Origin of the sequence: Gordonia sp. 852002-51296_SCH5728562-b (assembly GCF_001665475.1) — a bacterium.
Lineage (GTDB): Bacteria > Actinomycetota > Actinomycetes > Mycobacteriales > Mycobacteriaceae > Gordonia > Gordonia sputi.
Map to the genome: position 1 here is coordinate 1 of NZ_LZMI01000126.1, position 57372 is coordinate 57372.

The 57372-nt window shown below is 66.1% G+C and carries 51 protein-coding genes, 2 pseudogenes and 1 riboswitch (1 of these 54 only partly in view); of the genes and pseudogenes, 29 read left to right on the plus strand and 24 right to left on the minus strand.

Annotation, left to right across the window (positions count from 1 at the left end; genetic code table 11):
* Positions 1-117 precede the first annotated feature (117 nt).
* Together A5766_RS20635 and A5766_RS20640 are read right to left on the minus strand one after the other, a co-directional pair.
* Positions 118-1341 (minus strand): acetyl-CoA C-acetyltransferase, encoded by a 1224-nt coding sequence (locus A5766_RS20635; protein WP_064863223.1) that lies wholly within the window; start codon positions 1339-1341, stop codon positions 118-120.
* A 47-nt stretch (positions 1342-1388) separates the two neighbouring features.
* Positions 1389-2018 (minus strand): TetR/AcrR family transcriptional regulator, encoded by a 630-nt coding sequence (locus A5766_RS20640; protein WP_064906201.1) that lies wholly within the window; start codon positions 2016-2018, stop codon positions 1389-1391.
* Between the two features lie 68 nt (positions 2019-2086).
* Here A5766_RS20640 and A5766_RS20645 point away from each other — a divergent pair, with 68 nt between their 5' ends.
* Positions 2087-3478 (plus strand): DHA2 family efflux MFS transporter permease subunit, encoded by a 1392-nt coding sequence (locus A5766_RS20645; protein WP_064906204.1) that lies wholly within the window; start codon positions 2087-2089, stop codon positions 3476-3478.
* Here the strand turns inward: A5766_RS20645 and A5766_RS20650 are convergent.
* Together A5766_RS20650 and A5766_RS20655 are read right to left on the minus strand one after the other, a co-directional pair.
* Positions 3471-4229: a LamB/YcsF family protein gene (locus A5766_RS20650; RefSeq protein WP_064906206.1), complete on the minus strand. Its 759-nt coding sequence runs from the start codon at positions 4227-4229 to the stop codon at positions 3471-3473. The genes A5766_RS20645 and A5766_RS20650 overlap by 8 nt on opposite strands.
* Positions 4226-5146, minus strand: coding sequence for an SGNH/GDSL hydrolase family protein (locus A5766_RS20655; protein WP_064906208.1), 921 nt, complete (start codon positions 5144-5146; stop codon positions 4226-4228). The genes A5766_RS20650 and A5766_RS20655 overlap by 4 nt, the downstream gene beginning before the upstream one ends.
* Before the next feature lie 62 nt (positions 5147-5208).
* Here A5766_RS20655 and A5766_RS20660 point away from each other — a divergent pair, with 62 nt between their 5' ends.
* The 3 genes from A5766_RS20660 (at position 5209) to ilvA (ending at position 9071) form a co-directional block, all read left to right on the plus strand.
* Positions 5209-6609: a cystathionine beta-synthase gene (locus tag A5766_RS20660; RefSeq protein ID WP_005202088.1), complete on the plus strand. Its 1401-nt coding sequence runs from the start codon at positions 5209-5211 to the stop codon at positions 6607-6609.
* A gap of 33 nt (positions 6610-6642) precedes the next feature.
* Positions 6643-7797, plus strand: coding sequence for a cystathionine gamma-synthase (locus A5766_RS20665; protein WP_064906210.1), 1155 nt, complete (start codon positions 6643-6645; stop codon positions 7795-7797).
* Between the two features lie 77 nt (positions 7798-7874).
* Positions 7875-9071, plus strand: a complete 1197-nt coding sequence (gene ilvA, locus A5766_RS20670; protein ID WP_064906211.1) for a threonine ammonia-lyase — start codon at positions 7875-7877, stop codon at positions 9069-9071.
* Between the two features lie 26 nt (positions 9072-9097).
* Here the strand turns inward: ilvA and A5766_RS20675 are convergent, their stop codons facing one another.
* On the minus strand, positions 9098-9613 hold the full coding sequence (locus tag A5766_RS20675; RefSeq protein ID WP_064906213.1) for an SRPBCC family protein: 516 nt from the start codon (positions 9611-9613) through the stop codon (positions 9098-9100).
* Between the two features lie 91 nt (positions 9614-9704).
* Between A5766_RS20675 and A5766_RS20680 the strand changes: the two genes are divergently transcribed.
* Positions 9705-13001, plus strand: coding sequence for an AfsR/SARP family transcriptional regulator (locus A5766_RS20680; RefSeq protein WP_064906215.1), 3297 nt, complete (start codon positions 9705-9707; stop codon positions 12999-13001).
* Between the two features lie 86 nt (positions 13002-13087).
* On the opposite strand, the gene A5766_RS20685 is transcribed toward A5766_RS20680, so the two are convergent.
* The 3 genes from A5766_RS20685 to A5766_RS20695 form a co-directional block, all read right to left on the minus strand.
* Positions 13088-13924, minus strand: coding sequence for an ABC transporter permease (locus A5766_RS20685; protein WP_005202077.1), 837 nt, complete (start codon positions 13922-13924; stop codon positions 13088-13090).
* Positions 13921-14985, minus strand: coding sequence for an ATP-binding cassette domain-containing protein (locus tag A5766_RS20690; protein ID WP_064906217.1), 1065 nt, complete (start codon positions 14983-14985; stop codon positions 13921-13923). Before A5766_RS20690 ends, A5766_RS20685 begins: the two co-directional genes overlap by 4 nt.
* Before the next feature lie 128 nt (positions 14986-15113).
* Complete coding sequence (locus tag A5766_RS20695; protein ID WP_005202075.1) at positions 15114-15443, minus strand: hypothetical protein; 330 nt, start codon at positions 15441-15443, stop codon at positions 15114-15116.
* Positions 15444-15609: 166 nt separating this feature from the next.
* Between A5766_RS20695 and A5766_RS20700 the strand changes: the two genes are divergently transcribed.
* Positions 15610-16512: a hypothetical protein gene (locus A5766_RS20700; protein ID WP_231894755.1), complete on the plus strand. Its 903-nt coding sequence runs from the start codon at positions 15610-15612 to the stop codon at positions 16510-16512.
* 106 nt (positions 16513-16618) lie between these two features.
* Here A5766_RS20700 and A5766_RS20705 read toward each other — a convergent pair whose 3' ends face one another.
* Positions 16619-17500: an SGNH/GDSL hydrolase family protein gene (locus A5766_RS20705; protein ID WP_005202072.1), complete on the minus strand. Its 882-nt coding sequence runs from the start codon at positions 17498-17500 to the stop codon at positions 16619-16621.
* 202 nt (positions 17501-17702) lie between these two features.
* Between A5766_RS20705 and A5766_RS20710 the strand changes: the two genes are divergently transcribed.
* Positions 17703-18536 (plus strand): DUF4352 domain-containing protein, encoded by an 834-nt coding sequence (locus tag A5766_RS20710; protein ID WP_064865427.1) that lies wholly within the window; start codon positions 17703-17705, stop codon positions 18534-18536.
* Positions 18537-18629: 93 nt separating this feature from the next.
* Here the strand turns inward: A5766_RS20710 and greA are convergent, their stop codons facing one another.
* The 3 genes from greA to A5766_RS20725 form a co-directional block, all read right to left on the minus strand.
* On the minus strand, positions 18630-19121 hold the full coding sequence (gene greA / locus A5766_RS20715) for a transcription elongation factor GreA (RefSeq protein ID WP_005202069.1): 492 nt from the start codon (positions 19119-19121) through the stop codon (positions 18630-18632).
* 233 nt (positions 19122-19354) lie between these two features.
* Positions 19355-20062, minus strand: a complete 708-nt coding sequence (locus A5766_RS20720; protein WP_064906244.1) for a queuosine precursor transporter — start codon at positions 20060-20062, stop codon at positions 19355-19357.
* Between the two features lie 113 nt (positions 20063-20175).
* The gene (locus tag A5766_RS20725; RefSeq protein WP_064906219.1) at positions 20176-20649 is read right to left on the minus strand and encodes a DUF4307 domain-containing protein; all 474 of its coding nucleotides are present in this window, start codon (positions 20647-20649) and stop codon (positions 20176-20178) included.
* A gap of 15 nt (positions 20650-20664) precedes the next feature.
* Here A5766_RS20725 and mca point away from each other — a divergent pair, with 15 nt between their 5' ends.
* The 3 genes from mca to A5766_RS20740 are packed head-to-tail and all read left to right on the plus strand — an operon-like array spanning position 20665 to position 24070.
* Positions 20665-21621, plus strand: coding sequence for a mycothiol conjugate amidase Mca (gene mca / locus A5766_RS20730; protein ID WP_051993716.1), 957 nt, complete (start codon positions 20665-20667; stop codon positions 21619-21621).
* The gene (locus A5766_RS20735; protein WP_005202063.1) at positions 21618-21998 is read left to right on the plus strand and encodes a hypothetical protein; all 381 of its coding nucleotides are present in this window, start codon (positions 21618-21620) and stop codon (positions 21996-21998) included. The genes mca and A5766_RS20735 overlap by 4 nt, the downstream gene beginning before the upstream one ends.
* 59 nt (positions 21999-22057) lie before the next feature.
* Positions 22058-24070, plus strand: coding sequence for a thioredoxin domain-containing protein (locus A5766_RS20740; RefSeq protein ID WP_064865431.1), 2013 nt, complete (start codon positions 22058-22060; stop codon positions 24068-24070).
* Positions 24071-24122: 52 nt separating this feature from the next.
* Here the strand turns inward: A5766_RS20740 and A5766_RS20745 are convergent, their stop codons facing one another.
* Positions 24123-24938 carry a patatin-like phospholipase family protein gene (locus A5766_RS20745; protein WP_005202059.1) on the minus strand — a complete coding sequence of 272 codons (816 nt, stop codon included), beginning with the start codon at positions 24936-24938 and terminating at the stop codon, positions 24123-24125.
* Positions 24935-25564: a histidine phosphatase family protein gene (locus A5766_RS20750; protein WP_005202058.1), complete on the minus strand. Its 630-nt coding sequence runs from the start codon at positions 25562-25564 to the stop codon at positions 24935-24937. Before A5766_RS20750 ends, A5766_RS20745 begins: the two co-directional genes overlap by 4 nt.
* Before the next feature lie 184 nt (positions 25565-25748).
* On the opposite strand from A5766_RS20750, the gene A5766_RS20755 reads away from it, so the two are divergent.
* Positions 25749-26132, plus strand: a complete 384-nt coding sequence (locus tag A5766_RS20755; RefSeq protein ID WP_005202056.1) for a YciI family protein — start codon at positions 25749-25751, stop codon at positions 26130-26132.
* 5 nt (positions 26133-26137) lie between these two features.
* Positions 26138-27409: an RNA polymerase sigma factor gene (locus A5766_RS20760; RefSeq protein WP_005202053.1), complete on the plus strand. Its 1272-nt coding sequence runs from the start codon at positions 26138-26140 to the stop codon at positions 27407-27409.
* 9 nt (positions 27410-27418) lie between these two features.
* On the opposite strand, the gene rocD is transcribed toward A5766_RS20760, so the two are convergent.
* Positions 27419-29467, minus strand: a complete 2049-nt coding sequence (rocD, locus tag A5766_RS25380) for an ornithine--oxo-acid transaminase (RefSeq protein WP_082946541.1) — start codon at positions 29465-29467, stop codon at positions 27419-27421.
* Positions 29468-29564: 97 nt separating this feature from the next.
* Between rocD and A5766_RS20770 the strand changes: the two genes are divergently transcribed.
* The 3 genes from A5766_RS20770 (at position 29565) to A5766_RS20780 (ending at position 31893) form a co-directional block, all read left to right on the plus strand.
* Positions 29565-30011 carry an Lrp/AsnC family transcriptional regulator gene (locus A5766_RS20770; protein WP_039854276.1) on the plus strand — a complete coding sequence of 149 codons (447 nt, stop codon included), beginning with the start codon at positions 29565-29567 and terminating at the stop codon, positions 30009-30011.
* Positions 30012-30292: 281 nt separating this feature from the next.
* The gene (locus tag A5766_RS20775; RefSeq protein WP_005202048.1) at positions 30293-31387 is read left to right on the plus strand and encodes a 3-deoxy-7-phosphoheptulonate synthase; all 1095 of its coding nucleotides are present in this window, start codon (positions 30293-30295) and stop codon (positions 31385-31387) included.
* A gap of 89 nt (positions 31388-31476) precedes the next feature.
* Positions 31477-31893, plus strand: coding sequence for a helix-turn-helix domain-containing protein (locus A5766_RS20780; RefSeq protein ID WP_005202046.1), 417 nt, complete (start codon positions 31477-31479; stop codon positions 31891-31893).
* Between the two features lie 71 nt (positions 31894-31964).
* Here the strand turns inward: A5766_RS20780 and A5766_RS20785 are convergent, their stop codons facing one another.
* From A5766_RS20785 to A5766_RS20795, 3 genes are all read right to left on the minus strand, one after another.
* Positions 31965-32567, minus strand: a complete 603-nt coding sequence (locus A5766_RS20785; protein ID WP_005202045.1) for a ClpP family protease — start codon at positions 32565-32567, stop codon at positions 31965-31967.
* Entirely contained in the window at positions 32564-33181 is a 618-nt protein-coding gene (locus tag A5766_RS20790; protein WP_005202044.1) for a ClpP family protease, read from the minus strand. Before A5766_RS20790 ends, A5766_RS20785 begins: the two co-directional genes overlap by 4 nt.
* Positions 33182-33276: 95 nt before the next feature.
* Positions 33277-34929 carry an alkaline phosphatase D family protein gene (locus tag A5766_RS20795; RefSeq protein WP_064906221.1) on the minus strand — a complete coding sequence of 551 codons (1653 nt, stop codon included), beginning with the start codon at positions 34927-34929 and terminating at the stop codon, positions 33277-33279.
* A gap of 115 nt (positions 34930-35044) precedes the next feature.
* Positions 35045-35254, plus strand: a riboswitch (cobalamin riboswitch).
* 114 nt (positions 35255-35368) lie between these two features.
* Here A5766_RS20795 and A5766_RS20800 point away from each other — a divergent pair.
* The 3 genes and pseudogenes from A5766_RS20800 to A5766_RS20810 all read left to right on the plus strand — a co-directional run bounded on the left by A5766_RS20800 (position 35369) and on the right by A5766_RS20810 (position 38262).
* Positions 35369-36431: pseudogene (locus A5766_RS20800) on the plus strand (FecCD family ABC transporter permease).
* On the plus strand, positions 36428-37228 hold the full coding sequence (locus A5766_RS20805) for an ABC transporter ATP-binding protein (protein ID WP_005202040.1): 801 nt from the start codon (positions 36428-36430) through the stop codon (positions 37226-37228). Before A5766_RS20800 ends, A5766_RS20805 begins: the two are co-directional and overlap by 4 nt.
* A gap of 8 nt (positions 37229-37236) precedes the next feature.
* Positions 37237-38262: an ABC transporter substrate-binding protein gene (locus A5766_RS20810; RefSeq protein ID WP_051993715.1), complete on the plus strand. Its 1026-nt coding sequence runs from the start codon at positions 37237-37239 to the stop codon at positions 38260-38262.
* A gap of 39 nt (positions 38263-38301) precedes the next feature.
* Here A5766_RS20810 and trhA read toward each other — a convergent pair whose 3' ends face one another.
* Genes trhA through A5766_RS20825 form a run of 3 tightly spaced genes read right to left on the minus strand, consistent with a single transcriptional unit; the run spans position 38302 to position 40455 of the window.
* Complete coding sequence (gene trhA, locus A5766_RS20815; protein ID WP_005202038.1) at positions 38302-38970, minus strand: PAQR family membrane homeostasis protein TrhA; 669 nt, start codon at positions 38968-38970, stop codon at positions 38302-38304.
* A 37-nt stretch (positions 38971-39007) separates the two neighbouring features.
* On the minus strand, positions 39008-40018 hold the full coding sequence (locus A5766_RS20820; RefSeq protein ID WP_064865443.1) for a TIGR03617 family F420-dependent LLM class oxidoreductase: 1011 nt from the start codon (positions 40016-40018) through the stop codon (positions 39008-39010).
* Positions 40015-40455, minus strand: coding sequence for a MarR family winged helix-turn-helix transcriptional regulator (locus tag A5766_RS20825; RefSeq protein WP_005202036.1), 441 nt, complete (start codon positions 40453-40455; stop codon positions 40015-40017). Before A5766_RS20825 ends, A5766_RS20820 begins: the two co-directional genes overlap by 4 nt.
* Positions 40456-40541: 86 nt before the next feature.
* On the opposite strand from A5766_RS20825, the gene A5766_RS20830 reads away from it, so the two are divergent.
* Positions 40542-41633 carry a hypothetical protein gene (locus A5766_RS20830; protein ID WP_064865445.1) on the plus strand — a complete coding sequence of 364 codons (1092 nt, stop codon included), beginning with the start codon at positions 40542-40544 and terminating at the stop codon, positions 41631-41633.
* Positions 41634-41673: 40 nt separating this feature from the next.
* Positions 41674-42456: an isoprenyl transferase gene (locus tag A5766_RS20835; protein ID WP_064865447.1), complete on the plus strand. Its 783-nt coding sequence runs from the start codon at positions 41674-41676 to the stop codon at positions 42454-42456.
* Here the strand turns inward: A5766_RS20835 and pdxR are convergent.
* Positions 42423-43910: a MocR-like pyridoxine biosynthesis transcription factor PdxR gene (gene pdxR, locus A5766_RS20840; RefSeq protein ID WP_064906222.1), complete on the minus strand. Its 1488-nt coding sequence runs from the start codon at positions 43908-43910 to the stop codon at positions 42423-42425. The two genes, A5766_RS20835 and pdxR, sit on opposite strands and share 34 nt — an antisense overlap.
* Before the next feature lie 124 nt (positions 43911-44034).
* Here pdxR and A5766_RS25575 point away from each other — a divergent pair.
* Together A5766_RS25575 and A5766_RS20850 are read left to right on the plus strand one after the other, a co-directional pair.
* Positions 44035-44807: pseudogene (locus A5766_RS25575) on the plus strand (NAD(P)H-binding protein).
* On the plus strand, positions 44804-45283 hold the full coding sequence (locus tag A5766_RS20850; RefSeq protein WP_064906226.1) for a carboxymuconolactone decarboxylase family protein: 480 nt from the start codon (positions 44804-44806) through the stop codon (positions 45281-45283). Before A5766_RS25575 ends, A5766_RS20850 begins: the two are co-directional and overlap by 4 nt.
* A 136-nt stretch (positions 45284-45419) precedes the next feature.
* Here the strand turns inward: A5766_RS20850 and coaA are convergent, their stop codons facing one another.
* Positions 45420-46361 (minus strand): type I pantothenate kinase, encoded by a 942-nt coding sequence (coaA, locus tag A5766_RS20855; RefSeq protein WP_064865640.1) that lies wholly within the window; start codon positions 46359-46361, stop codon positions 45420-45422.
* A 98-nt stretch (positions 46362-46459) separates the two neighbouring features.
* Between coaA and A5766_RS20860 the strand changes: the two genes are divergently transcribed.
* The 4 genes from A5766_RS20860 to A5766_RS20875 all read left to right on the plus strand — a co-directional run bounded on the left by A5766_RS20860 (position 46460) and on the right by A5766_RS20875 (position 51613).
* The gene (locus A5766_RS20860) at positions 46460-47698 is read left to right on the plus strand and encodes a hypothetical protein (RefSeq protein ID WP_064865457.1); all 1239 of its coding nucleotides are present in this window, start codon (positions 46460-46462) and stop codon (positions 47696-47698) included.
* 55 nt (positions 47699-47753) lie between these two features.
* On the plus strand, positions 47754-49031 hold the full coding sequence (glyA, locus tag A5766_RS20865; protein WP_064865641.1) for a serine hydroxymethyltransferase: 1278 nt from the start codon (positions 47754-47756) through the stop codon (positions 49029-49031).
* A gap of 74 nt (positions 49032-49105) precedes the next feature.
* The gene (locus A5766_RS20870) at positions 49106-49978 is read left to right on the plus strand and encodes an acyl-ACP desaturase (RefSeq protein WP_064865459.1); all 873 of its coding nucleotides are present in this window, start codon (positions 49106-49108) and stop codon (positions 49976-49978) included.
* 327 nt (positions 49979-50305) lie between these two features.
* Positions 50306-51613, plus strand: a complete 1308-nt coding sequence (locus A5766_RS20875) for a PhoH family protein (protein ID WP_064865462.1) — start codon at positions 50306-50308, stop codon at positions 51611-51613.
* Positions 51614-52054: 441 nt separating this feature from the next.
* Here A5766_RS20875 and A5766_RS20880 read toward each other — a convergent pair whose 3' ends face one another.
* Positions 52055-53446: an NAD(P)/FAD-dependent oxidoreductase gene (locus tag A5766_RS20880; RefSeq protein ID WP_005202020.1), complete on the minus strand. Its 1392-nt coding sequence runs from the start codon at positions 53444-53446 to the stop codon at positions 52055-52057.
* 200 nt (positions 53447-53646) lie between these two features.
* Between A5766_RS20880 and A5766_RS20885 the strand changes: the two genes are divergently transcribed.
* The 3 genes in view from A5766_RS20885 to A5766_RS20895 are tightly spaced (each overlapping or abutting the next) and all read left to right on the plus strand, a layout consistent with a single transcriptional unit that may run on beyond the window.
* Positions 53647-55299: an amidohydrolase gene (locus tag A5766_RS20885; protein WP_039854268.1), complete on the plus strand. Its 1653-nt coding sequence runs from the start codon at positions 53647-53649 to the stop codon at positions 55297-55299.
* Complete coding sequence (locus A5766_RS20890) at positions 55296-56411, plus strand: ABC transporter ATP-binding protein (protein WP_064906228.1); 1116 nt, start codon at positions 55296-55298, stop codon at positions 56409-56411. The genes A5766_RS20885 and A5766_RS20890 overlap by 4 nt, the downstream gene beginning before the upstream one ends.
* Positions 56408-57372: the 5' portion of a polyamine ABC transporter substrate-binding protein gene (locus A5766_RS20895; RefSeq protein ID WP_005202016.1), read on the plus strand. It continues 220 nt past the right edge of the window; only the first 965 of its 1185 coding nucleotides appear in the window; the start codon lies at positions 56408-56410; the stop codon falls past the right edge of the window. Before A5766_RS20890 ends, A5766_RS20895 begins: the two co-directional genes overlap by 4 nt.

The window sequence follows — 57372 nt, forward strand, 5'->3', positions numbered from 1 at the left end:
GATACCCCAGCCGAGCGTTTGCGTGATCTAATCACCACCAACTAACAGCAGTGTTGCGCCGACCCCTTGAAACCGCCTTCGTGGAGTGCGGGGCCGCGGTGCTGTGATGGGGTCTGGTCAGCTCAGGCGCTCGAGCACCATCGCCATGCCCTGGCCACCGCCGACGCACATCGTCTCGATGCCGAACGTCTTGTCGTAGGTCTGCAGGTTGTTGAGCAGCGTGGTGGTGATACGCGCACCGGTCATGCCGAAGGGGTGGCCGAGCGCGATGGCGCCGCCGGACACGTTCAGCTTGTCGTGGTCGATGCCGAGCTCGTTTGCCGAACCGATGACCTGCACGGCGAATGCCTCGTTGATCTCGAACAGGTCGATGTCGGAGATCGACTTACCCGCGACGCGAAGCACCTTGCGGACGGCCTCGATGGGCCCGAGGCCCATGATCTCGGGTGAGAGTCCGGTCGCGGCGGTGGCGACGACGCGCGCGAGCGGGGTCAGGCCGAGTTCCTTGGCCTTGGTGTCGCTCATGATGACCAGCGCGGCCGCGCCGTCGTTCAGCGGGCAGGCGTTGCCGGCGGTGATGGTGCCGTCGGGGCGGAAGACGGGCTTGAGCTGCGAGATCTTCTCGTAGGTCGTGCCCGGTCGGGGGCCGTCGTCGGTGCTGACGACGGTGCCGTCGGCCAGCGTGATCGGGTCGATCTCGCGCTCGAAGAATCCGGCCTTGATGGCCTCCTCTGCGCGGTTCTGGCTGCGCACGCCCCAGTGGTCCTGGTCTTCACGCGAGATGCCGGTGAAGCTCGCGACGTTCTCGGCGGTCTGACCCATCGCGATGTACACGTCGGGGATCAGGCCGTCTTCTCGGGGATCGTGCCACGCGGGAGCGCCGCCCTCGGCGGAGCGTTCGGTGCGGGCCAGCGCCTCGTCGAACAGCGGGTTCTTGGAATCGGGAGCACCGTCGGCGCCGCCGGAGATGGCGAAGCTCGACACGCTCTCGACGCCACCGGAGATGAACACATCACCCTCGCCGGCCTTGATGGCGTGCAGGGCCATGCGGGTGGTCTGCAACGACGACGAGCAGTAGCGGTTCACGGTGACACCGGGGATGTGATCGAAGCCGAGTTCGACGCCGAGCACGCGGGCGATGTTGTAGCCGCCCTGGCCGCCGGGCTGGCCGATTCCCCAGTGGATGTCTTCGATTTCCTTGGGGTCGAGCTCGGGGACCTTGGCGAGAAGTGCGGTGACGATCTGTCGAGAGAGTTCGTCGGGACGAACGTCTTTGAGGGATCCCTTTCCGGCGCGGCCGATCGGGGAGCGGGCATGGGCAACGATGACAGCTTCAGGCATGTGAAACACGTTACTGGACAGCTCGGGTGTCAGAAGAGCCGGATTTGTCACTCGTCGGAGCGCGGAGCCTTCGATGCGGTATCCGGTTGGACGAGAGGCAAGAAGACGTCGTCGACGATGGTGCGCAGAACGTCGTCGGACACGGGTTTCAGGGACATGAGTACCTCGTAGCGATAGAGGTCGGCAGGCAGCGCGATGGCCCGCTCGGTCACATGTGCCGGGTCCACCTCGCCCCGAGCGATCGCACGCTCGACGATGGTGGCCATGGTCGACGCCCGATCGCCGATGAACAGCGCGCGAACCTCACGGGGGGTGGTGGCGCCTTCGGCGAAGTACTCGCCGAGACTCGACGCCATCATGACCACGAAATCGGCGCGAGTGTCATTCATGTCGCGCAGCGCTTCGAGGACGTCGTCACGCAGATTTCCGGTGTCGGGTACGACGACCTCGACCTGCCGCCCACGATGCGAGATCGCGGCGCGCAGCAGGTCGCCGCGTGTTGCCCACCGGCGATAGAGCACGGGCCTGCTGGTTCCGGCTCGTTCGGCGACGGCCTCGAAGGTCAGCCCCGAGTAGCCGCGGTCGAGCAGTTGCTCCCACGCGGCGTCGAGGATGGCGGCCTCGAGTTCGGCGCCCCGGCGTCGTGTGGGGTTGGCGTCCTGGTGTTCAAGATCCACTTGCGTATCTTATCGCGCCAGCCTATCGTCGAAAATAAGATACACAAATGATTCTTAAAGGGGTTCCCATGACGGCAACAACGTCCCCGGCCCAGACCATCGATCCCGCGACGCGTCGTGTCGCGTGGGCTGTGATCATCGGTCTGATCGCACCGATCCTCGACACCACGATCACCACCATCGCGCTCGAGACGCTCGGCCGAGACCTCGACGTTCCGGTGTCGACGATCCAGTGGGTCAGTACCGGATACCTGCTGGCGCTCGCCGTCGCGGTGCCGTTGGCGGATTGGGCGGCAACGCGATTCGGGTCACGCGTCGCTTGGATCGCGGGGCTGCTGATCTTCCTGCTCGGCTCGGTCTTGTGCGCAGTGGCATGGGATGCGCCGTCGCTCATCGCATTTCGTGTTCTACAGGGCCTCGGCGCCGGACTGATCATGCCGCTGATGATGTCGATCCTGGTGTCGGCCAGTCGTGGAGTGGCGCTCGGACAGGTCATCGCTCTGGTGTCGATGCCGACCGCGCTGGGGCCGATCCTGGGTCCCGTGCTCGGTGGCGTGATCCTGAACTGGCTCAACTGGCGGTGGCTCTTTCTCATCAACGTCCCGATCGTGGCGGTCGCGCTCTACCTCGCGCGGCGTATCCCCGACGATGACCGCACCCGCGGCGCCGACGATCACCACGCTCACCTAGATGTCGTCGGATTACTGCTTCTCGCACCGGGTTTGGCGCTGATCCTGCTCGGGCTCTCCAATGCCCACGCGGGCTTCGTCAGTCGGAGTGTGATGATTCCGCTGGTCGTCGGCGTGATCGCGCTGGGAGTGTTCGTGGTGCGCAGCCTGGTGTCTGTGCGCCAGGGGATCGTCGACATCCGTATTCTTGCTCATCGCGCAGTTGCCGCGTCGTCGGCCGGACTGTTCGCATTCGGCATCGCATCGTTCGGGGCAATGTTCCTGCTGCCCTTGTTCTTTCAGCAGGTGTTCGGCGACTCGGTGCTCCGGGCGGCGCTCTATCTGATCCCGCAAGGCGTCGGAGCGTTCGTGACCCGCGGGCTGGCGGGAAAGTTGACCGACCGGTTCGGCGGGCGCTGGGTGGCGGCGTGCGGGTTCGTGATCGTGGCGGCCGCGACCGTGCCGTTCGCGTTCGCCGATGCGGGAACCTCGGTGGTCTGGTTGATGATCGCCTTGCTGCTCCGTGGCCTCGGGCTCGGGTTGCTGTTGTCGCCGATCATGGCCGCGGGCTTCATCGGCGTCCCCGACTCCGCGCGTCAGGACACCAGCATGCTCACCCGGATCACCCAGCAACTCGGCGGCTCCTTCGGCACCGCGATCCTCGCCGTCGTGGTCATGTCGGCTGCCTCTGCGGCAGCCGGTTTCTCCGCGGCGTTCTGGTGGTCGGTGGTGTTCGCGCTGGTAGGCGCCGTGCTCGCGCTGACGCTGCCGTCGCGGCCCGCGCTCACGTGAACGGCGTGATCTCGATGCCCCCGGCGGTCAGCAGTTCACGGGTGGCCACCGCCATCGCGACAGCGGCTGGGCTGTCGCCGTGCAGGCAGACGGAGTCGACGTCGATCCGTATCGTGTCGCCTTCGATGGAGTCGACGACGCCGTCGGAGACCATGCGCATCACCCGCTTGGCGACCGCCGCAGGATCGTCGAGGACTGCGCCCGGTTCGCGGCGGGAGACCAAGGTGCCGTCGGAGTGGTACGCCCGATCCGCGAAAGCTTCTCGGACCGTAGGTATTCCGCGATCCGAAGCGATCTCGAGTAGCAGTGACCCCGGCAAGCCGAGTACGGGGAGGTGTGGATCGACCGAGGCTATCGCGTCGACCACGGCACGCGCGTGCACGTCGTGGTGAACGGCTGTGTTGTACAGCGCCCCATGTGGTTTGACGTAGCTGACCGTGCCGCCGGCGGCGCGAGCAATGGCCTGCAGTCCGCCGATCTGGTAGACGACGTCGTCGGTCAACTCCGTGTGTGTGGCGTCGACGAACCGCCGCCCGAAGCCCGCGAGGTCCCGATAGCTGACCTGTGCACCGATGCGGACACCGTTCGCGAGTGCACTGCGACATGTTCGTGCCAACGTGCTCGGATCGCCCGCGTGAAAACCGCAGGCAACGTTGGCGCTGGTGACCACCTCGAGCACGGCGTCGTCGTCGCCGAGCTCCCAGCGGCCGAACGACTCGCCGACGTCGCTGTTGAGATCGATGTGCGTCATTCGACGGTCCGTGCGCGCCGCAGCAGGCGGGACATGAATTTGCTGGCGGGGACGGTCTCCGACATCTCGGGCGGCTCGGGCAGCGGTGCCGGTCCCCATTCACCGATCTCCTCGAGGACCGGGGGAGTGAGGATCGCCGCGGCGAGCTCGTATCCGGCCGCGGACGGGTGGAAGTGGTCGGGCGAGAACATGTGATCGGGCTTCGCCTTGAATTCCTCGGAGAGCAGATCGGCCAGCGGAACGGCGACGCCTCCCGCGCTGCGCACCGCTGACTGCTGGCGGGCAGCGAGCCGCAGGCCCCAGATGCGCAGCACCGACCGCAGCGGCTGCGGGATCGCGGTGATCACGCCGAAGTCGGGGCAGGTGCCGACGACGACCACCGCGCCCGTCTCGCGCAGTCGGCGGACGGCGGCTCCCAGGCGATTCGCCGACGCCCGGATGCCGTTGGTGGCGGTCACGTCGTTGGCGCCGACCAGGATGACCGCGACGTCGGGTCGATGTCCCGCGATCAACATCGCGTCGATCTGCGCGCCGAGGCCTTTCGACGTCGCGCCGACGATGGCCTTGTTGCTGTAGCGGATGACCCGACCGGTGTCGGCCGCGACGCGACGGGCGACGCGCACGCCGGGGGTGTCGTCTGCCGACTCGACGCCGAGTCCCGCGGCCGTCGAATCGCCGAACACGGTCAGGTGCAGATCGGCAGGGGTATCGCGGGTGACGCGTAGCGGCTCGCCGCCGTCGGGGAGGTAGATGCCGTCGCCGTTGGGGGCGTTGTCGGTGCGGTGCGGGATGGTGGTTCTGGCTTGTTGTGCCTGCCAGACCAGCACGTTGTATGCCGCCCACGTGGCGCCGGCCCCTGCGGCCGTCGCGGTCGCTGCGGCACTGACATCGCGGAGGACGTGACGCGAATCGGACACGCGTCCCAGCTTAGCGGCAAGTCGAATGTGGACGGCTTGCGACGCTCTGGGACCATAGAAGTATGCGCATCGCCAATCACGTCGTCGACCTGGTGGGCAACACACCACTGGTCAAGCTCAACTCGGTGACCTCCCCCGGATCGGGGCTGGTCGCGGCCAAGGTCGAATACCTCAATCCCGGCGGCAGCAGCAAAGACCGGATCGCCGTGCGGATGGTCGACGCTGCGGAGAAGTCGGGGGAGCTGAAGCCCGGCGGCACGATCGTCGAGCCGACGTCGGGCAACACCGGTGTCGGGCTGGCGCTCGTCGCGCAGCAGCGCGGATACAAGTGCATCTTCGTGTGCCCCGACAAGGTCGGCGAGGACAAGCGCAACGTGCTGCGTGCCTACGGCGCCGAGGTTGTCGTGTGCCCGACGGCCGTCCCGCCGGAACACCCCGACAGCTACTACAGCGTCTCCGATCGTCTGGTCCGTGAGGTCGACGGCGCGTGGAAGCCCAATCAGTACTCCAACCCCGCCGGTCCGCAGAGCCACTACGAGACCACCGGCCCGGAGATCTGGCGCGACACCGACGGCACCATCACGCACTTCGTCGCGGGTGTCGGCACCGGCGGCACCATCACCGGCACCGGCCGCTATCTCAAGGAGATCTCCGACGGCAAGGTCAAGGTCGTCGGCGTCGACCCAGAGGGTTCGGTCTACTCCGGCGGCACCGGGCGCCCGTACCTCGTCGAGGGTGTCGGTGAGGATTTCTGGCCCGACGCCTACGACCCGAGCATCCCCGACGAGATCATCGCGGTCTCCGACGCCGACTCATTCGACATGACCCGACGCCTCGCCCGCGAAGAGGGGCTGCTCGTCGGCGGCTCCTGCGGTATGGCGGTCGTCGCGGCACTGCAGGTGGCGCAGCGAGAGGGCCCCGACTCCGTCGTGGTGGTCCTGCTGCCCGACGGTGGGCGCGGCTACATGGCCAAGATCTTCAACGACGAGTGGATGAGCAGCTACGGCTTCCTGCGCACCCCGCTCGACGGCGACAAGCCGGAGCTGCTCGTCGGAGATGTGTTGCGCGGCAAGACCGGTACGCTTCCCGACCTCGTGCACACGCACCCCCAGGAGACGCTGCGCGACGCGATCGAGATCCTCCGCGAGTACGGGGTGTCGCAGATGCCGGTCGTCGGCGCCGAGCCGCCGGTGATGGCGGGCGAGGTTGCAGGCGCGGTCACCGAACGTGACCTGCTCTCGGCGGTATTCGAGGGTCGTGCGAACCTCGCCGATCCCGTGTCGGCGCACATGGGAGATCCGTTCCCGCTCATCGGTTCCGGTGAGCCGGTGTCCGCGGCGACCAAGGCGCTCGGCGAGTCCGACGCACTCATGGTCGTCGAGGACGGAAAACCGATCGGCGTCATCACCCGACATGATCTGCTGGCATTCGTCAGCACCCATCCGACGATCACCGCCGGTTAGCGTCCAAATCATCACTCAGCGAGGAGTTCTCACGTGAAGAAGTACCAGCGTCCACGCGGCTTTTCCACCGAAGCCATCCACGCAGGCTACGACCCCGACCCGCAGACCGGCGCGGTGAACGTCCCGGTCTACGCGAGTTCGACGTTCGCACAGGACGGCGTCGGCGGTCTACGTGACGGATTCGAGTACGCGCGTACCGGAAATCCGACGCGTCGCGTGCTCGAGGCGAACGTCGCCGCGATCGAGGGCGGCACGTACGGACGCGGTTTCTCCTCAGGCATGGCTGCCACCGACGCGCTGCTGCGCGCATCGCTACGTCCCGGCGACCACCTCGTGATCCCGAACGACGCCTACGGCGGCACCTTCCGCCTGATCGACAAGGTCTTCACGCAGTGGGGCATCGACTACTCCGTGGCGCCGGTCAGCGACATCGACGCGGTACGCGCGGCGATCACCCCGAAGACCAAACTCGTGTGGGTCGAGACGCCGACCAATCCGCTGCTGAACGTCGGCGACATCGCCCGACTCGGTGAGGTCGCGCACGAGGGGCAGGCAAAACTGGTGGTGGACAACACCTTTGCGACACCGTACCTGCAGCGTCCGCTGGAGCTGGGCGCCGACGTCGTGCTGCACTCCACCACCAAGTACCTCGGCGGACACTCCGACGTCGTCGGTGGCGCACTGGTTACCGACGACGAGCAACTCGACTCCGACATCGCGTTCCTGCAGAACGGTGCGGGCGCTGTGCCGGGCCCGTTCGATGCCTACCTGACGATGCGCGGCATCAAGACGCTCGCGGTCCGCATGGAGCGGCATTGCGACAACGCCGAGAAGGTCGCCGAGTACCTCAACCGTCACGACAATATCGAGCGCGTGCTCTACCCGGGCGATCCCTCGCATCCCGGATACGAGGTCGCCGCCAAGCAGATGAAGCGCTTCGGCGGGATGGTCTCGGTGCTGGTGTCCGGCGGCATCGAGGACGCCAAGAAGTTCTGCGCGCGCACCGAGGTGTTCACCCTCGCCGAGTCGCTGGGCGGCGTCGAATCGCTGATCGAGCATCCTGGTGCGATGACCCACGCATCGACCGCCGGGTCGTTGCTCGAGGTGCCCGAGAACCTGGTGCGTCTGTCGGTCGGCATCGAAGACATCGACGACATCCTCGCCGACCTGGAGCAAGCGCTGCAGTAGGCCGCACTCCTCGTGTCTGGGTACCGCTGTGGGTTGCGCTGCGTGAGGCATCGCAACCGCGTACGTTGACGCTCATCATGCTGATCACACAGTCCGAGATCGACGACGCCGCGGCCGTGTTGGCGCCCGTGATGCGCCGCACACCGATGGTGGCGTCGCGGGTGTTGTCCGAGCGCAGCGGCTCCGACGTCTGGCTCAAGTGCGAGAACCTGCAGCGCACAGGATCGTTCAAGCCGCGAGGGGCGTTCTACCGGATCTCGCGGCTCACGCCCGAGGAGCGTGCCACGGGTGTCGTCGCGGCCAGCGCGGGCAACCACGCACAGGGCGTGGCGTGGTCGGCCGCGCACCTGGGCATCACCTCGCGCGTCTACATGCCGGTGGGTGCCGCTCTGCCGAAGTTGGCCGCCACCAAGGCATATGGGGCCGAGGTTGTGCTCGTCGGTGAGACGATCGACGAATCACTGGTCGCCGCACGAGCTTTCGCCGAAGAGACCGGCGCTACGCTGATCCACCCGTTCGATCATCGCGACATCGTGGCGGGTCAGGCGACCGTCGGTGTCGAGATCTGTGAGCAGATGCCCGACGTCGGCTCGATCGTCGTGCCGCTTGGCGGAGGTGGGCTGCTCGCCGGGATCGCCGCGGCGGTCAAGGCCAGGCGCCCCGACGTGCGGATCATCGGTGTCCAGGCGGCGCAGGCGGCGGCATGGCCGACGTCGCTGCAGGAAGACATGCCCATCGCGGCGACGCACATGTCGACGATGGCCGACGGTATCGCCGTCGCGCTGCCCGGCGACGTTCCGTTCGCGCACGTCCGTGAGCTCGTCGACGAGGTGGTCACGGTCGACGAGGCGCAGTTGGCCACTGCGCTGCTCCTGCTGCTCGAACGCGCGAAGTTGCTCGTCGAACCCGCGGGCGCCGCGGGCGTCGCCGCGCTGATGAGTTTCGATCTCGACCTGCCGGGACCGATCTGCGTCGTCGCGTCCGGCGGCAACATCGACCCGCTCGTGCTCAGCCACGTGACCACGGCGGGGTTGACCGCGTCCGGTCGTTTCCTCACGGTCACCGCCACGATTCCCGACCGCCCGGGTGGCCTCATCTCATTGCTCGAACTGCTCCGTGAGAAAGGAGCGAGCGTCGTCGACGTCGTGCATTCGCGTGTCGCCGACGACCTGCAGCTCGGCGAGGTGCAGGTGACGGTCAGCGCCGAGACCAGGGGAGCAGAGCACCAGGAGGCTGTGCGTGCCGCGCTCGCCGACGCAGGCTTTCTGCGCTGACGGTTGTCCCGGCGAGCAGCGTCGGATCAGACCTGCGGACGCAGCGTCGAGAAGTGGCGCAGGGTGTCGGTTTCGACCGTCTTGAACACCGATGCCGCCGTGGGTGCGCTGAACAGCCTGACGGGTTTGGCTCCGGTCGCGAGTTCGAGAGCGAAGCGCCACACGAGTCGGCAGCCGACGTCGGCGCTGCTGACCTCGGTCAGTTCGCCGAACCGCGACAGGCCGGGTACGGTCACCGATTCTCCGCGAAATGCGTTGCGGTAGTGGTGTTCTCCTGGCTCCTCGACCCAGTCGAAGAAGTATTCGGAGAGTGCGACGCCGGGACCGAGTTTGGCCTGACGGGTCGTGCCGACCCCGTACGGCGGTGGCGAGGTGAACTCGATGCCCCTGATCGCCCGGCACCAGTCGAGTGTGTGCTGGCGCGTCAGTTCTGCCCAGGCGCGTTCGGGCGTGACCGGCAGGTGGACGTCGATGCGATAGCTCACCGGTGCCGTGTCGAAGAAGTCGAGATCGAATGAGTTGAGTGCGTAGCTGCGCGCCATCGTGTCATTCAAGCACGGTGCCGCACGGTCTTTCGGCGATACGTCCAGCGCGGGCGCTCGTGATACATACCGCGGGGGCTAATCTGGCACAGTGTCCGCCCCCGCAACAACCGTGATCGGTCTGCTCGGTCCCGTCGCCGCAGGCGTGTCCGCGGCGCCGGATTCGCCGCTGACGCCGGATGATCTGGTGGCGGTTCCGGGTATCCGTGCCAAGAGGTTGTTGGCATCGCTGGCGCTGGCCGGTGGACGCACCCGTTCGACTGAGCGGCTCATCGACGATGTGTGGGGCGACGATCCGCCACGGTCACCGGGTGCGGCGCTGCACACCCAGATCTCGCGGCTGCGTGGCGTCCTCGGAGCCGGGCGCATCGAAGCGTCGGGAAGCGGGTATCGCCTGGTCGGCGCCCGCACCGACATCGAGATCGTCGACGACCTCATCGCACAGGGCGCCGCAGCCGCGCTCGACGACGCCGCGTCGTGGTGGCGGGGCGAGCCGGGCGACGACCTCGGAGACGAGGCCGCACCGCTGATCGGCGAGATCCGCGCACGAGCCACACATGTCGAAGACGCGCTCAACCGTGCCCGCAGCACGGTTGCGATGAACGCCGGCGATTACACAACGGCGCGGGAGATCGCCGAACAACGTTGTGCACGTGACCCGTTGGATGAAACGGCAGCACTTGACCTGATGCGTGCACTTGCCGGCGAGGGACGTATCGCCGATGCGCTCGCCGTGTACGCCGCGCTGCGCCGCCGACTATCGACAGAGTTGGGGGTCGACCCAGGGTCGACGATCACCGAGTTCCACAACGCGCTTCTCGCCGAGGGAGAACTCGATGTTCGACGACCCGCTCCGAGTCCGCGACGCTCGAGCATGCAAGCGGGTCTGCTGGTGGAGACGAGCGACCTCATCGGGCGCGAGGGCGACGTCGCGTCGATCCTCGAGCAGCTGAAGGCGAATCGCGTCGTCACCATCCAAGGACCGGGCGGAGTGGGCAAGACGCGGGTGGCCAACCGCGTCGGACACCGCCTCGTCGACGAGGGATCCTCGGTCTACTACGTGCCGCTCGCACCGATCCGCAACGACGACGACGTGGTGCCCGCCATCGCCGCGACACTAGGAGTCGGTGAATCAGACCTCGGCACCAACGCCCGACCCCGCATCGCGCCGACCGGCGATCTGCAGGACCGATTGATCGACGCCCTGCGTGGGCGGGACGCGCTGCTGATCCTGGACAACTGCGAGCAGATCATCGAGCGGTGTGCACGCCTGGTGGCCGATCTGCTCGCCGCCGACTCGTCGTTGAAGATCCTGGTCACGAGCCGTTCGCCGCTGATGCTGCCCGCCGAGCAGATCTTCGGGTTGCCGACGCTCGACGTCACCGACGACGGCGCCGCGGTCGAATTGTTCGTCACCCGTGCCCGCGCGGTGCGGCCCGACGCCGATTTGCCGCACGAATCCGTTGCGCAACTGTGCCGGCATCTCGACGGCCTACCGTTGGCAATCGAGTTGGCGGCAGCCCGAATTCGCACGATGACGGTCGAGGAGATCACCGATCGGTTGACGGAGCGATTCGCACTGCTTCGCGGGACGGACCGCAGCGCTCCCGACCGGCATCGCACGCTGCGGGCCGTGATCGATTGGAGCTGGGACCTTCTCGACGACGATGCGCGTGAGGCGCTGCGCCGACTGTGCAGATTTCCGGCCGGGTTCACGGTTGACGCGGCGGGAATCGTGCTGGGCTATCGCGGTTTTCGGCTCGACGACACGCTCGCCTCGCTGGTCAATCAGTCGTTGCTGACCGTGATCGAGGCCGACGGTCGGGTGCGGTATCGGATGCTGGAGATGGTGCGCGAGTTCGGCGAGGAGAAACTCGCGGCGGAGCCGGGGCTGTCATCGGAGGTCAACTCCGCGATGCGTGAGTGGGGCAGATCCGTTGCGTCGGAGGCGGTTGCCGGCTACGAGTCCGGTGTCGACGCAGGGCTGATGACCCGCGTGGCCGCCGACGTCGACAATCTCGTCTGGGTGCTCCGCCACTGCACGGAGACGATAGGTACGGGGGTGATCGCGCACGGCGAGAAGGACGACTCGGAGGTGGTCGACGCCGTCGACTGTGCGGTGCGGATCTTTCCGATCCTCGCCGGGTTCTGGATGGCGCGTGGCCTGCACGCGGAGATCATGAACTGGGGGTCGCGGCTGATCGACGTGTTGCCGACGCCTCCTCGTGACCTGTCCGATGAGCGGCGGCGTGATTGGGAGGCAACGGTTCTCGCGTCGATGACGCACCAGATGCTGCGCCAAGACCTTCGAGAGCTCGCACGTGCACGGTACTACCTGCGACGACTGCACAATCCCGCTCGGATCTATCTCGAGCCAACCGAACTGATGACCGCGTGCGTGCTGAGTCGGAGCACGACCGAAGCCATCCGCTACATCGTGCGTGGTACCCAGAGTTCCGATGAGCGGGTCGCGACGACAGCGCTCGGCGGACGAATGAATCTTGCCGAGAACCTCGGACGTCTGGACAAGGCGGAATGCGACGGAGAGATTCTGCGCAAGCGGTCGCGGCTCGGGAGTGACCACTGGATGTCGGCGATGTCTCAGGTGAGTCTCGGCGGAATCCACAGTCAGCAGGCGAATTGGTCTGCCGCCGTTGACTTTTATCGGGGCGGAATCGCCGACCTGGTCCGACTGGGTTCCTTCGAGGACGAGATGCAGACCCGCTGCTACCTCGCGGTGACGCTGATCAATCTGGGCCAACTCGACGCCGCAGAAGAACAATTGGTGCACGTCGCCGACGGCTGGACGCCCGAGGATCCCGATCCGCGCGGGTTTCCGGAGGTTTTCGCCGGAATGATGTTGGCGATCGGCGAACTCCGTTACGCGCGTGGAGATCTCGCTGATGCTGCGGCGATGTTCGCCCGGGCGGGCGACCTGCTGTTGCGCGAGCATCCGATGGCGGCGCGAGATCCCGGGGCCGCGATGCTGATCGGTGTTGCCGCCATCGGTCTGGTGCGCACGGAGCAGCTTGATCGTGCACGTGCGCTGCTGCCCGTGCTCGCCGCGGGTGTCGCAGAGACGCTGTCGCCGAGTGGGTGGACCGACATTCCTCAGTCTGCGAACCTCGCGCTCGCAACGGGATACGTGTTGTGCGACAGGAGCGAGACCAGGCACGATGGCGCTCGGCTACTGATGCTAGGCAAACGATTGAAGGCTCGTGTCGACTATCCGGGCTACTACGCCGTCGTGACCGATCTGGTCGGTGCGTCGAAGCTGACGCAGGATGAGTGGGACGACGTCACCTCCGATATCCCGAGCATGTCGCGCCGACGTGCGACCGAGGAACTCGCCGAACTGCTCGTGTCGAAGGCGCCCCGCCTGGCCTGAGATCACACAGAGCGACGGGCCCGCCGCTTGGCAGGCCCGTCGCTGTGTGTTGGAAGGCGCTGTGTAATGGTTAGGCGCTGTGCTGGTCAGGCGTTGCGCATGTATGCGCGCACGGCGAGCGGGGCAAAGACCGCGGTGATGACCGCAGCGCCTGCGAGCGCCCACACCACATGGATGCCTGCGTGTCCGGTCGCGGTGAGCTCACGCACCGCGGTGACGAGGTGGCTCACCGGATTGACGTTCACGAATGCCTGCAACCAGCCCGGCATCGTGTCGACGGGAACAAACGCGTTTGACATGAAGGTCAACGGGAAGACGACGAGCATCGAGATTCCCTGCACGGCAGAGGCTTTGCTCATGATGCAACCCATGAGTGCGAAGATCCAGGAGACGGCGAAGCTGCACACCATGACCAGGACAACCGACGCAATGACACCGAGGACGTTCGGACGCCAGCCCATGATGAGGCCCATCACGACAGTGATGATGCTTGCGATGAGGTAGCGGATCACGTCGGCGAGCAAGGCTCCCGCCAGGGGACTGATACGTGCGATCGGCAGCGAGCGGAATCGGTCGAAGACGCCCTTGTCCATGTCCTCGCGCAACTGCGTTCCGGTCACGATGGAGCTCATCACCACGGTCTGCACGAGGATGCCCGGGATGATGACGGGAAGATAGGACGAGACGTTGCCACTGATGGCACCGCCGAAGATGTAGGTGAACATCACCGTGAAGATGATCGGCATGATGGTCACGTCGAACAGTTGCTCGGGGTTGTGCCGGAGCTTGAGCACGCCGCGGTAGGCCATCGTCAACGACTGACGTGCGGTCTCCGCAAGCGAGACGGACTGCTTCGCCCGTGCTCGGATGGCGCCGGTGGTGATGGCCGCGGGCGTGGCGGCTCGGGGGAGTGCGGTGGTCATCGGAGGTCCTCCTGCTGCGCGGCTGCGTCGTCGGTAGGGGCTGTGTCTCGAGAATCGGCGGGGTCCTGAGGGTCGGCAGGCTTGCCGGTGAGGGTGAGGAACACCTCGTCGAGACTCGGTTTCTGGACGTTGATCTCGTCGAGGGTGATGCCGTCGGAGCGCATCGCGATCAGGACGTCTGGTACGAGATCCGGACGATGCAGTGGAGCGGAGATCCTGCCTGCTTCTGCCGAGAGTGTCGCGGGCTCGCCCAGAACGCGTTCGACGATCTCAGCGACGCGCGGGGCGTCCGACCGTTCCAGAGGTGCGAGTTGCAGTGTCGCCGCGCCGACCGAGTTCTTCAGTGCGTCGGCGGTGTCGTCGGCGATGACACGACCGTGGTCGATCACCGCGATGCGATCGGCGAGTTGGTCCGCCTCGTCGAGGTACTGGGTTGTCAGCAGCACGGTTGCGCCGTCGGCGACGAGCCGGCGGATGGTGTCCCACATCTGGGCGCGGGTGCGCGGGTCGAGTCCGGTGGTCGGCTCGTCGAGGAACAGCAGGGGTGGGGTGTCGATGAGGCTTGCCGCGAGGTCGAGGCGTCGACGCATGCCGCCGGAGAAGTCCTTGAGTGGGCGGTCGGCGGCTTCGGTGAGGGAGAACTCGTCGAGCAGTTCGTCGGCTCGGACCTTCGCGGCCTTCCGCGAGAAGCCGAGCAGCAGCGCGAAGACGATGAGGTTCTGTCTCGCCGTCAGGTCTTCGTCGACGGAGGCGTACTGGCCGGTAACGCCGACCAGCGAGCGGACGGCCGTCGAATCGTGCACGACGTCGTAGCCGAAGATCTTGGCCGAGCCCGCGTCTGGTCGTAGGAGCGTGGCCAGCATGCTGACAGTGGTCGTCTTGCCCGCTCCGTTGGGGCCGAGGACGCCGTACACAGAACCGGTCGGAACCGCCAGATCGACTCCGTCGACGGCTCGGTTAGAGCCGAATTGCTTGACCAATCCGCGTGCATCGATGGCAAGTTCGGACCCGAGGGGGTTCGACGCGCTCGTTGCCGCAGTGGTGGTGGTTGTCGTAGTCATGGCATCAAGCCTGTACTACGCGACTGTCGTGGGCCTTACGTCATCTGTCATGCGGTGGCGTCGATGACTTTCTGGCGTCTGATCTGCGGTGTCGGAATCTGCGGTGGCCGGCGGTGGGGCAGCAGAGGTCACGCCGCGGATGCGGAGTGCGTCGAGTCGCGGTGAGGAGCGGTCGCCAGGTCGGCTTCGTAACGTATGACCGCTGCGACGTGTCCGAGGCGGTGTTCGACGATCATGATCGCCTCCGCCAGCTGTGTCGTGTCGTCGACGTCGGCGACCAGCGCGACGGTGTGGCCGTTGTTGCGCAACATGAACGGCACGACGTCGTAGTAGTTGCTGCTGACCACGGCAACCGGCGTGCCCTCGTCGAACAGGGTCTTGGCGTAATGGGAAACGAGGGCGTCGTCGTCGAGGACGACGAGCGGAACGTCGGGGATTGGCTGCTTGTGCATCTTCATGGTCCGTCCTCCTTTGGATGGTTGAATGCTCTGACTACACGATGAACGCGCAGGTTAGCGAGGGTCTGGGGCAGAGCTGTGGATAACCTGTGACCCGTTGTGATGTGCGCGTTGCCTGTGGATGGGCGCGGTGACTCCCGGCGTGATCAGGCTTAGCGTGCAGCGCATGGGGAGACGAAATCACAAGTCACGCAAGCCAACTGTCGGCCGCAAGCGCAACGGCACCACCGGCAGTGATCGGGAGTATCACGCCGCTACCCGACGACAGCTCAATCGGATTCCGTGGGCGGCGTCGGGCATGCCCGACGTTCAGGCCGCCCTGGTCCACGCCTTCCGCGGGCTGGCCGAGGAGTGGGCGGCGTACATACGCCCGGTCGGCGTGCGGATGCTCCACGCGATGGCGCGCTTCGATCAGTACCGGGACGGGGATCTCGCACTCACCGAGGACGAATGCGCCGATCTCGCCGAGGACTACATCGAGAGCGTCGACCTCTACAAGATGCTGCGCGGACTCCTCGGCCGCGCCGATACGTCCGCCGAGGTTCTTTCGAGGGTCTCGCCGATCTGGGTGCCCGAGTCGGTCACCGGCGAGGCGCGGTCCGCAGACGGCGGTGCGGGCATTCGCGTACTACCCGAACTGGGCACCGCCGGGCTCCTCGTCTTCGAGAAGCCACTGACCCGTATGACGGAGGGGCCGCTACCCAACGGGCTCATCACGCCGACCGTCGACGTCGACGCCGTGCTGTGGTGGTCGCACGCCGAATTCGCCGACATCGGGCTCGGGGGAGCGTGCACGAAGGAGGATACGACGACATGCGGGTCGTTCGAGGTGCAGCCGTTGACCCGCAGCCGCGACCTGCAGCCGCTGCGCGGCGAGGCATGGCGACTATCGCTGGTGACCGAGGTGGCCAACTACAGTGTCGAACCGGGTGACGACATGTCGAGCGTGCCGTCGGGTAGGCCGCTTTTCCAGATGCTCGACGGCCTCGGAGTCACGCTGGAGCGCAGCGACATTCAGGTTTCCGAGGAATCGGGCGCGCTGACCATCAGGCGCGACGACGCTGCGTGAGATCGGCTGCGCCACACCTACATGTGGACCTTATCGAAGGAGTTGGGTGCTGCAGCACCCAACTCCTTCAATTCGACACACATATGCGTAGTGGGTTCCAGGCTCGCTACCGAGCCAGGCCGAGGGCGCGACTGACGATGCCTGCCATCTCGCGCTCGCCAAGTGCGTTGGGGTGCACGGGGACCGGCTGAACGATGCCGAAGATCGGTTCCACCCAGCGGACGCCGACGGGCTTGCAGCTGTCGTGGCCGATCGACGGTGTGGTCGCGTCGACGTAGGTCACCCCGGTCGCCGCGGCGGCACGCTTGACGGCGTCGTTGAGTGCGGTCTGGATGCCGTGCGCATAGGGCAGATCGCCCGCGGCAACCGGCAGATCGGGACACGCCTGCGCGGTCGCGGGCATGATGAGCGGGTAGCTCACGATCGCCACCCGGGCTGCGGGCGACTTCGCCCGAATTGCCTTGAGCGCGTTCACAATCTTCGGGTACGTTGCGGTCTGGATCTCGCGGGTCATCGTCGAGCCGTACTGAGCTTTGCATGGCGTGTCCCGGAATCCCGCGGCGACGCCTGCTGCGACACACTTTTCGACGGTGCCAGCGAAGACGTTGCCGTCGTTGCCTCCGATCATCAGTGTGACGAGTTGCGTATCGGGGCGCAGTGCGCGCAATTGTGGTGCGACGTCGGCATATTGGCGGGTGAAGAAGTCTTTCGTCTGTGCGCCACCGCAACTGACGTCGTTGAGGGAGAAGCCGTTGCGGCGCGCGATCACGTGCGCGAAGTTGTTGCTCGACTGCGTGCAACTGCCGGGTTTGTCTGCCGCAGTGGGGGATACGCCTGAACCCGCGGAGTAGCTGTCTCCGAGATTGACGTACGCCAGCGGCGCGGGGGCCGCGTCGGCGGGGACAGGTGTCGAGACCGAGGCGAGGAATCCGACGGCCGCGGCAGCGGCGAAGGCCCCGACTCGACGCAGGGTGATGTGCGTTTTCATACCTGAGTCTTAGCATCGCGAAACACCCGCACGAGACGTTTTGGCCAAACTCGTCTCAGGTCGGGGTCAGGGCTCGCGGTGAATCCGCGAGGCATCAGATTCACTCGTTCGGACGACGCACCGCAAGGCCGTTTTTGTCGGACTCGATCCATAGAGTCCCCTTCGTCGCCGAACGTACGGCGTCGTGAACGAAGGAAGACCAATGACGAACCCCCCGAATGCGCCCCAGTCGGGCGCTCCCCAGTCGGGCGCTCCCCAGTCGGGCGCTCCCCAGTCGGGTGCGCCCCAGTCCGGCGCACCCCAGTCCGGTGCGCCCCAGTCCGGTGCACCCCAGTACGCGTACCCGCAGCCTGATGCCGGGCAGTACGCCGGAGCGCCGAACGCGGTGCCGCAGTACGGCTTTCCTCCTCAGGCTCCCGGCGGTCAGCCCGTCAACCAGCCGCCCAAGAAGCGGCGCAAGTGGCCGTGGGTCCTCGGTGCGCTGGTGGTGTTGATCGTGATCATCGTCGCGGTGTCCGGAGGCGGGTCGGATTCGGATTCGTCGTCGAACTCGACGTCGGCCGGCTCGTCGCAGCAGGGTGCCGACCAGAAGAACGGCGACGGTAAGAACGCCGACTCCGAGAAGGGCGGCGGGGCAGCAGGACTCAACACTCCTGTGCGCGACGGCAAGTTCGAGTTCGTCGTGACGGGAGTGGAGAAGGGTCTGTCGAGCGTCGGCGACAATCCCTACCTGACCGAGCAGGCGCAGGGGCAGTTCGTCGTCGTCTCGATGACGGTGCAGAACACGAGCAACAAGCCGCAGAGCTTCTCGCCGTCGGAGCAGAAGCTCGTCGACGGTCAGGGCCGCACGTTCGAACCGAGCACGTCCGCGCAGATCGCTCTCGGCGGTTCCGACATTCCGGTGTGGGACAACATCAATCCCGGCAACACCGTCAACGCCAAGGTTGTCTTCGACATGCCGAAGGATGCGAATCCGACGACCATCGAGCTGCACGACTCGATGTTCTCGGGTGGCGTGAAGGTGCGCCTGAACTGATCACCTCGCGGTGAGATACGACGAAAGGTTGCTGAGGGCTGCGGAAACCGCAACCCCCAGCAACCTTTCAATCGTGCTGTGGTCCGAAGTGGGTCAGCTGTGATACGGCTCGGCCTTGACGAGCGTCACCTTGATCACCGAGCCACTGGGAACGGTGTACTCGCGGGTGTCGCCCACCTTGGCGTCGATCAGAGCGGAGCCGAGCGGCGAACTCGGTGAATAGGTCTCGAGTTTGCCTGCCTGGGCCTCTTCGCGGGTGGCGATGAGGAAGGTCTCTTCGTCGCTCTTGTCGCCGTCGTAGTAGACGGTGACGACGGAACCGGGCAATGCGACGCCGGACTGCGTCGGGGCCTCGCCGACTTTTGCGTTGTTGAGCAGCTCCTGGAGCTGTCGGATACGCGCTTCCTGCTGGCCCTGTTCCTCGCGTGCGGCGTGGTAGCCGCCGTTCTCCTTGAGGTCGCCCTCTTCGCGACGCTCGTTGATCTCGGCAGCAATGACCGGACGGTTGGCGATCAGAGAGTCGAGCTCGCTCTTGAGGCGGTCGTGCGACTCCTGGGTCAGCCAGGTCACCTGGGTGTCGGTCATCGGTCACTCCTTTGTGTTGTCCGCTCCCCGGCAATGTCTGAACCGGGGCACTGTCCCGAATCGGGACACATGGACTGCTCTAAATGCTTGGTCTGCCCGCATGCTTCATGCGCGCACGTGTTTCGTTTTGTCACACGCGGTAGGGCATGTGGGCCTGCTCTAAATGCAGCAACACGACCCCTCTCGGAGCCGTGTATTCAGTCAGGATACCAAATCCGGACGGATGTGGCACATCACACGTCGGTCGTGTTGACCTCGGCGAGTGCCTGCTGGTAGCTGGGTTCGGCTCGTTTCAGCCAGGCGACCACGCCGTAGGTGATCGGCATGACGAGGATTTCGACGAGCGTTTTCCAAATGAATCCGACGGCGGTGTAATTGATGAAGTCGCCCCAGGTCGAAATCCCCAGTGCGGATGCGGCAATGGAACAGAAGACGAGTGTGTCGGCGAATTCGCCGACGACGGTCGAACCGAGAAGTCGTGCCCAGAGTCGCTTCTCGCCCGCGCGTTGCTTCATTTTCACGAGCACGAACGAGTTGAGGAACTCGCCTGCGAGGTATCCGGCCAACCCGGCGAGGAGGAACTGGGGCACCACTCCGGCGACGCGGGTGAACGCGTCCTGGCCGTCGTAGAAGTCGGCTGCCGGCAGGTGGATGGTTGCCCAGAAACACAGGGAGGCCAGCAGAAGGACGGCGAAGCCCGCGAGGATCGTTCGACGCATCGCCTTGAACCCGTAGACCTCGCTGATCACGTCGCCGAGGACGTATGCCAGCGGAAACAGGTAGAACGCGCCGTCGGTGACCAGGCCGTTCATGTGGATCGGGCCGACGTCGAGGTGCAGCCAACTGTCGAACAACACGACACCCTTGGTGCCGGTGATGTTGCTGATGACCATGACGCCGATGAACAGTGCCACCAACGCGGGGAAGTACGGGCTGCTCAGACGGGCGAAAACCGCCTTGTCCGGCTTCCCCTTCTTGACGTGCTCATCCCTCGCGTCACGAACGCCGGCGTCACCGTCGGGAGTGGCCGAGGTCGGCACGGGGCGCTCGTCTGTCACGACGCGGTGGAGGTCAGATAGGCGGGCACGTCGGTGCTGCAGCCGAAGACTTCGCCGATGACCGGTGGTCCGGACGTCTTGACGACGGTGCGTAGTCCCTGCTGCTGGGTGCCGGGCGGTACGAGAACCTCACGACGCCCCGCCTCGGAGCCGTCCTTGACCCGGGCGCGGACCACGCACGCCACCGGCTGGGTCGGATCCTTGCGGGTGACCGTGTACAGGACGGCGACCGACGAGTTGTCGAGAAGCTCGTAGCCGGTTGCCTGTCCGCTGACATCGGGATCGGCGAACTTGTTGTAGCCGATTGCGGCGAGGATCACACCGACGACGACAACGGTGACGGCCGATGCGATGAACCACAGGCGCCGACTCCGCGCCGACTGTGCGACGGGATAGGTGGCACGCGGTCCGCTACGCGGTTGTTTGTGCAGGTCGGGTTCCTGCGGCGTGCCCCCGTCTGAACTGTTCACGGGTCAATACCTACCATGAGAGGAGTACGTATCCGAAGGCGAGGAACCGTGACCGAATCGCGCACGCAGGGCGGCTACCGTCTCATGGCAGTGCATGCCCATCCCGACGACGAGTCGAGCAAGGGTGCGGCCACATCGGCCAAATACGCCGCAGAGGGCAACGAGGTCCTCATCGTGACCCTCACCGGTGGCGAACGCGGCGACATCTTGAACCCGGCGATGGATCGTCCGGGCATCAAGGAGCGGATGACCGAGGTCCGCAAAGAGGAGATGGCGAAGGCCGCAGCTGCGCTCGGCGTCGAGCAGACGTGGCTCGGTTACGTCGACTCTGGCCTGCCGGAAGGCGACCCGCTGCCTCCACTGCCGGAAGGCTCGTTTGCGACGTTGCCCGTCGAGGTGCCGACGGAGAAACTCGTCGCGCTCGTCCGCGAGTTCCGCCCGCACGTGATGATCACCTACGACGAGCACGGTGGATATCCCCATCCCGACCACATCATGTGCCACAAGGTGTCGGTGGCGGCGTTCGAGGCCGCGGGCGACCCGGCGGCTTTCCCCGACGCGGGCGAACCGTGGACGGTGTCGAAGCTGTACTACACGCATGGATTCATCCGCGACCGCATGGTGCTGTTCTCCGAGGAGTTCGAGAAGAACGGCCAGGAGAGTCCGTTCGCCGAGTGGCTCTCCAAGTGGGATCCCAGTCGCGGCGATCTGATGGGACGCGTGACGACTCAGGTCGAATGCGCGGAGTATTTCCCTCAGCGTGACGATGCGTTGCGTGCACACGCGACGCAGATCGACCCCAACGGCATGTTCTTCGCGGTCCCGCTCGAGTGGCAGCAGCGACTCTGGCCCACCGAGGAATATGAGTTGGCACAGACGCGGGTGACCACCGCGATTCCGGAAACAGACCTGTTCACAGGTGTATCGCTCGACGACGAAGCCGTCGGGGTTGGGGAGCAGGCGACGTCATGACGTTCTCGACAATCGCGGTGTTGGCCGCACAGCAACCGCAGGGACCCGAGTTCGGCAAGGCCTCGCCGATCGGTCTGCTGGTGATCGTGGTTCTGCTCATCGGCACGGCACTGCTGATCCGCTCGATGAACAAGCAACTCCGCAAGCTGCCGAAGTCGTTCGACGCCAATCACCCCGAAGCCGACCAGGCCTTTGATGAGGGCACCGATGCGGCGGGCGCGGGTATTGCCGATGGTGACTCCGAGCGGGCCGCCCACGCCGACGACCACGGCATGGCGACGGACGCCGGCAACGGGGTATCGGTCAGCGCCGACACCACCAGCGCCTCCGACACCACCGGTAACCCCGGGCTGCGGCGGGATTCCGGCAACACCTGACCCCGTGGTTCGACCGGTAGCAGGGACCCCACCGACTCTCGCGACGGAACGGATCGGACATGCCGAATCAACTGAGCGCATCGTCGAGTCCCTATCTCCGGCAGCACGCCGACAATCCCGTCGACTGGCGCGAGTGGACCGATGCCGCGCTCGAGGAGTCGGTGCGACGCGACGTCCCGATACTGCTGTCGGTGGGCTACGCGGCATGTCACTGGTGCCACGTGATGGCGCACGAATCCTTCGAGGACGCCGACACCGCCGCGCAGATGAACCGCGACTTCGTCTGCATCAAGGTCGACCGCGAAGAACGTCCGGACATCGACGCGATCTACATGAACGCGACGGTCGCGATGACACGCCAGGGCGGCTGGCCGATGACGTGCTTTCTCACCCCTTCTGGTGAGCCCTTCTATTGCGGCACCTACTTTCCCGACACCCCACGCGGCGGAATGCCCTCGTTCCGGCAGATCCTCTCCGCGGTGACGCAGGCGTGGACGACGCGGCGCAGCGAGATCGAGTCGATGGGCGCACGGGTCCGAGAAGCGTTGTCCGACGCCGCTTCTGCGCTTCCGGCAGGTGGTGTCGACGTCGATGAACGGCTACTCGACTACGCGGTCACCACCGTGCTCGGCGACGAGGATCAGGCCGCGGGCGGGTTCGGTGGACCGCCGAAGTTTCCACCGTCCGCGTTGCTCGAAGGTCTCCTGCGCCACTACGAACGTTCAGGAGACGCCGCGCCTCTGCAGGCCGTGATGCGCACAACCGATGCGATGGCCCGTGGCGGAATCTACGACCAACTCGGCGGTGGCTTCTCGCGGTATGCGGTCGACAACGACTGGGTCGTACCGCATTTCGAGAAGATGCTCTACGACAACGCCCAGTTGCTCCGCGTGTACGGGCATCTCGCGAGGATCGTCGACGACCCGCTGTCCGGCCGGATCGCCGAGGAGATCGTCGACTTCCTGCGTCGGGATCTGCGTGTCGTCGGCGGGTTCGCCTCGTCGCTCGACGCCGATGCCGCAGGCGTCGAGGGCTCGACCTACGTGTGGACTCCCGCCCAACTGCGTGAGGTTCTCGGTGACGAGGACGGCGATTGGGCCGCAGCGCTTTTCGGCGTCACCGAAGCGGGAACCTTCGAGCACGGTGCGTCGACGCTGCAATTGCGCACCGACCCCGACGACCCCGACCGGTACGCGGACGTCAGGCGTCGACTCCTCACCGCGCGGGCGTCGCGCCCGCAACCCCCGCGCGACGACAAGGTGGTGACGGGGTGGAACGCCATGGCGGTCACCGCACTCGCCGAGGCCGGCGCGGCGCTGGGGCATTCCGACTGGGTGGACCTGGCTGTCGAGGTGCTGACCGAGCTAGTCGACAGTCATCTCGTCGACGGACAACTGCGGCGTTCATCTCTCGGCGGAGTTGTCGGTGCGCCGCTGGCTGCACTCGACGACCACGCTGCACTGGTCACCGCGATGCTGACCGTCTATCAGGTCACGGGCGAAACAAGTTGGTGCGACAAGGGTTTGGCGTTGCTCGACGAGGCTATCGAGACGTTCGCCGACCCCGACGAGGCGGGAGCCTGGTTCGACGCCGCGCAGGGAACACTCATCGCGCGGCCCCGGGACCCGGCCGACGGTGCGACGCCGTCGGGCGCCTCGCTCGTGGCCGAGGCCACGCTCGTCGCGTCGGCACTCGCCCGGATGGGTCCCGCGACCCGCTACGCGAGCATCGTCGACGAGACGTTGACGCGTGGCAGCGTGCTCTTGGCCAAAGTGCCTCGGTCAGCGGGGCATTGGCTGGCCGTCGCCGAGGCGCGCCGCGATGGGCCGATCCAGGTCGCGATCGCCGAAGACTCCCGCAGCAGTGGCGAATTGGCCACTGCGGCAAGGCGACTCGCTCCGGGTGGGGCGATCGTCGTGTCGGGTGCGCGCGACTCGCAGCCGCTGCTCGACGGCCGCGGGCCGGTCAAGGGTCACGACGCGGCGTACGTCTGCCGCGGCGCGGTGTGCGACCTTCCGGTGGTGAACGCGAACGACCTGGCCGCTGCGCTGACCAGAGAAGTAGCGAACTGACGCGGCGCTGATGCGTGCGTGTGCGCGCCGATCGCCGAGCGATCAGCGACGGTCAACGCAGCAGTGAGAGCGCTTCGAGTCCGTCGTCGTAGCCGAGAACCGCTGCCAGGCCGCGGATGTCGGGATCGAAAGGGTTGTCGCCGGAGCGGCTCAATGTGGTCGACGATGGCGAGATGACTGTGGCCCGCGCGAGAACCGCTGCGACGTCGGGTCGGGCCGTCGCCGGATCGTCGACCATCGGCGCGAGAACGATGACGCGCTCGACGTCTTCGGCGAGATGTGCGTTGGTCGGGCTCAACGAGCCGCCGTCGACGTAGGTCGCGCCATCGATGGTGACCGTCGGCCAGATTCCGGGTACCGCGCAGCTCGCGGTCACCGCGTCGACGAGATCGACGCCCGAGTCAGCCGCGAAGACCACGAGCTCGCCGTCGGATCGTAGTGCCGTGACCCGCAGGGAGATCGGCCACGTCGTTCCGGACAACCTGGATGCGACGGCGTCGCGGCGTTCGTGCGGGTCGGCCGTCGACAGTGCGTCGGACAGCGCGACAAAACGTTGTGCGCGTTCAGGATCGGGGGCGGTCGATGAGGCGATCGACCCGAAAGCCTGCATCGGGGCGGCGAGATCACCCGTCGGAGTCATCTCGGCGTTGCGACGTGACTTGCGGGTCATCGCGTCGAAAAGCGTTGTCGCCGAGCCATACTGGAGAACGGCGGCACCCGTTGCCGAACCCGCGGACGTTCCGATGACGACGTCGGCGTCGGCCGCGGGAAGAGCGTCGGACTCCTCCAGTGCGGCCAGAACGCCTGTCATCCAACCGATGCCGAGCAGCCCGCCACCACCGAGGACGAGCGCCGTCGACAGGGTCACAGGGAGCCGCTGCGCGGACGTGCGCCTTCGGGTCCGCGCAACTCGACGAGCCGTCGATCACCCGCGTGATCGCTGAGAAGCGCGCTGCCCGCGGGGCGCAGGTCGATGTTGGCGCCCTGGCTGATCGGCCATCCGAGGAATCGGCAGATGAACGACCGCGAGAAGTGCCCGTGCGACACCACGATGACGTCGGACTTCTCGAAACGCTCCTCGACGTGGTCGACAGCGGCGTCGACACGCGTTGTCATGTCGGACACGGACTCGCCGTTACGGCCGCCTCCGGTCCAGATCGTCCAGTCGGGGTCGTAGCGCTCGTGGATCTGAGCGCGGGTCAGGCCCTCGTAGTCGCCGTAGTCCCACTCGGCGAACAGCTCACTGGTCTCGTCGATGTGCAGTCCGGCGAGTTGCGCGGTGCGCTGGGCGCGTTTCCGGGGAGAGGCCATGACCCAGGGGTCTGTGAGTCCCGCGCGGTCCTCGATCCCGTTCAGTGCTCGCGCGTCCTCCTCGCCCTTCGGGGTCAGGTCGATGTCGGTGCGGCCGGTGTGCCGGTCGGTCAGCGACCATTCGGTCTGCCCGTGACGGATGAGGAGCACGTGGTGGGTGGCGTCGCGCCGAGAGTCGCTCATCGTTCCGATGCTAGTAGCGATCGCGCAGCGATAACCGTAATTGCGTGGGCGTCGGAAACGTCAGCGACATTGACTACATCTCGACTGTCGATTCGAGGCCGGCGCCGCGTCATGGGTGTGGTGACAGCGCAGGGCTGTCATCATGTGATCCGGAGATCCCGGGTCACCAGGGAAAGGACCCGCTATGCACTACATCCTCGCCATCACCGTCGACGAGTCGGTTCCGGCTCCCGAGCCCGGCAGCGCCGACTTCGAGGCAGGCCGCCAGGCCTGGGCCGACTACGGCAGGGCGCTGAAAGCGGCGGGCGTGCTCGTCGACGGGGCAGGCCTTCAACCGTCGGAGACGGCCACGACGCTCCGGCTGACCCTGGGACAGGATCCGACCGTGATCGACGGACCCTATGCCGAGTCCAAGGAGCAGCTCGCCGGTTTCTACCACATCGACGTCGCCGACCTCGACGACGCCGTGAAGTGGGCCGGCCAGATTCCCGTGCCGTTCGGCGTCGTCGAGGTCCGCCCGGCACGACTGATCCCTGGAGCCGACGGCGCGCCTGTCGTCGCGAATTGACCGCAGTGTTCGGTGCGCAGCCGGGTGACGTCGCCACTGCCGTCACCCGGCTCGCGCGGACCGACAGTGGGCGCGTCCTGTCGCTCTTGGCGACCCGGTACGACGACGTCGACCTGGCAGACGATTGTGTGCAGGAGGCGCTCGTGCAGGCCGTCGAATCATGGCCTGTCTCAGGCATCCCGGACAATCCTGCCGCCTGGCTCTACGCCGTTGCGCGCAACAAGCTCGTCGATCGACTGCGCCGACGGGCCGTCGAGCACCGGCGGTTGGCCGGTGCGGCGCGTGAACTCGCCGTCGACGCAGACCGCGAAACGCCCGCGGCGGAGGAGTTCTCGCGGATCGTCGACTCCGCCGGGATCGGCGACGAGCGTCTGCGGCTGATGCTGCTGTGCTGCCATCCCGCCCTGCGGCGCGAGGCACAGGTTGCCTTGACGCTCCGGCTCGTCGGAGGTCTGACGACCGCTGAGATCGCGGCCGCGTTCCTCGTCGCCGAGGAGACACTCGCCCAACGAATCGTGCGCGCCAAGCGAAAAATACGTGCCGCGCGCATTCCGCTGTCGATTCCCGCCGACCTCGACGAACGTGTCGACGCCCTGCTCGCCGTGCTGTACCTCGTCTTCAACGAGGGATACCTGGCGTCGGGAGCGGTGGCGGACAGACTTGTGCGTGTCGACCTCGTCGACGAGGCGATCCGGCTCACCGAGGTGGCGGTGAGCCTCGTGCCGGACAACGGTGAGGCCAGGGGATTGCTGGCGCTCGAGCTGTTCACCCATGCGCGGTCGGCAACGCGTGTCGACGGCGCAGGAGATCTCGTGTCGCTTCCCGAGCAGGATCGTCGTGACTGGGACCGCGCACTCATCGACCGGGCACAGGCGATCCTGCGCGACGCTGTCGCCCTACCGGGGGTCGGTCCGTATCGCATCCAGGCCCTGATCGCCGGAATACATTCGCGTGCGCAGACCGCGGACGACACCGATTGGGAAGCGATCGTCGGCCTCTACCGCATACTCGAACGCATTACGCCGACACCCATCGTCGCACTCAATCGTGCAGTGGCGGTGGGGATGTCGCAGGGCGCCACCGCGGGTCTCGCCGACCTCGACGCGATCGTCGGGCTCGAGGGGCACCACCTCTGGCACGCTGCGCGGGCAGAGATGCTGGTGCGTCTCGACCGACCCGACGATGCGCGTGCAGCGTTCACCACGGCGATCGGCTGTGCGCGCAACCCGGTCGAAACGCGCCATCTACGACGACGACTCGCTGCGATCGGTGAGTGACGAGCAGGCTCAGCCCTTCAGCGCCTCTGCGAATCGCTCGATGAGCCAGTCGATCTCGTCGTGCGTGACGACGATCGGTGGGGCGAGGCGGATCGTCGAACCGTGGGTGTCCTTGGCCAGCACACCTCGTTCGGCGAGACGCAGGCAGAGCTCTTTGCCGGTGCCGAGGGCGGGATCGATGTCGATGCCTGCCCACAGTCCCTTGCCGCGGACGGCGACGACGCCGTGACCGACGAACTCGCGCAGGCGGGCGTGCAGGTGTTCGCCGAGTTCGGCTGCGCGAGCCTGCCAGGTGCCGTCGGCGAGCATGCGGACAACGGTGTGTCCGACGGCGGCGGCGAGCGGGTTGCCACCGAACGTCGAGCCGTGCTGTCCGGGGTGGAGCACTCCGAGCACGTCTCGGTCGGCAACCACCGCCGACACCGGGAGTACGCCTCCACCGAGTGCCTTGCCGAGCGTGTACACGTCGGGCACCACGCCCCAGTGCTCACATGCGAATGTCGTGCCTGTCCGGCCGAGACCCGACTGGATTTCGTCGGCGATCATCAGCACGTTGTTCTCCGTGCAGAGTCGACGGACCTCGGGCAGGTAGTCGTCGGGCGGGACGATGATTCCGGCCTCACCCTGGATCGGTTCGATCAGCACGGCGACCGTGGTGTCGTCGATGGTGTCGGCCAGCGCGGTGGCGTCGCCGAACGGCACCCGCGTGAAACCCGGTGTGAATGGCCCGAATCCGCCGCGCGCGTCCTCGTCGTCGCTGAAGCTCACGATGCTGATCGTGCGGCCGTGGAAATTTCCGCCGGCCACGATGATCGTCGCGTGTCCCGGCGCAACGCCTTTCACGTCGTACCCCCACTTGCGGGCCACCTTGAGTGCCGATTCGACGGCCTCGGCGCCGGTGTTCATCGGCAGCACCATCTCCTTGCCGCACAGCTCGGCGAGCGCCGCGCAGAACGGTTCGAGGGTGTCGGAGCCGAATGCGCGACTGGTGAGCGTGACGCGATCGAGTTGTGCCTTCGCAGCCGCGACGATCTCGGGATTGCGGTGACCGAAGTTGACCGCGGAGTAGGCGCCGAGGGCGTCGAGGTAACGCCTGCCGTCGACGTCGGTGATCCATGCTCCCTCGGCGGTCGCCGCAGTGACCGGCAAGGGTGAATAGTTGTGTGCCACATGGGGTTCGGTGAGCGGTTGCATGGTCTTCTCGTCCGACATCTCTGGTAGCCGCAATTCTAATGTGCAGCACTTGACTCCTCCGCCGCCTTTGAGGAGTTCGGAGAGGTCGACGGTGATCGGGAGGTAGCCTGCGTCGCGCAGTCGTGACTCCAATCCCGGTGCGGCGTCGGTCATCACGACGTGGCGACCGTCGGACACGAGGTTGAGTCCGAGGACGACGGCGTCGGACTCGGTGGCGATGATCGCGTCGGGAAAGAGGTCGGCGAGAACCGCGCGCGACTCAGTCGAGAAGGCGTCGGGGAAGTAGGCGATGGTGTCGTCGTCGAGCACGCCCAGAGCCGTGTCGAGGTGGTAGAAGCGCGGATCGATCAGTTCGAGGCTGACGACCGGAAGTCCGGTGATCGTCGCGACTTCGGCGTGGGTATCGGGGTGGGTGCGGAACCCGGTCCCCGCCAGGATGCGACGCCCGACGAGGAGGAAGTCGCCTTCGCCCTCCTGTACGCCGGCGGTCTCATGCACAGCGTCGGCGCCGCAGGTGTGTAACCATGCCGTGTAGTGCTCGCCTTCCGGCGCGCGCTCGGGGTGCAGGAACCGTGCTGCCACGGCCTTTCCGTCGACGACGAGTCCGCCGTTGGCGGCATAGACCATGTCTGGCAGACCCGGCTGGGCGTCGACGAGTGTGACCGAATGGCCGAGGGATCGATAGATGTCGCGCAACGACTCCCATTGCGTCATGGCGAGTTCTGTGTCGACGGGGACGGACGGATCCATCCACGGGTTGATCGAGTAGGTGACCGTGTAATGGGAAGGAGGGGTCATCGCATAGGTGCGGGTGCGTGGGGTGCGTTCGGTGAGCGCAGCAAACCGTGGACTCGTCAGCGTCATAATTCGACGGTAGCGTCAGCGTCTAGCGCAAACAATCGACGTGAATTGCGCATTTGATTAAGCAATCTCTATTAACGGGTGGCAGAGGGTGGAAAAGTTGCGTCAGATCGACGAGCTCGACGAGAAGGTGCTCGAATGTCTGGCTCGCGATGCGCGAGCGACGTACGCACAGATCGGCGACGAGGTCGGTCTGTCGGCGCCCGCGGTCAAGCGTCGGGTCGATCGGCTGGTCGACGAGGGAGTGATCAAAGGGTTCACGACCGTTATCGATTCGACGGCGATGCAGTGGACCACCGAGGCCTATGTACAGGTGTTCTGCCGAGGCAACATCTCGCCGGAGGAACTGACCGCGGCATGGGAGCCGATACACGAGGTGGTCAGCGCCGCGACCATCACTGGCCAGGCCGATGCCATCCTGCGTGTGATGGCCCGCGACGTACACCACCTCGAGCACGCCCTCGAGCGCATCCGGCAGGCGGGCCCGGTGGACCGGAGCGAGTCGATCATCGTGCTGAGCCAGCTGATCGACAGGGGGCATCCGTGAGTCGGGGAGGGTTCTCGAGCGGGCGCTCTTCGCCCATTCTGGGTAATCGTGTTAACCTCGCCAACGTGACCAGCAACGTACGCGCCTATTGGCGATTCTTTATCGAGGCTCCGGGTGAGCCTGCGATGAAGCGCTGAATCTGCGTCGCACGTCAATAAACCCGGAGCCCGAGCAGTGACCGAAAGGTCGCTGCTTTTCTCATGTCAGGGGCCTCCGATGACAAGCAAGCGGGTGTCCCAGTCGTAGAAGACAGGCCACCACCCGCGAAAGGCAACACAGAAGTGACCACCCTCCCGGATCTCGCCGCCACTGCCGCTCACGAGGCCGAATCGACCTCCACCTCCGATCGGCGGGTCAGATCCTTCCGGTCCATCCCGTCGCCGGACACCATCCGCGCCGAATTGCCGCTGACCTCCCGTCGAGCGCTTCGGGTCCAGGCCGATCGCGACGAGATCGCCGCCATCCTCGCCGGCCGAGACGACCGTCTACTCGTCGTCGTCGGACCCTGCTCGGTGCACGATCCGATCGCCGCGCTCGACTACGCGCGACGCCTCGCACCGCTTGCCGACGACTACGCCGACCGCTTGAAGATCGTCATGCGTGTCTACTTCGAGAAGCCGCGCACCACGGTCGGCTGGAAGGGACTCATCAACGATCCCGGCATGGATGGCACCTACGACGTCGAGCGTGGTCTGCGTACGGCACGGTCGCTGCTGCTCGACATCATCGACCTCGGCCTCCCGGTCGGATGTGAGTTCCTCGAGCCGACGAGCCCGCAGTACATCGCCGACGCCGTCGCGTGGGGTGCCATCGGTGCACGGACGACGGAGTCGCAGGTGCATCGCCAGCTCGCATCCGGACTGTCGATGCCCATCGGGTTCAAGAACGGTACTGACGGCAACGTCCAGGTCGCCATCGACGGAGTGAATGCCGCTGCCGCGCAACACGTCTTCTTCGGTATCGACGACTTCGGTCATGGTGCGCTCGTCGAGTCGGCGGGCAACGAGGACTGCCACATCATCCTGCGTGGCGGTACCACCGGACCCAACTTCGACGACGAGTCCGTGGCATCCGCGGTTGCCGCACTCGACAAGGCGGGCCTGCCCGCACGGGTCATGATCGACTGCAGCCACGCCAACTCCGGCAAGGACCACATCCGGCAGGCGCAGGTCGCCGCCGAGATCGCGGCGTCGATCCGGACGCGTCGCGCTGCGGGACACACACCGCTGATCAGCGGTGTGATGCTGGAGAGCTTCCTCGAGGCCGGTGCGCAGTCGCCCGACGCCCAGCCGCTCGTGTACGGCAAGTCGGTCACCGACAAGTGCATGGACTGGGAGTCGAGCGCACGCGTCCTCGCCGACCTCGCGCGCAGCTGACGGGCAGGGTCGCGTTCTGCTGTTGTCGCCGTTCTGCCCAGAGCAGAAGGGACGGCTGCCCGCAGCAGTGGTGACCTACGCTCGGTTGCATGGCATCGAGGAACGACTCGCATACGCAGCCGGCGCCCGAGCCGCTCTGGCGTGAGGTCACCGGGCGTGTGCTGCGTCGCCGCCGCCACGAGCGCGGCGAGCGACTCGTCGAGACCGCGCGTCGCGCGGGCGTCTCGAGTCAGTACCTGTCGGAGATCGAACGCGGACGCAAGGACGCATCGTCGGAATTGCTTGCGGCCGTCGCGGGAGCTGTTGAGCTGAGCCTGCTCGACCTGGCCCGCGAGGCCGCCGCCGAACTCGCCCGCGTCGAGAGTGCTCTCGGCGCCGCACGCAGGCCGGGCGCGTCCCGCGTCCCGGTCACGCTGCGTTCGATCCCCGCCGGTTCGACCCCTGCTGCAATGCAACCGATCATGCCGCTCTCGCGTATGCGTGGCCCGGTTGCGCTGGCGGCGTGACCGACGTCAGCCGAGCGAGCGTTCAATACCGTCGACTGGGCGCTCCCTCGCGTCGAGCGTGCGCCTGACGATCACCGGGCCGCTGTGGCCCTGGTGTCGATGACCTGATCGGCGAGTCCGTACTCGACGATCTCATCTGCCCGCAGCACGCGGTCACGGTCGGTGTCGTGACGCAGCGTCTCGATGTCGCGCCCGGTGTGCCGACTCAGTGCCTGTTCTATTTCCTCACGGATGCGCAGGATCTCCTCGGCGGCGAGGATCAGATCCGGGATCGTGCCGCGGCCCTGACCCGACGGCTGGTGGAGCAGGACCCTGGCGTGGGGGAGTACCGACCTCTGGCCCGGCGAGCCCGCGGCCAGCAGTAGTGCCGTCGACGAGAGTGCTTGTCCCACACAGGTGGTGGCGATCGGCGCATGGCAGTACTGCATGGTGTCGTAGAGTGCGAAGGTTGCGGTCACCGACGCGCCCGGAGAGTTGATGTACAGCTCGATGGGGATGTCGGGGTTCTCGGAGTCGAGATGCAGGATCTGCGCGATGAGCGCATTGGCGACGCCGTCGTCGAGTTCGGTTCCGAGGTAGAGGATTCGGTCGTCGAGCAGCCGACTGTAGACATCCATGACGCGCTCGCCCTGCGGAGTACGGGTGATGACGTTGGGAATGGTGTATGTGCTCATGCGTGACTCACCTCGAAACCCGTTGCGGCAGGGGATAACGGTCGTATCTGTGCGATGTCGGTGACGATGTGGTCGACGAATCCGTAGTCGACCGACTCGGAGGCGGTGAAGACGTGATCGCGTAGCGAGTCGTCGAAGATCTTTTCGCGGGTGTGTCCGGTCTGCTCAGCGATGATCGTGAGTACGGTGTCGCGGACGTGTCGCAGGTCGTCGGCCTGCAGTTCGATGTCGGGTGCGTAGCCGCCGATGCCCGCCGATCCCTGGTGCAGCAGGACTTTGGCATGCGGCGTGATGAACCGCTTGCCCCGGGTGCCGCTGCACAGCAGGAATTGTCCTGCACTGTAGGCCATTCCGAGGTTCACGGTGATCACGTCGTTGGGAATCAAGCGCATGATGTCGGTGATCGCGAGCATCGCGGGTACCGAACCGCCCGGAGAGTTGATCCAGAGCGCGATGTCGGCGACGGGATCGTCGTCGGAGAGCATGACGAGTTGCGAGCACAATTGCGTGCCGATCTCGTCGTCGAGTGCGGAGTCGAGAGTCAGGATGCGTTGCCCGAAAAGGCTTTCCGCGGTGCGCTTGCGTAGTGGCAGTGGTCGTTGTTCATCGGTCATGCACCGATCGTCGGTGACCGACGGATATCGGTCACGTCGGTTCCGCTCAGAGCGGCACGATTCCGCACTGAGCAGAGCAGAGCAGAGCAGCCGGGTCAGAGCACGTCGATGTCGGGCCGACCGGACGGGATGGTGATCTGCGCCCGGCGGTGCAGCGAAACATCCGGCGCGGCAATCGAATCGCTCACCCGATAGTCCGCTTCCCAGCGGTCGGCCGACAGTCTGTTGAGAACGTACCCGCGCTGAGCGTTGCCGAAGCGGATGTGGGGTGAGGCTGCCTTGAGTTGTTTGTCGCTGGCGTCGCTGTCCTCGCCGTCTGCGCCAGACGCGATCGAGGTGCCCGCGAGTTCGACGCCGACGGTCGGGGACGGTCGCGAATACGTGGAGCGCAACTCGGAGACCACGTTGCGGTGGATGTCGCCGACGATCGAGACGAGGTTGTGCACGCCGCGCTCACGCGCGCCGTCGAGAATCCTTGCGCGAGAGGCTTCGTAGCCGCTCCACCCGTCCATACTGACCGCCCGCTCGCCGTTCTTTCGGCGGGCGAGGTCGGCGATGGTGGTCTGATGCGCGAGAACGTTCCAGCGGGCACGGCTGGCGGCCAATCCGTCGAGCAGCCACTTCTCCTGTGCGGCACCGGTGATGGTGCGCCGGGGGTCTGCGGTCGCGGCATTATGCGCGGTGTCGTTGTCGCCGTTGGCCTGATCGCTGCGGAAGGTCCTGGTGTCGAGGACGCTGAACTCGACGAGGTCGCCATAGCTGAACCGACGGTAGGCGCGCAGGTCGTAGAGGTCGGCTGTCGGCGTGGGGCGAGGCCGCTGCGCGACACGCACCGGTGTGTTCTCCCACCACGCTCGCATCGCCTGGGCGCGCCGGGCGAGGAATTCGGGGATGGGTTGATTGTCCTCGGGAACCTCTGCGGCCCAGTTGTTGTCGACCTCGTGGTCGTCGAAGATCGTGATGAACGGACTCGCCCGGTGCGCGGCCTGCAGATGGGGGTCGAGTTTGTAGAGCGCATATCGATCGCGATAGTCGTCGAGCGTCGCGCACTCCCGGTGCGCCGACACCGGTGTTGCGGCGGTCTTTCGTCGGCCGCCGTCGACCGGGATCGGCTTTTCATAGATGTAGTCGCCGAGATGGAAGACGACGTCGGGTGCGTGCGCCGCCATATCGGCGTATGCGGGGTAGTGCCCGTCAGCCCACGATTGGCACGAGGCGAATGCGAAAGTCAATGCACTCAGCCGACTTCCGTGCGACGGAGCGGTACGCGTGCGCCCGATCGCCGACAGGGAACCGCCCGCACGGAATCGGTAGAAGTAGTCCGCCGCGGGCCGTAGGCCGCGTACGTCGGCGTGCACGCTGTGTCCGTTCTCCGGTGTCGCCACTTCGACGCCGCGCGCGACGACATGCCTCATGCCGTGGTCGGTGGCGATCTCCCACTCGACCGGTACCGGAAGCAGACCCATTGCTCCGCCGCGGGCGAGCGGATCGGCGGCCAGCCGTGTCCACAGGACCACGCCGTCTGGAAGCGGATCGCCTGATGCCACACCGAGCGTGAACAGGTCACTGCCACGGCGTGGCGGGGGAGCCGACGCCGCGTCGGTCGTGAACAGCGCTGGGACCGTTGCGATACCGGCAGCGACGCCCGCCCAGGTGAGAAAGCGTCGGCGGGTGGTGCCGGCGTGCAGGGTCGTGTCCCCATCGATCCGGAGGTCGTCCAGTGACGGTCGAGGTGAGATGTTCGGCATGCCGCCACCCGACCAAGAGAGGATGGACGTCGTCCTACCCGCCGTCGGCCTCGCGGTGATGGGATGGTGAAGTTCGTGAAACCGCATGCGCCATATGTCCGATTCGAGACCGTTGTTACACTGCAGCGGCGTCGGTTCTCCAGCCGAGATCGTCGGTGAGAGCCAAGAGGGAATCTGGTGGGAATCCAGAGCTGCCCCGCAGCGGTAACGGAAACGAAGGCGTTCAACAGCACTGGGCCTGCCGGCTCGGGAAGCGATCGTCGATAGGTGGCACATCACGTGCCGTGTCCGAAGTCCGAAGACCTGCCGACGTGGCCGCCGGGCATAGGCGGTCCCATCGACTTCGCGGGACATGGTCGGTGTTGAACTCGCGTGGTCGTCGTCGACCCCGCGTGGCGACATCTGCTGTACCCGCTCCGGGCTGATCAGGAGGGCGGGTATGCCGACGCGCAGTGCGAACCCTCGGGATACCTGGGCGCGACCCGTCTCCGTGGCCATCGGCTGCGGTGTGGCGCTCGTCGTGGCCGCAGCGTGCGGCGTCGCATACGGAACCGTGGAGATCGGGCTGGTCCGTATCGCTGCGGATGGTGTGGGCAGCAATCACCGGGGGACCGGTCTCGTCGGTCGACGCTGCCTCGTACTGGATCGTCGTCGACTCGCGTGTGCCACGGGTGCTGACGGGAGCGCTGGTGGGTGCCGGTTTGGCGGTGGTCGGCGTGATCGTGCAGGCGATGGTGCGCAATCCGCTGGCGGATCCCTACGTGCTCGGGATCTCGTCGGGTGCGTCTGTCGGAGCCACCGCCGTCGTGCTGTTCGGGGTCTTCTCGGGTCTCGGCCTGTATGCGTTGCCGACCGCGGCATTCCTCGGCGCACTGGTGGCGACGTTGCTCGTCTTCGGAATTGCACAGCGCGGCGGAGGTCTCACACCACTGCGGCTCGTGTTGACGGGAACCGCTCTGGGATACGGGTTCTCGGCTCTGACCACCGTGCTCATCTTTTTACGTCCGGTGGGTGATGCCGCACGGAGTGTCATGTTCTGGCTGCTCGGCAGTCTTGCTGCGGCAACATGGCATTCGGTTGCGCTGGTCGCGGTCGTGGTGGTCATCGGGATAGGTGTGGTCGCAGCGAGAGCGCGACAACTCAATGCGCTGGCGATGGGCGACGAGGTCGCCGCGTCGCTCGGCATACGGGCGTCACGGTTTCGGCTCGAGCTCTTCGTCATCGCCGCGTTGATGACCGGGTTCATCGTCTCTGTCTGCGGCGCAATCGGATTCGTCGGTCTCATCGTGCCGCACGTGACCCGCATGGTCGTCGGTGCGGATCACCGCAAGATCATTCTCGTCGCACCCGTGCTGGGGGCGCTGTTCCTTGTGGTCGCCGATCTGATGGCGCGGATTGTCGTTCCACCGCAGGAGATTCCGCTCGGGGCGATCACGGCTGCGGTGGGTGTGCCGGTATTCCTCGGACTGATGCAACGTCGGCGTACCAGGATCGACTCATGAGTGCCGTCGAGTACGACGCGGTCACCGTCGAGATCGATCACACCGTCATCGTTCGCGACGCATCGTTCACGGTCGACTCCGGAGAGTTCCTCGGGGTGATCGGCCCGAACGGCAGCGGCAAATCGACCCTGCTTCGATGCGTGTACCGCGCGCTGGCACCGTCGGGCGGCAGCGTGCGAGTCGACGGCAACGACGTGCGTGCGGTGAGTATGCGGGAGAACGCACGACGAGTCGCCGCGCTCACCCAATCGGCCTCGCTCGACTTCGATTTCACCGCGTCAGAGGTTGTCGCGACGGGACGGCTACCACACCGCGAACTGGGTGCGGCGGCCCGTGCCCGCGACCGCCAGGTGTGCGCGGCGGCGATGTCCACGGCCGGCGTCGGGATGTTCGCGGATCGTGTGTTCACCACGCTCTCCGGCGGAGAGGCGCAACGCGTACTCATCGCGCGCGCATTCGCGCAGGAGCCCAACGTACTGATCCTCGATGAACCGACCAATCACCTTGATATCCGCCATCAGTTCGACATCCTTGGTGCGGCGCGCGGACGCGGGGTCACCGTCGTCGCGGCGCTGCACGATCTCAACATGGCGGCACAGTACTGCACCACGCTCGCCGTTGTGCTCGACGGGACGATCGCGTGCATCGGGCCACCGGACGAACTCCTCACCGCGACGAACATCGCCGAGTGGTACGGCGTTGGTGCGTACGTCGTCGCCCACCCCCGCACAGGCGTTCCGCAGATCATCTTCGACGACCAAGTCCCACAAGCCATCTCCGAGGAAGAGCACTCATGACAGCACCTATGACCAGGACAGCACTTCGCAGACCGCGCGCATTCGTCGTGTCTGCACTAGCCGCGATGACAGTGGTCTCCGGTTGCGGCGCCGACGTCGAGTCGTCGACTCCCAGGTCATCAGGGGAACAGGTGACGGTAACCAATTGTGGTGCACCGCTTACGGTGAGCGGTGTACCCGATCGTGCGGTGACGAACGACACCGGGATCACAGAGCTGATGTTCGCCCTCGGATTGGGCGACCGGATGGCCGGCTACACCACGTACGAGGGCAAAGAGCGCGATATCGAATCATCCCCGTGGCGAGCGGATTTCGAGAAGACACCATCATTGGGCACGGCGTTCTCGCGGGAGATCATCGCCGCTGCGCGGCCCGACTTCGTCTTTGCGGGCTGGAACTACGGGTTCAAGGAATCGACCGGCGTCACCCCCGACTGGGTGCGTTCGACCGGTGCCGTGCCATACCAGCTGACCGAAGCCTGTCGCCAGGCAGGCAACACCAAGCGCGGCGTCGTACGACCCCTCGATGCGTTGTACGCGGACCTGTCGAATCTGGGGCAGATCTTCGGCGTGAGTGGTCGGGCCGCGACGCTGACCGCCGACTATCGCAAGCAGGTCGAGGCTGCGCGTGTGGGGGCGCCTGCCGCGTCCGCAGCGGCGCGGGTCTTCCCCTTCGACAGCGCCGATCCGACGCCGTTCACCTCGGGTCGGAATGCGGCACCGGATCAGATCATCGCCGAAGCCGGTGGACGCAACATCTTCGGCGATATCGACGACTCCTGGACGTCGGCATCATGGGAGGCCGCGGCGCAGCGCGATCCGCAGGTCATCGTCATCGTCGATTACGGGGCGGGGCCGCAGAACACCGTCGAAGCCAAGATTCGACAGCTCGAGTCGCAACCGTTGATGGCGCAGACAACCGCTGTGCGAGAGCGCCGCTACATCTCGTTCCCGTATGCGGCGCTCGTCGAGGGTCCGCGCAATCCGCAGACCATCACGGCGCTTGCCGAGTACCTGCGATCGCAGGGGCTCTGAGTAGGCCGTCGGCAGGCGGCGGCTCGTCGGGACGCGCTGTCAGGCGGCAACGACCAGCCAGACCGCGATGTAGTGCAGTAGCGCGGCAATGGCTGTGCAGACGTGGAACACCTCGTGATGGCCGAACGTCGTCGGCCAGGGATTGGGCCAGCGCAGTGCGTAGAGCACTCCGCCGACGCTGTAGAACACCCCGCCCACCGCGAGCAGGATCAGTACGAGCCAACCGACATGTGCGACGAGCGTCGGGGCGACGGCGATGATGACCCACCCGAGCAGGATGTAGAGCGTGACCCCGAGCCAGCGGGGCGCGCCAGGCCACGCGATCTTCAGTGCGACACCGGCGACCGCGCCGACCCAGACGATGCCGAGCACCCACCACCGCATCGGACTCGGCAGACCCATCACACAGAACGGCGTGTAGGTACCCGCGATGAACACGAAGATCATCGAGTGGTCGGCACGCTTCATGTGTATCTGAGCGCTCAGCGATTTCCACGCGATCCGGTGATACGACGCCGAGGTCGCGAACAGACCGACGACGGTTGCCGCGTAGACGGCACAGGCCACCGCGGCTCCCGGTCCACGTAGCCAGCCTGCGCCGATGACAAGGGCGACGCCTGCGACCACTGCGACGTAGGCCGACCACTGATGAATGACGCCGCGGAGGCGAGGTCTGTCGGCGACAGCGGTCACCAGGGCTGAGTTCACGTAAGCTACGGTACCGTAACTTTGGGTGAGAACGCTGTCAGCCGAGTGTGGCGATGATCGCCGCGAGCTGGTCGACGTCGATAGGTGTCGGCTGATAGATGCACACCTCGTCGACGCGGACGTCGAGATCGCGCAGCGCGTCGAAGGCGTCGACGCGGGCCCGGATCTGCTGTGCGACGTCTGCGGGACCACCGACAGCGGCGATCGTGTGCAGTAGCTCGTCGTCGATGAGATCGGCCATCTCGGCCCACCGCCCCTGCTTCGACAGCGCATTGAGTTCTGGCTGCAGCTGCTCGGCGCCGTGCGCTGCGAGGACGGGCCGGTAGGCGGGCGTCGAGCCGTAGAAGGCGAGGAGTCGTCGAGCGGCGGTGTGGTCGGTGCCCACCGAGACGATCACCTCGGGGATCACGGTGAAGCCGCGGCCGTGATCGCGTGCGGCGAGGCCGCGTCGAATGTTCGGGACGGTCGTCGATGCCAGAAAGTCGGCGGTGGAAAACGGCATCACCAACACTCCGTCGGCGTGCTTTGCCGCGGCGCGCGTCATCAACGGCCCGAGCGCGCCGACGAACACCGGCGGCCGACCGAACGGGTTGGGGCCGGGGTTGAAGGTGGGCGTCATCAAGGTGTGACGGTGATAGGCCCCTTCATAGCGCAGCGGGGCTCCGGTCTCCCACGCATCGAAGATGGCGTTGATGGCGCTGACCTTGTCGGCCATGCGGCCCACCGGGTCGTCGAAATCAGCGCAGAACCGCTTCTCGATCTGCGGGCGCATCTGCGTTCCCAAGCCGAGTCGAAATCGGCCGCCGGAGAGCAACTGAAGGTCGTTGGCCGCGTGTGCGAGGTGAATCGGATTGCGCGGGAAGGCGATTGCGACGTTGGTCAGCAGGGTGAGTTCCGGCACCGACGCCGCAACGACGAGCGGGGTGAACACATCGTGCGGACCCTCGAAGGTGAACAGCCCCGCTGCACCCGCGCGGGCGAGGTCGGTGGCTCGCTGTGCCGCGCCCGTCGGCTCGAACAGGGCGGTCGTCACGGCTATCGGGGTCATGTCGCGTCGGCGTCGTTGTAGCGGCGCAACAGCGTTGCGAACAGTTCGAGATCGTCCTGCGTCCACGTGTCGAGCCTGCGTGCGATGGCGTCTCCACTGCGTCGGCGGATCTCGCCCAGGGTGTCGAGTGCCTCCTGGGTCACTTCCAACGACTGCGACCTCGACGACGTCGCGTCCTGCGTGCGGCGCAGCAGACCACGGCGACGGAGCTCGCCGAGCTGGCGGCTGGCCGTCGACTTGTCGATATTCGCGGCCCGCGCCAGTGACGCCGCGTTGATTCCCGGGTTGTCCGAGATCAGTGCGAGGAGAGAGAACTCGACGAAGGTCAGGCCGCCCTCGGCGTAGATGTCGCGGGCGCCGTTGCGCAGCCGCCGCGACAGCGTGACCAATTCCTGCCCGACGACTTCGGCGGCATCGGGTTGCTCGGGTGAAGCCATAGTTGTATATTACAACCTATCCAAGTTGCATTCTGCAACCATTCCTGGTGAACGATCGTGTTCCCGACTAGCCCAGAAGGTAATCGATGTCCGCTGCTCCCACCCATGCGTTGTCGATCAAGACCATCGCGTCGCATGTCGCCGTTCCGCTCGTCATCGGTGCCGTGATGGCGCTCGCCTATCTCGGCGGATTCCACAAGCCCGATCCGCACGATCTGCGCATCGATGTGGTCGGTGCCGGTACATCGACCCAGGTGGCCGCACAGACTCTTCAGCAACAACTCGGCGACCACGTCTCGATCCGGACCGTTGCCACCGCCGATGAGGCGCGCGCGGCCATCGAGCACCGGGAGATCGCGGCGGCCTTCGAGCCGAAAGCCGACACGCCTGTCCTCTACGTCTCGACAGCAGCGTCGGATCCCACAGCGGTGACGGTCGAACGGATCTTCAACGGCGTCACGATCGCCAAGGACCAACCGCTGAAGATCGTCGACGTCGTGCAGGCTGATCCGCAGCGCGATCCGTCCGGACAGAGCATCTTCTTCTTCCTGGTTGCACTCACCGTCGGCTCGTACGGATGCGGAATCGCGATCGCCGTCGCCGCAGGTGGACGCAGGATTCGCGTGCGTCTGGGGTTCGCGGCGGTCTGCTCGGTGATCTCTGCCGCGGTGACCACGGCGATTGCCGTGTGGGTGTTCGACGCCCTGCCGGGTGCACAGTGGCAGATCTTCGGGCTGTCGATCCTCTACGCCCTGGCGACCATGCTATTCGCGATCGGGCTGCACCCGTTTATCGGTCGATTCACGACGCTGGCGATGGTCACTATCTTCGTCGGGTTGAACTTCACGACCAGCGGCGGCGTGTTCGCGCCTGCGCTGCAACCGAAGTTCTTCGCCGTCCTGCACGACTTCTGGATCGGCGCAGGCCTGAACGAGGCGTCGCGCAACCTTGCCTACTTCCCGCAGGTGTCCAGCGCAGGCGATATCGCGAAGATCATCGGCTGGCTCGTCGTCGGCGCGGCGCTCGTCGGCATCGTTGCGCTGCGGGACCGTCGAAACGTCGTTCAGGGTGCAGTAGAAGGCGCGGTAGAAGCGAGTCCTGCCGCTGCCGGGCGACACGAGCGCGACCAGCTCACCGAGGAGGAGGCCGAAGAACTCGCCGAGGATGTCGTGGCCTGATTCAGTGTGCCCTTAGAGGTGAGGTCTAATCTGGTTCGCGATGAAACTCCTACCCGATCGTCTGCGTCGGCCGATGCTCTCCGTGTACGAGCGGCGGCTGATCCAGTTGACGGACGAGAACCGATTGCCTCAGCACGTGGCGATCATCTGCGACGGCAATCGACGATGGGCTCGCGAGGCGGGCTTCGAAGATGTCAGTCACGGACATCGGGTGGGCGCACAGCGCATCGCCGAGATGCTCGAGTGGTGCGCCGAGCTGGGCATCGAGACGGTCACCATCTATCTGCTGTCCACCGAGAATCTGCAGCGCGCCTCCGACGAACTCGACGCGCTGATGGAGATAGTGCCCGACATCGTCGACGAGATCGCCACCCCCGACGGGCACTGGCGGGTGCGCATCGTCGGAACCCTCGATCAGCTCCCCGAGGCTGCGGCCCAGCGTCTGCGCAACGCCGCTGAACGCACCCTCGACAGATCGGGCATGAACGTCAACGTGGCGGTCGGGTACGGGGGCCGACAGGAGATCGCCGACGCTGTGCGCGCGGTCCTCGTGGAGAAGGCCGAGGCGGGCGCGACCGTCGACGAACTCGTCGACGCGGTCACCGTCGAGGCGATCGACCGCAACCTGTACACCAAGGGACAGCCCGACCCCGATCTGGTCATCAGGACGTCGGGGGAGCAGCGGCTGTCCGGATTCCTGCTGTGGCAGAGCGCGTACTCGGAGATCTGGTTCACCGACGCCTATTGGCCCGAGTTCCGTCGGGTCGATTTCCTGCGTGCGCTGCGCGACTACTCCGCGCGCAGTCGGCGATTCGGTAAGTGATCGTCGAGTAGTTCGATGAGCGCGGTCACGTCGGCGTCGAATGTCGAGACCGGCGGCGTGCCGAAGCCGACGAGGATTCCTCCGGTCGGCTCACCATGGGCGTCGCGAAGGCGCGGGGCGTCCGGATGCCGTAGGGCGTCGAGCCCTCCGAGCGAGAAACCCCGCTCGTAGGTTGCCGCGAGCACAGACGCCTCGACGTCGACGGGAACGGGTAACACCGCGTGCAGGCCGGCGGAAATACCCATGGTTGGGATCTTGTGCGCGTGCAGTCGCTCGATCAGCGCCTGCCTGCGGTGTCGATAGAACTGCCGACTGCTTCGAATGTGCTTGTCATACGAGCCGGTTTCGATCATGTCGGCCAATGCGAGCTGATCGACGATGCTCGCATCAGTTTCGCGCATTCCCTTGGCCCACATCACAGTTGAGACCAACGCCGGTGGCAGGACCAGCCAACCGATGCGTATCGATGGGGACAGACTCTTGCTGACCGATCCCGTGTAGATGATGTGATCGGGAGCGAGCGCCTGCATCGCGCCTACGGGCTCGCGGTCGTAGCGCAGTTCGCCGTCGTAGTCGTCCTCGATCAGGAATGCGTCTGTCGCCCTTGCCCATTCGATGGCCGCCGCTCGGCGCTGTGGAGCAAGTGGCACCCGGATCGGGGACTGGTGGCTTGGGGTGAGCAGGACGGCCTGGGGTGTGACGGCAAGGCCGGCCAGCGCTGTCACGTCTGCGCCGTCGTGGTCGACCGGAATCGGTGACACGAGTGCACCGCGCCGGGTGAACGGGTCTCGAAAGAAGGGTAGGCCGTACGCCTCCGCCGCGACGGATTCACGAAAGAGAGTGCGTGCCAGAAGATTCAACGCCGACAGAACCGACGTGGTCAACACGATCTGGTCGGGATGAGCACGAACGCCACGTGCGCGGGCGAGGTAGCCGGCGAGCGCGACGCGTAGGCGTTCACTGCCGTTGGGCGGCGTCGGACCGAACGCGGAGTCGTCGGCTGTCGAGATCGCCCGCCGCATCGACCTGATCCATGCTGTACGCGGGAACTGCGACGTGTTGGGCTGGCCGAGGGAGAAGTCATGTGCGACGCGTGGTGCGGACACGACGGTCGTGAACGATTCGCCTGCGGAACCCGGCGACCCGAAACCCGCTGCGACCGTGGTGCCCGCGCCCTGCCGCGCGGTCAGCCAACCTTCTGCGATCAGTTCGGAATACACCGAGGAGACGGTCCCGCGAGCGAGGCCGAGGTCGGCCGCGAGCGATCGGTAGGGAGGCAGGCGCATGCCGGGTGTGAGGCGACCGTCCGCGATGGCGCTGCGCAATTCGTCGGCGAGCCGCGAGCGCAGTTGCGCGCTACGGCCTCGGGTGGGCGCGTCGGGATCGGGCTGCAGATCGAGATAGAGGTCGGTCCCGAGTCGCTCGGCGAGCGCAGACCATCGATCACCTGTCATCACGCCTCCTGAATTGACGCACAAGAATACGTCTCGATTGAACCTCATTTCTGGATCAATCTGCCACTAGCGTTGACGGTGTTGCGTTCAGAGAAGGCAGACGATCCGAGAGGAAGTAGAACCGATGACGACGGTGGTGTTCGGAGCGAGCGGTGAGATCGGTGCGCGACTCGCCGACGACCTCGAACGGCGAGGCGAGAAAGTGGTTCGCGCGCAACGGTCGTCGGGAGTCGACGCGTATGCGGGCACCGGCATGCGGGAGGCGTGCGCGGGTGCCGACACGGTGATCGACTGCACCAACGTGATGACGACGCGCGGTTCGACAGCCGTCGACTTCTTCTCGACGGTTGCGCGCACCATCGCCGAAGCCGCCGCGGCGGCGGGTGTGCGACGAGTCGTGTGCGTGTCGATCGTCAATGCCGCAGACCCGGCGGTGAACGCGAAATTCGGCTATTACCAAGGGAAAGCTGCGCAGGAGAAGACCTACGCTGACAACGTCGACGCCGGACACTTGCAGATCATCCGATCGGCACAGTGGTACGAACTGGCCGATCAGATGCTGACCCGCGCACGACTCGGTCCGATCGCTATGGCTCCGCGCATGGTGTGCCGCCCACTGGCCGCCGTCGACGCCGCAGGACTGATCGCAGACGCTGCTCTATCCGACGACCTATCGGACCGGCAGATCGCCGGACCCGGGCAGCACGATCTCGTCGATCTGGCGCGCGCGGTTGCTCGGCGCGACGGATCACCCCGAGGGTTGTGGCAGTCCCGTTCGGCGGGAGAGCATTTCGCGACGGCGGACTCATGCCGCGCGGAGCATTCGACAAGACCTCGACCACATTCGACGAGTGGCTCGAAGCAAGTCCACCCACTACAGAAAGGGCCAACCGATGACCACCACAGCACAAGAAGCCGCCACCACGCGCAGGCTCTGGATGCTCGAGCAGAATCCGAACGTGTACAAAGCGCTCATCGCATTGCAGCTTGCGTCGTCGGAGGGTCTCGAGCCCGAGCTGATCGAGCTCATCAAGATCCGCGCATCACAGCTCAACGGGTGTGCCTACTGCCTGCGCATGCACGTCGCCGATGCGCTCGCGATGGGAATCGACCCGATGGTCATCGGTCTGATCCCGGTCTGGCACGAGGCCGTCAACCATTTCGACGAGCGGCAGCGATCAGCCCTCGAGCTGACCGAATACGTGACCCGAATCGGCGAAGAGGGAGTTCCCGACGACGCGTTCGAGCGTGCACGGGCGGTGTTCGACGAGGTGGAGCTCGGCCAGGTCGTCGCGTCGATCGTGATGATCAACGCCTGGAACCGCGTCGCCATCGCGTCGAAGTACCCGTACGAGCTCGACGAGCGGAAGTAGCGCCGCTGACCCGACGCTGAATGTGTGTCGAACGTGAGGATGTGGGTGCTGCAGCACCCACATCCTTCGATTCGACACACATCCTCGCGCGGCCTACAGCTTCGCGCGGCCTACATCTTCGCGCAGCCGCGCGAACTCACAACTTGCGCAGCCGGACCCGGTTGATGGAGTGGTCAGAATCCTTGCGCAGCACCAGGGTTGCGCGCGGGCGGGTGGGGAGGATGTTCTCCCGAAGGTTCGGCAGGTTGATCGACGTCCAGATGTCGCGGGCAGCGGCACGCGCCTGGTCGTCGGTCAGTGACGAGTAGTGGTGGAAGTGCGAGTTGGGGTCGGCGAACGACGTCGACCGCATCTGCAGGAACCGCGAGATGTACCAGTTCTCGATGTCGGTGGTCTTCGCGTCGACGTAGATGGAGAAATCAAACAGGTCCGACACCATCAGCGTCGGACCTGTTTGCAGCACGTTGAGGCCTTCGAGGATCAGGATGTCGGGCTGGTGCACGTAGTGCATGACGTCGGGAACGATGTCGTAGGTGAGGTGCGAATAGACCGGCGCTGTCACCTCGCGCGCCCCCGACTTGACCTCGGTGACGAAGCGGAGCAGGCCTCTGCGATCGTAGGATTCGGGAAATCCCTTGCGGTGCATGATGCCTCGACGTTCGAGCTCACGCGTGGGAAGCAGGAAACCGTCGGTGGTGACGAGGTCGACCTTCGGGTGCGACTCCCAGCGGGCCAGGAGCGCTGCCATGATGCGGGCGGTCGTCGACTTTCCGACGGCGACGCTGCCCGCGATCCCGATGACGAACGGAACCTGCTTGGTGGTCTGCCGGTCGCCGAGGAAGGTCGACGTCGCTGCAAACAAGCGCTGCCTCGCGGCGACCTGCAGGTGGATGAGTCGCGACAGCGGGAGATACACCTCGGCGACTTCTTGGAGGTCGACGTTCTCGCCCATACCGACGAGCTGGTCGAGCTCGTTCTCATTGAGCACCATCGGCATGGATTCACGCAGGTTACGCCATTGCTTGCGATCGAGTTCCAGATAAAGACTGGGATCGCGGCCGGTGGTGTCGCGCGCCATCAGAGGGCTCGTCCCATCGGCGATCGCGGGTCGCACCTCGTCGTCATGGCCTACAGCTTAGAAGGACGCGTCGACGCCGCTGTCGGTAGCCTTCCACCATGGCAACGGCGTACAGCGGTTCGGCAACCCCCGATACGGATCTGGTCACCGACTATTTACGGCTCGGCCTCGCCTTCGACCGTCTCGAAGAGGGCTTCGTCGACGCCTACACCGGCGACCCCGCACTGCGCGCAGAGGTCGCGGGAGGTCCGGCCCCCGACCCCGCCGTGCTGGCCGACCGGGCCCGCGGTCTGCGATCCGAACTCCCTGCGGGTCTGGCCCCCGATCGGGCGGCGTTCGTCGACGCGCATCTGCGCGCACTGGAATGTTCTGCACGCAAATTCGCGGGCGAGCCCATCGGATTCGTCGACGAGGTGCGCGCCTACTTCGACGTCGACATCGCGCCCGCCGACACCGACGATTATCGAAAAGCGCACGGCGAGTTGGCTTCTGCGCTCGGCACACCCGATGCGAGCGGGCCGGTGCTCGCTGACGCCTACGCTGCCTACCGTCGCGCCGACGAGATCCCGCCCGAGCGCGTCGACGAATGCGTCCGCGCCTTCGGTGGTGCGCTGCGTGAACGGGTCCGCGACGTTTTCCCGTTGGCGGACAACGAGATCGTCGAATTCGAGGTGGTGACCGACAAGCCGTGGTCGGGCTTCAACTACTACCTCGGCAACTATCGGTCGCGGGTGGCGATCAATGCCGACCTCACGCAGTACATGTCGTCGTTGCCGCACCTCATCGCACACGAGGCGTATCCCGGTCACCACACCGAGCACTGCAGAAAGGAGCAGATCCTCGTCGGCGGTGGACAGACCGAGCAGACCATCTTCCTGGTCAACACGCCGCAGTGCCTGATGGCCGAGGGGCTTGCCGACCACGCGTTGCACGCGGCCGTCGGCGACAACTGGGGACTCTGGGCGCAGGAGATCTACGCCGACCTCGGACTGCGATTCGACGGCGAGCGCGCACAGCGGGTCGGCGGGGCGTCGTCGGGACTGCTGACCGTGCGCCAAGACGCCGCGCTGATGCTGCACGATCAGCACCTCGACGTCGACGTCGTCGCGGGCTTTCTGCAGCGGTGGCTGCTCGCGCCGTCGGAGCGGGCGCGACAGATGCTGCGGTTCCTGACGTCGCCGTTGTGGCGCGCGTACATCTCGACCTACGTCGAGGGCTATCGGCTCCTGGGTGAGTGGCTCGAGCAGGTGCCGCAGGACGCGCGGCTCGCGCGATTCGGACGCCTTCTCGACGAACCCCTGACCCCAGCTCTGCTGCGTGCCGAACTGGGCCAATAGACTGGGCGCCATGAGCGAGAATCCCATCTCCGCGAACACCGCGAGCCTGAACTCGATGTCCCTGGCAGAGGTCGATCCCGACGTGGCGGCCGCGATGAACGGCGAACTGAGCCGCCAGCGCGACACACTCGAGATGATCGCCTCGGAGAACTTCGTTCCGCGGGCCGTGCTGCAGGCACAGGGCAGCGTCCTGACCAACAAGTACGCCGAGGGATATCCGGGTCGCCGCTACTACGGTGGCTGCGAGTACGTCGACGTCGTCGAGGACATCGCACGCAACCGCGCGAAGGAACTCTTCGGGGCCGACTTCGCCAACGTTCAGCCGCATTCGGGCGCGCAGGCCAACGCCGCGGTCCTCATGGCACTGATGAACCCGGGGGAGCGGCTCCTGGGCCTCGACCTCGCGCACGGCGGTCACCTCACCCACGGCATGCGTCTGAACTTCTCGGGCAAGCTCTACGAGAACCACTTCTACGGCGTCAGCAAAGAAGACTTCTGCATCGACATGGACGAGGTGCGCAAGATCGCCCTCGACGTGCAGCCCAAGGTGATCGTTGCCGGCTGGTCGGCATACCCGCGCACCCTGGACTTCGACGCCTTCCGTTCGATCGCCGACGAGGTCGGCGCCTACCTGTGGACCGACATGGCGCATTTCGCCGGACTCGTCGCCGCCGGCCTGCATCCCAACCCGGTGCCTGCGTCGGATGTCGTCTCGTCGACGGTGCACAAGACTCTCGGCGGCCCGCGCTCGGGCATCATCCTGGCCAAGCAGGAGTGGGCCAAGAAGCTCAACTCGGCGGTGTTCCCGGGGCAGCAGGGCGGACCCCTCATGCACGCCATCGCCGGCAAGGCCGTCGCACTCAAGATCGCGGGCACCGAAGAGTTCGCCGATCGGCAGCGTCGTACGCTCTCGGGCGCCAAGATCCTCGCCGAGCGGTTGACCGGCTCCGACGTCGAGAAGTCGGGCGTCTCGGTCCTCACCGGCGGCACCGACGTGCACCTGGTCCTCGTCGACCTGCGTAACAGCACGCTCGACGGTCAGCAGGCAGAAGACCTCCTCCACGAGGTCGGAATCACGGTCAATCGCAACGCGGTGCCGTTCGATCCGCGTCCGCCGATGGTCACCTCCGGTCTGCGGATCGGTACGCCCGCACTCGCGACCCGCGGCTTCGGTGACGAGCAGTTCAGCGAGGTCGCCGACATCATCGCCACCGCGCTCGCGGCAGGGCCTGACGCCGACGTGTCTGCGCTGCGTGGCCGGGTCTCTCGCCTGGCACTCGACTTCCCGCTGTACGACGGGCTCGAGGAGTGGGGGCTGATGAGCCGGGTCTGACCTGGACATCTGGCCAGCTTCGAGATGTCGGGGCGGTTTGAAATCGCCGCCTACGCATCCGTATCCTTGGCGCGGTGAACGTACTGAGCGAAGACGAACTGATCATCGCGCTGGAGAAGGCCCTCCCCGAGGTGGCCGAGGATCACCAGCTCGCGTCTGCCGTGTGGAATCCGCACGAGTACGTGCCGTGGGACGACGGCCGGAACTTCGCCTTCATGGGCGGCGACGACTGGGACCCCTCGCAGCAGACGCTGTCCGACGAGACAGCGGCCGCGCTGCTCGCGTTGCTCCTGACCAAGGACAACCTGCCGTCGTATCACCGCATCCTGGCCAAGTACTTCCCGGCCTTCTCCGACTGGCGTCAGCTCGTCGGCGTGTGGACCGCCGAGGACAACCGCCACGCCGTGGTCCTGCGCGACTACCTCGTTGTCCGCCGCGCGATTGATCCGGTCGACGCCGAGGAGCGTCGTCGAGTCCACGTCACCGCCGGTTACCGGCAGAACGAGGCGCAGGTCGACGAACTCAAGCCGCTCGACGTGCTGGCACTCATGGCCGTGCACGAGGCGCAGAGCGTGAAGTTCATCGAGAAGATGCAGGCGTCGGTCGCCGACGACATCCTCGCGCAGATCCTGCACAAGGTGGCGGGCGACGACGAGGTGTCGTCGCGCACCTTCGTCAACCTGCTCGGCGCGGGACTCGTCGCCGACCAGGACACGGCCGTGATCGCGCTCGACAAGGCGCTCGCACGCGGACTCGACGAACCGATCGGATTCGACGTCGTCGACTTCGACGAGCAGCGCGCACTGATCGCCGACTACCAGGGCGAGGCCACGATCGATGCAATCGCGGCGTCGATCGTCGATCAGTTGAAGCTCGAAAGTGTCGACGGGCTGAACGACGAGGCAGCCGCGGCCAAGGCCAGGATTCTCGCTCGCGCCGGTCGCTGACCGACACATTTTCCCTGCTGACGGACGTATCGTCCCCGCGGCATCGCTTCTGCGCGTCGTGGTTCGACGATACGTCCGTTTACGCATATTTCACGTAGACACACCCGTTTACGACGCGCCGGAACGTCGTCATCCGCGTACGTTGACCAGTGACGGGCCGCGGGGAAGCGGTTCGTCCGGGAGGTTCACATCGTGGGTTGCACCAGCAGCACGAGGGGGCCGGCCCCGGTCCTCGTCCATCTCGGCTGACGCCGGGTAAAAGGACAAGAACCAGCCGGTCATCGAAGAACTGGTTTGTGCGGGTGCCGCACAAACGTAGGAGCCCACGTGACCACACGCACCTACGTCCTCGACACCTCCGTGCTGCTCTCAGATCCCTGGGCAGTCACACGATTCGCTGAACACCACGTCATCTTGCCGTTGGTTGTCATCAGCGAACTCGAGGGCAAACGTCACCACCACGAGCTTGGATGGTTTGCACGTGAGGCATTGAGATTGCTCGACGACCTGCGGCTCGAGCACGGCCGACTCGACGTCCCGCTGCCGATCGGCGACGAGGGCGGCACCCTGCAGGTCGAGCTCAACCACACCGATCCCGCGGTGTTGCCCGCCGGATTCCGCACCGACAGCAACGACTCCCGCATCCTCGCGTGCGCACTCAACCTGCGCGCCGAGGGCAAAGACGTCACGCTGGTGTCCAAGGACACGCCGCTGCGCGTCAAGGCGGGTGCCGTCGGACTCGACGCCGACGAGTACCACGCACAGGACGTCGTCGTCTCCGGATGGTCGGGCATGGCGGAGCTCAACGTCGACCAGCCCGTCATCGACACGCTGTTCTCCGACGGGGTCGTTGATCTCGACGCTGCACGAGAACTGCCCTGCCACACGGGAGTTCGGTTGTTGGGCCACGGCTCGTCGAGTGCCCTGGGCCGGGTCAACGAGGCCAAGCAGGTCCAGCTGGTCCGGGGCGACCGTGAGGCATTCGGGCTGCACGGGCGTTCGGCTGAGCAGCGGGTCGCACTCGACCTGCTCCTCGACGACAGCGTCGGCATCGTGTCCCTCGGCGGCAAGGCGGGCACCGGAAAGTCGGCGCTCGCGCTGTGCGCCGGCCTCGAAGCCGTGCTCGAACGTCGGACGCAGCGCAAGGTCGTCGTCTTCCGTCCGCTGTACGCGGTCGGCGGCCAGCAGCTCGGTTACCTGCCCGGCGGCGAGGCCGAGAAGATGGGGCCGTGGGCGCAGGCGGTGTTCGACACGCTCGAAGGCCTCGCGTCGCCCGAGGTTATCGAAGAGGTGCTGAGCCGCGGAATGCTGGAAGTGTTGCCGCTCACGCACATTCGCGGTCGGTCACTGCACGACTCGTTCGTGATCGTCGACGAGGCGCAGTCCTTGGAGCGCAACGTACTGCTGACGGTGCTGTCCCGACTCGGCACAGGCTCGCGGGTGGTGCTCACCCACGACGTCGCGCAGCGCGACAACCTCCGCGTCGGACGCCACGACGGCGTCGCGGCGGTCATCGAGAAGCTCAAGGGGCACCCGCTGTTCGCGCACGTGACCCTGACGCGCAGCGAGCGCTCGCCGATCGCCGCGCTCGTCACCGACATGCTCGAGGAGTTCGCCCCGGGCGCGACGTACTGACCGCGGGGTGGTCTCGACAGGCTCGACCAGCGGGGAATCCGCTGGTCGAGCAGCCGCGAGGGACGAGCGGCGTGTCGAGACCACTTGCGCGCGGCCGGGATTCGAGCGGTGTGGGGTGGTCTCGACAAGCTCGACCAGCGGTGAGGGCTCGACCAGCGGTGAGGGCTCGGCCTGCGGGAAAGGCTCGATGAGCTCAGTTCCGGATTGAGCTGCGCGCATCATCCGCTGGTCGAGCAGCCGCGAGGGACGAGCGGCGTGTCGAGACCACTTGCGCGCGCCCGGGATTCGAGCGGTGCGAGGTGGTCTCGACAAGCTCGACCAGCGGTGAGGGCTCGACCAGCGGCGGGGTGGTCTCGACAAGCTCGACCAGCGGGGAAGCTCGACCAGCGGTTGGAGTTCGACCAGCGGGGAGGGCTCGACCAGCGGGAAAGGCGAGACCACCTACGCCCGCCCGGAGATCCGATCCGCCACGCGGGCAATGACATTCGACTTCGACGACGTCGAGGCCAGCTCTCGGCGGTCCGCGGCGCGGTAGGCGCCGTACATCGACGCGACCCCCAGCCAGCGCAGGGGTTCGGGCTCCCACTTCTTCGCGTGGTGCGCGACCCACGGCAGGTCGGTGAGTTCTGTCCGCTGCCCGACGACCAGGTCGCGCAGCGTGCGGGCGGCGACATTCGTCGTCGTGAGTCCCGACCCCACGTAGCCGGACGCCGAGCCGATACCCGTCGTCGGGTCGAAGTCGATCGACGCCGACCAGTCGCGGCTCACCCCGAGCACGCCGCACCACGCGTGTGCGATCTCGACGTCGACCGTCGCGGGGAAGAGCTCGTGCAGGGCGTCGACCAGTGACTGCGCGGTGCGCTCCTGGGTTTCGCCGTCGTGGTCGATCCCGGAGCCGTACCGGTAGGGGACGCCGCGTCCGCCGAGCGCGATCCGACCGTCGGCGGTGCGTTGCGAATAGGTGTAGGCATGTGCCGTCTCGCCGAGCAATTCGGCTCCACCCCAACCGATCTCGTCCCACATCGCGTCGGGTAGCACCTCGGTCACGATCATCGACGAGTTGAGGGGGAGCAGTGTGCGGCGTCGACCGGGCATGGTCGCGGTGAAGCCTTCGAGGCAGACCAGGATGGTCTCGGCACGAACGGTCCCGCGGTTGGTGCGGACCGATCGCGGACGGATCTCGATGGCGGCGGTGTCCTCGTGAATCGTCACACCTCGACGCTCGACGGCGTCGGCAACGCCGCGCGTGAGCTTCATCGGATTCACGCGTGCGCACTGTGGTGAGAACATCGCAGCCTGTGCACCACGGATCGAGAGTCGCTCCGCGAGGGCGGCGGCGTCGAGGTACTCCCAGTCGGTCGCATCGAGGTGATGTTCGGCATCGAGTTCGTCGCGCAGTCGCGATTCCTGCGCCGGGCACCGCGCGATGTGCAGCACGCCCGACTTCACGGCGTCGCAGTCGATGTGTTCGGCGGCGACGCGGGCGAGTACCTCGTCGACGCCCGCGCGCATGGTGGCGGTGAGTCGACGATTCGCCTCGAGGCCGTCGCGACCGCGCGACGCGGCGATGTCGGCGTAGTGCGACCGGTTGCCCGGAACCTCCGCCGACAACCAGCCCCCGTTGCGACCCGAGGCGCCGAAGCCGCAGAACTCCTTCTCGAGCACCGCGATGCGGGCGTCCGGAAGCGCCTCGCGCAGGTAGTACGCCGACCAGAGGCCGGTGAGTCCGCCGCCCACGATGGCGATGTCGACGTCGAGGTCTCCGCCAAGGGGCGAACGACGCCGGACGGGATCGATTGTCGAATACCAGAACGAGACATCTCCATTGCGCATGCCACAGACCGTAAGCCACCAAATGTTGCGAGCAGATTAAGAAGCATCCGTTCAGATGGTGAAAACCTGCGGAATCAGTGACGATTCTCCGCAAGTACATCGAATTTCGGTAGTCGATCCACCGCTTGGGGGAGCTTGTCGCAGTCGTCGGTCGTGAGGCCGTCGGCCCCGGCTGCCGGCACGGAAGGATCGCAACGCTCGTGGCAGTACCGCTTCCGGACACCGTTTTCCATTCGGGTCCGGTCTTCGACGGGCATCGACTTCACGACGGCATGGCGGTCGGCGTTCGCTCGGGGCGAGTGGTCGCGGTTGGCGCCGTCGAGCGTGTCGTGGCTCAGATCCCGTGGGCCGAGCGCGTCGACCTGAATGGACGGCTCCTGCACCCGGGATTCACCGATGCTCACATCCATGCGCTGTCAGCGGGCGTGGATCGCAACGCGTGCGACCTCACCGACGCCGAGGACGCCTCGCAGACCCTCGACGCGATCGCCGCGTACGCACGCGCCACCGACCGGGAGTGGATTGTCGGCTCGGGCTGGACGATGAGTCACTTCAATCGTGGCTGCCCCACCGCGACCGCCCTCGACGCCGTCGTCGCCGACCGACCTGCGTTCCTGCTCAATCGCGATCACCACGACGCCTGGGTCAACACGCGAGCCCTCGAACTCGCAGGAATCGACGCCACGACGCCGGACCCGTCGGACGGGCGCATCGAGCGAGCAGCGGACGGATCACCCACCGGGACGTTGCACGAGGGCGCGATGGACCTCGTCTCCCGGCTCGTGCCGCAGCCCGACGTCGACGAGCAGTACGCGGGCCTGCTCACCGCCCAGGAGTACCTCCACTCGCTCGGCATCACAGGGTGGCAGGAGGCCATCGTCGGCGAGTACCCCGGCATGGCCGACCTCGACTCGGTGTACACCGCCGCAGAGGAGTCGGGTGACCTCACCGCGGACGTCGTCGGTGCGTCGTGGCTGCCGAGAGACCTCGACCGCTGGGCCATCGACGACGTCGTCACGGGCTTCGCCACACGTCGGGCGAGCACCGCCGGTCGACGCTGGAGCATGCACTCGGTGAAGATCATGGTCGACGGTGTCGTGGAGAACCGCACCGCCGCGATGTCGGAGCCCTACTGTCACGACTGCGCGTGCGCGCCCGCCGACACCGGGCTGACCTACTTCGACCAGAAGGTGCTGACCGAAGCGGTCATCGCGTGCGATGCCGCTGGGCTCGACATCCACTTCCACGCGATCGGCGACGCCGCCGTCACCGCGGCGCTCGATGCTGTCGAGTCCGCGCGGGTCGCGAATGGCCTCACAGCCGGCCGACACCACATCGCCCATCTGCAGTTGGTTCGCCCTGAAGACCTGGGCCGCTTTGTTCAACTCGGCGTGACCGTCAACATGCAGGCGCTCTGGGCGTGCAACGACGACTCGATGGTGACGTTGGTGCGGGCCGCGATCGGCGACGAGCGTTATCAGTGGCACTACCCGTTCGGGTCGCTCGCACGGTCGGGTGCATCACTCGCGATGGGCAGTGACTGGGCGGTGAGCACCCCCGATCCCTGGGCCGCGATCTCGGTTGCGGTCAACCGCATCCCACCCGGAGAGGACGTCGAACCGCTTCTCCCCGCAGAGGCGCTCGACCTGACCACGGCTCTCGCCGCGTACACCAGCGGGTCGGCGCACCTGAACAGGCGGGGCCAGGTCGGGACGATTCGACCGGGAACACGCGCAGACCTGGTCATCGCTGACCGTAATCCCTTTGCAGGGCAACAAGATTCGCTTTGGCGCACCAGAGCCGACCTGACCGTCGCCGACGGTGAGATCGTTTATGAGAGGACCAACCCATGACCGCAGTCGAAGCCACGAAGCAGACGGAGGTGAGTGCCGCGCAAAGCGGCGCCATCTCGATGCACGGCGTGACCAAGATCTACGACAACGGCCACGTCGCGGTGACCGACATCGATCTCGACGTCGCCGCAGGCGAATTCGTCTCACTCCTCGGGCCTTCCGGCTGCGGCAAGACGACGCTGCTGCGCATGCTCGCGGGCTTCGAGCGTCCGACGAAGGGCGAGATCACGCTCGACGGCGCGTCGATCGTCAACGTTCCGCCGGAGCGTCGACCCGTGAATACGGTGTTCCAGTCCTACGCGCTGTTCCCGCACATGTCCGTCGCGCAAAACGTCGGATTCGGTCTGCGGCAACGCAAAGTCGCGAAGAAGGAGATCGGCCAGCGCGTCGCAGAAGCCCTCGAACTGGTGCAGATGACGCGGTTCGCCGACCGTAAGCCCGCCATGCTGTCGGGTGGGCAGCAGCAGCGCGTCGCGCTCGCACGAGCGCTCGCCAACCGGCCCGACGTCCTGCTGCTCGACGAGCCGATGAGTGCACTCGACCGCAAGCTTCGCGAGGAGATGCAGATCGAACTCAAACTGCTGCAAAAGGATCTGGGCACCACCTTCGTGTTCGTGACGCACGACCAGGAGGAGGCGTTGTCGATGAGCGACCGCATCGTCGTCATGAGCGAGGGGCGCGTCGCGCAGGTCGGTGACGGCAAGGACATCTATGCCAAGCCGGTCAACCGCTTCGTCGCCGATTTCGTCGGCAAGCAGACGTTCTTCGACGTCACCGGCGCGCTGAAAGACGGGCGACTGCCCACCACCGACGGACCCTTCGCCGTCGCAGACGATCTCGACGGTCTCAGTGGCGATCTCGTCGTCGCGATCCGTCCGGAGGCGATCTGGTTCGCCGAGGGACAGGCCGATATCGACGCCGCGGACAACGTCGTCTCCGGGACTGCGGCAGGCGTCTCGTTCCTCGGCGACTCCACCCAGGTCGTCGTCACCACCGACGCGGATACCGAGGTGCTGGTGCGTGGCGCAACCCGCAACTTCCCCGATCTTTCTGAGGGCCAGCGCGTCACATGCACGTTCTCGCAGGCGGATACGCGGGTGTTCACCAAATGAGAACTCAGCACGACATGGACACCGAGTCGACGACGGTGCGCGCGCTCGTTCCCAGGGCAGCGGTCTCGCGCATCACCCGACGCAGCTTTTTGGCCGGAATCGGCGTCACGGTCGCGGGTCTCGCGGTGACGGCGTGCGGTGGCGACAAGACCATCGCACCGTCGAAACCTCTCTCGGACGACGTCGAGGGTCAGCTGAACTACTACAGTTGGGGCGACTACGAGGACCCCGCCGATCTCGACGCCTACCGCGACAAGTTCGGGGTGCGCCTGCAGGTCGACGCCTTCGGCTCCAACGAAGAGATGATCGCGAAACTCGCTGCGGCACGCGGAACCTCGGGTTACGACGTCATCGTGCCGACCGGGGTCTACATCCCGCAGATGGTTGCGCACGGACTCCTCGACGAACTCGACCATTCGCGCATCCCCAATCTCGCGAATCTCGAAGAGCGGTTCTTCAATCCGCCGTGGAATCCACAGTCTCGCCACGCCGCCTGTAAGAACTGGGGCACAACGGGTTTCATGTATCTGAAGTCGCTGACCGACAAGACGCCGACGTCGTGGGCCGACTTCATCAGTCTCGCGCGGGGGCCTGCCAAAGGCAAGGTGAGCGTGGTCGAAGACCCGTGGGAGGTCGTCTCGATCGCGATGGGCGCGATGAACATCGACCCCAACACCACCGATGCCAAAAGCCTGTCGGCCGCGCGCAACATCTTGGTCAACCAACTCGCCCCGACCATCCAGGGCTACAACTCGTCGATCACGTCCATCGTGTCCGGCGGTTCGTACAGCCTGCTGCAGGCATGGAACGGCGACGCCCGGCTGACGCTGATGAACGAAAGTGACCCCGATAGGTGGGGATTCGTCTATCCGCTGCCGACGGCGAATCTCTTCACGGACAACTTCGCGATCGTGCGGGGCACCCAACATCCGGGGGCCGCGTACGCGTTCATCAACCACAT

Bases quoted from the DNA above. Each gene is read 5' to 3' on its own strand.
- A5766_RS20710 (WP_064865427.1), top strand. From the start codon at position 17,703: ATGACGAACCCCCCGAATGCGCCCCAGTCGGGCGCTCCCCAGTCGGGC.
- A5766_RS20810 (WP_051993715.1), top strand. From the start codon at position 37,237: ATGACCAGGACAGCACTTCGCAGACCGCGCGCATTCGTCGTGTCTGCA.
- A5766_RS20830 (WP_064865445.1), top strand. From the start codon at position 40,542: ATGTCCGCTGCTCCCACCCATGCGTTGTCGATCAAGACCATCGCGTCG.
- A5766_RS20795 (WP_064906221.1), bottom strand. From the start codon at position 34,929: ATGCCGAACATCTCACCTCGACCGTCACTGGACGACCTCCGGATCGAT.
- A5766_RS20705 (WP_005202072.1), bottom strand. From the start codon at position 17,500: ATGAAAACGCACATCACCCTGCGTCGAGTCGGGGCCTTCGCCGCTGCC.
- coaA (WP_064865640.1), bottom strand. From the start codon at position 46,361: ATGGCGCGCGACACCACCGGCCGCGATCCCAGTCTTTATCTGGAACTC.
- mca (WP_051993716.1), top strand. From the start codon at position 20,665: ATGAGAGGAGTACGTATCCGAAGGCGAGGAACCGTGACCGAATCGCGC.
- A5766_RS20780 (WP_005202046.1), top strand. From the start codon at position 31,477: ATGGCATCGAGGAACGACTCGCATACGCAGCCGGCGCCCGAGCCGCTC.
- A5766_RS20785 (WP_005202045.1), bottom strand. From the start codon at position 32,567: ATGAGCACATACACCATTCCCAACGTCATCACCCGTACTCCGCAGGGC.
- A5766_RS20675 (WP_064906213.1), bottom strand. From the start codon at position 9,613: ATGGCGCGCAGCTACGCACTCAACTCATTCGATCTCGACTTCTTCGAC.
- A5766_RS20750 (WP_005202058.1), bottom strand. From the start codon at position 25,564: ATGAGCGACTCTCGGCGCGACGCCACCCACCACGTGCTCCTCATCCGT.
- A5766_RS20790 (WP_005202044.1), bottom strand. From the start codon at position 33,181: ATGACCGATGAACAACGACCACTGCCACTACGCAAGCGCACCGCGGAA.
- pdxR (WP_064906222.1), bottom strand. From the start codon at position 43,910: ATGACAGGTGATCGATGGTCTGCGCTCGCCGAGCGACTCGGGACCGAC.
- A5766_RS20820 (WP_064865443.1), bottom strand. From the start codon at position 40,018: ATGACCCCGATAGCCGTGACGACCGCCCTGTTCGAGCCGACGGGCGCG.
- A5766_RS20860 (WP_064865457.1), top strand. From the start codon at position 46,460: ATGGCAACGGCGTACAGCGGTTCGGCAACCCCCGATACGGATCTGGTC.
- rocD (WP_082946541.1), bottom strand. From the start codon at position 29,467: ATGACGCTGACGAGTCCACGGTTTGCTGCGCTCACCGAACGCACCCCA.
- A5766_RS20825 (WP_005202036.1), bottom strand. From the start codon at position 40,455: ATGGCTTCACCCGAGCAACCCGATGCCGCCGAAGTCGTCGGGCAGGAA.
- A5766_RS20690 (WP_064906217.1), bottom strand. From the start codon at position 14,985: ATGACTACGACAACCACCACCACTGCGGCAACGAGCGCGTCGAACCCC.
- glyA (WP_064865641.1), top strand. From the start codon at position 47,754: ATGTCCCTGGCAGAGGTCGATCCCGACGTGGCGGCCGCGATGAACGGC.
- A5766_RS20635 (WP_064863223.1), bottom strand. From the start codon at position 1,341: ATGCCTGAAGCTGTCATCGTTGCCCATGCCCGCTCCCCGATCGGCCGC.
- A5766_RS20850 (WP_064906226.1), top strand. From the start codon at position 44,804: ATGACCACCACAGCACAAGAAGCCGCCACCACGCGCAGGCTCTGGATG.
- A5766_RS20805 (WP_005202040.1), top strand. From the start codon at position 36,428: ATGAGTGCCGTCGAGTACGACGCGGTCACCGTCGAGATCGATCACACC.
- A5766_RS20890 (WP_064906228.1), top strand. From the start codon at position 55,296: ATGACCGCAGTCGAAGCCACGAAGCAGACGGAGGTGAGTGCCGCGCAA.
- ilvA (WP_064906211.1), top strand. From the start codon at position 7,875: ATGCTGATCACACAGTCCGAGATCGACGACGCCGCGGCCGTGTTGGCG.
- A5766_RS20650 (WP_064906206.1), bottom strand. From the start codon at position 4,229: ATGACGCACATCGATCTCAACAGCGACGTCGGCGAGTCGTTCGGCCGC.
- A5766_RS20645 (WP_064906204.1), top strand. From the start codon at position 2,087: ATGACGGCAACAACGTCCCCGGCCCAGACCATCGATCCCGCGACGCGT.
- A5766_RS20700 (WP_231894755.1), top strand. From the start codon at position 15,610: ATGGGGAGACGAAATCACAAGTCACGCAAGCCAACTGTCGGCCGCAAG.
- A5766_RS20835 (WP_064865447.1), top strand. From the start codon at position 41,674: ATGAAACTCCTACCCGATCGTCTGCGTCGGCCGATGCTCTCCGTGTAC.
- A5766_RS20695 (WP_005202075.1), bottom strand. From the start codon at position 15,443: ATGAAGATGCACAAGCAGCCAATCCCCGACGTTCCGCTCGTCGTCCTC.
- A5766_RS20880 (WP_005202020.1), bottom strand. From the start codon at position 53,446: ATGCGCAATGGAGATGTCTCGTTCTGGTATTCGACAATCGATCCCGTC.
- A5766_RS20735 (WP_005202063.1), top strand. From the start codon at position 21,618: ATGACGTTCTCGACAATCGCGGTGTTGGCCGCACAGCAACCGCAGGGA.
- A5766_RS20755 (WP_005202056.1), top strand. From the start codon at position 25,749: ATGCACTACATCCTCGCCATCACCGTCGACGAGTCGGTTCCGGCTCCC.
- A5766_RS20660 (WP_005202088.1), top strand. From the start codon at position 5,209: ATGCGCATCGCCAATCACGTCGTCGACCTGGTGGGCAACACACCACTG.
- A5766_RS20685 (WP_005202077.1), bottom strand. From the start codon at position 13,924: ATGACCACCGCACTCCCCCGAGCCGCCACGCCCGCGGCCATCACCACC.
- greA (WP_005202069.1), bottom strand. From the start codon at position 19,121: ATGACCGACACCCAGGTGACCTGGCTGACCCAGGAGTCGCACGACCGC.
- A5766_RS20740 (WP_064865431.1), top strand. From the start codon at position 22,058: ATGCCGAATCAACTGAGCGCATCGTCGAGTCCCTATCTCCGGCAGCAC.